The sequence below is a fragment of the Sulfurospirillum barnesii SES-3 genome (assembly GCF_000265295.1).
Classification (GTDB): domain Bacteria; phylum Campylobacterota; class Campylobacteria; order Campylobacterales; family Sulfurospirillaceae; genus Sulfurospirillum; species Sulfurospirillum barnesii.
This window is the reverse complement of the sequence record NC_018002.1, coordinates 922747-980417: the sequence shown is the minus strand read 5'-3', so window position 1 is coordinate 980417 and position 57671 is coordinate 922747. Positions and strand designations below refer to the sequence as shown.

The window sequence follows — 57671 nt, the reverse complement described above, 5'->3', positions numbered from 1 at the left end:
AATGAGCATCAATGGTTTTAAGGTCATTGGTAAAAAATGCTACCTTTATCACGCTTTCCTCCTTACCTAAACTTATGCCTCCTCTTACAAGAAGTGTTCCATAGGAATCATGTTCAATCTAAAGTGCGTTTTTCTCCACAATCAAGTAACGTTCGATCTTCAAAGGATCAAGAATCGAGAGCATTTCAGCCTTTTCTTGCCCCACATCCGATTTGACAATCGCTTTGGTAAGTGTATGGTGTCCCATCATGGCTTGAGAGGTTTCATCCACACAGCGTTGCGGCACTTCTGGGCTGTCTTGAACCATATCGATCACCAAGCCAAAGGGTTTGTCTTCACTGCCTTTAAGCACAATGATGTGATGGAGCTCTTTGTTGTACGAACACGTATGATGAAAGTATTTTGCAAGCGATGCAACGGGGATGGTTTTGTTATTCCACGTGATCATTCCCACATAAATCTCATCGCAACCAATGACTTGCGTCACATCTTGCCCTTCCAGTGCGGCGTAAATGTATTGGCTCTCGATGGCAAAAAGCGTGCCATTCATCCAAAAGGTTGAAAGCTCAACGGTTTTCTCAGACGCACCCACTTTGGGGTAAAGATACTGTTTTTTGCCATTTTTGACGACGGGTTCAACGCACGCATCTTTATTGGCAACCCGAATGCAAACAATGGCGGTGACATCATTGCTGTAGCCATCGCTGCATTTATACTCACGGTACCCCTGAGATTTTGCCTTGCCTACGATGTAATAATCATCTTGAATGAGCACCATATTTTCAGACGAATCGCAGAAAACACATCGCTCACCCATGAGAATATCAGGGTTTGTGGAGGCAATCACATTATTGGTCTTTGTCTCAATAAAAAGTGCAAAAGAGCGCTCATCGGCACCCACAACATCTCTGAGCATCGCCTCAAACTGTGCCTCAGCATCAAACACAATGCCAATGCCACCTTGCGCCTCTTTCGCTCCTTCGATAAAGATAGGCGCACTGTAGATGTAGGTATGCTTTCCATCGTAAAGCTCTGTTTTCTCAAACGGACTCACCACATACTCTTTGGAACTTTTCAGTGCCAACGTTTGTGCGATGTAATGCGCACCGATGCGCTTACCGATAAGATGGGCGTATTTTTCTTGGCTCACTGCAATGACACAGCCTTGAGTGTCGAACAAAAAGAGGTTACTGTAAACGGTGTAGAGCGCATTAATCGCACCGAGCACTTCGGTCATTTCATGCCCAAACTCTTTACGAATCGTTGAAAAATCTCTGTATTTCGCACTAAACGCTTTGATAAACACAGGACTTAATGCCCACCATCTGCAGTCATTGGCACGCTCATACAAGTTTCGATCCATAATATCAATCGCCAGTTTCGCTTTAAACGCAGCCCCATTGATGAACGAAGCAACAACCGTCCAGTTGAGATTGCCTATGGACTCTTCAAAAGTCTTTTTGGTTTGAGCTCCCGTGCGTGAGATCTCATTGAGAAGTGATTTAGAAAAGGAGTTATCCCCACTTTTTTGGTTGGCAATCTGCACATTACCATTCCAAATGGTCATATCAAGACGTCTTTGAATCGCTTCGGCTTTGGTGGGAATGCTCGTAAACTCCTCAGAAAAGAGTGAAGAGTGTTTGATGATCTTGATCTGCTCTTCGGTAAAAGGAACATGGGTTTGTTGTGCCCCAAACGCAAAGGCAAGCGGCATCAGCGCATGACCTTTCCACCCCAGCCCGTAAAAACCTTGGTAGCCTTTGGTGGCTTGTGTTTTAGCCACATACTCGCTGCCTGAAAAAGGGACAATATCAAAACGTTTCAAGGCTGTTTTTTGAGGAGCACCCAACGCATAATGAAAAGGATTGCTGCTGTAAATGGTACGATCTTTTTCATCTAAAAGTAAAATGTCTGCCCATGTCTCATTTTCAATCAGATTGGAGATAATGACCTGCATCTCATCTTGAAACTTAAAGACAAGGCAAAGCACGGCAAGCGGTGTGCCCTTTTCATCACACACACGGTAACTGTAAAGCAGACTCTCTTTGGTGCTGATGCTAGGATAAATGCCAAAACTCTCCACATACTCTTGAGACGTGTGCATCGCTTCGTAAATAAAAGCACTGTCGATCTTGTTGCCAATTTTTTCATCTTTGGTCGAAGCGATCAAGACACCGTCTAGATCAAATAACAGAACATCGCTGTAAACGCTGTACTTTTCGATGTATTCATGAAAACGGTTTTGCAGCTCAGGCAGTGCATTTTTTTGCTCTTCATTACTTTGGCGTGCAAAATCACAAATGATCGTGTCCATCGCTAAAAAGCCTATGTCAGCGGTTCGTTCAAAGAGGTTACGGATTAAAATATCAATCGCCACTTGCGCTTTAGCCCCTAATTCAATGGAGAGTTTCTTGACCGTCTCTTCGCTGAGGCGTTGTAACAGTTGTTCTGAGAGATTGCTAAAGGCTTGTCTGGTTTCTGAGATGTCCATACCAATGTTACTCATCTGTCCCAAAAGCGAGAGCAAGTTCCATCGCTCGGAGAGTTGATCGAGTGATTTTTGGTAGGCAACAACTTCGGGGATATAAGCATTGTAACGTGTGGTGTGATTTTGCTCAGACATAATGTTAACCTTTTTAGATGATATAGTTAAAATAGAACTGGAATTGGCTAAAAAGAAGATGGCATTTTTTTAAAGACTATACAAGAACTATTCCGTTAGAAATAAAAAAAAATATTATCATTGCCTGAGAGATGAAACGCCTGGAGACTTGAGCAATCACTTCAAATTTGTGCTAGAATTTAAAGAGTCATTTTTTCACGTTCTCAATACAAAAATGTTCTTAACGGACATTACGCTTATAGCGTGTTTCTGAAATCATTTACGTTTGGCAGAAGGATGGATGATGAGTGCTGATTATAGTGTTTTAATTGTCGACGATGTGAGTGATAACATCAAAGTTGCCATGAATATCTTAAAAGAAAATAACTACAATTTTTCTTTCGCTCTCAATGGTAAACAAGCCTTAGAAATTGCTTTAACAAAGCAATTTGATCTTATCTTACTCGATATTATGATGCCTCAGATGAATGGTTTTGAAGTCTGCGAACACTTAAAAGCAAATCCAAAAACACAGGATATTCCCGTTATATTTCTCACCGCAAAAGCAGATTTAGACTCTTTATCCAAAGGGTTCAAGGTTGGTGCAGTTGATTACATTACGAAGCCTTTTTATGCCGATGAACTTATCTCACGGGCAACAACGCACATCGAACTTTACCGAGCTAAAAAAGTATTGCAACAAAATAATTTGGATTTACATGTAAAGATTCTTCAAAGTGAAAAACGATTTTTATCAGAGCTTGAGAACAGTCAAAAAGAGATTATCTATTTACTCACAGAACTGATGGAAGATACCTCCGATGAGACGGGAAAGCATATTAAAAGGGTGGCTGATATTTCAAAATTATTGGCAACACTGCATGAGAGTTTGTCGGACATGGAAGTCGATGATATTTATTTTGCCGCTCCTTTGCATGACATAGGTAAAATCACCATCCCGCATACAATACTTCATAAACCTGGCAAACTCACCGACGAAGAGTTTCATGCCATGCAAGCACACACGACCAATGCGCATAACCTGCTCAAAAAATCCAGCCGAAGACTGATGAAAGCAGGCGACATCATCGCCTATCAACATCATGAAAAATGGGATGGTTCAGGCTATCCACAAGGTCTTAAAGCAGAAGAAATTCATGTCTATGCACGCATTGTCACTATCGCCGATGTTTTAGATGCCTTAACGCATGTGAGAGTGTACAAACAACCATGGAGTTTTGATGCTGCGGCAGAGTATATCATTTCTCTTAAAGGAAGCCAGTTTGACCCCTATCTTATAGATCTTTTTAGCCATAATTTAGAAAGTTTTAGAAAAATTATCGAAGAAAAGTCTTAAAGTGATGATGCGCTTTTTAGCCATCTTTTGCATAACCCTTTCAACACTTTATGCAACACTTACCTTTACACCCGAAGAGCAAGAGTATATTAAAAACAACCCTGTTGTGACATTGGGGTCTGATTATAAATGGCCACCGTTTGATTTTGTCGATAAAAATGGCGCACCAACAGGGCTTTCTTATGACTACATCCAGCTCATTTTTCAAAAAAGTGGCTTGAAATTTAAAATTTATCCTGCTGTTTGGGCAGAGACCATCAAAAACATGCAAGATAAAAAATTTGATGGGCTTACCTGTGCTGTAAAAACTGAGGAGCGGGATAAATTTCTTTATTTTACCGATCCTTATTTGAGTGTTCCTATGGTGATTATTGCCAATATCAACACTAACGACATCAAAACACTGGATGATTTAAAAGGCAAAGTCGTCTCTATCAACAAAGGCTCCTACATTCATGAGTGGCTGGAAGAAAAATATCCTTCCATCAAGCTACTTCCCTCAACCTCGAATGAAGATTCTTTAGAGATGCTTTCATTGGGAAAAGTAGATGCTTATGTCGGCAATCTCGCCGTAAGTACCTACATTATAAATCAATATTTAATCAATAACCTAAAAATCGTCGCTAAACTTGAAGAATTCCAAACATCTATCAGCCTTGCCGTTGACAAAGACAAAACAGTGCTTTTTAACATTATTCAAAAAACACTCAAAGATATATCTCCCAAAGAGGCGCAAGCCATCAACAGTAAATGGAGTAAAAGCTTAGAGTCCTCCAAAGAGCTTTTAAATTTTACACCCCAAGAACAAGCATGGATCGAGCGTCATAAAGAGATACGCTATGTCATCGACAACCATTTCGAGCCTTTAGAATACCTCGCAAAAGAGGGTACGACTTACGCTGGAATCGCTAGTAGCTATTTGGAACTCATTCGTCAAAAAACGGGTATAAACTTTGTGCGCCTGCCAACAAGTGTATGGTCACAAAGTGTTGAAAAGATCAATACACGTCAAGCGGACATGTACACCTGTTTAACACGCACACCTGAAAGAGATAAAATGGTCAATTTCACACAACCTTACATCATTATGCCACAAGTTTTTATTACAAGGAATGATGTTAAATTTATCACAGATATTAAAGAACTCTATGGGAAAAAAGTTGTTTTCGTGGAAGGGTATGCACAAAATGAACTGATTCAACAAGAGCATCCAAAGATTGAGCCTGTTATTGTTAAAGATATTGTCGATGCGTTTAAAGCAGTCGTGAAAGGCGATGCGTATGCGTATATAGAACTCTTGCCTGTGGCAAGTAACTACATTCAAAAAAGTGGATTTTCCAATCTAAAAATTTCGGGCATTAGCAAGTATGAATCAACATTTCATATGGCACTGCGTAATGATTGGGAAGATGAAGGCATAGCCATTCTCAATAAAGTGATAAACTCTATCTCGGAAGAGGAAAAAAATAGCATCTACAACCAATGGATACAAGTCAAATACGACAAAACCATTGACTATACCATCGTTTTTCAGATTGCAGGAGTCTTTTTCTTGATCATGATAGGGACATTATTTTGGAATCGAAAGCTCTCTGCTGAGATAGACAAACGAAGAGAAGTGGAATTAGCCTTACAAGAGTTAAACACAAAGCTTCTGGTAGCAACCCAAGAAGCACAAAGTGCGACACAGGCAAAATCAAATTTTTTATCGAATATGAGTCATGAGATACGAACCCCCATGAACTCTATCTTGGGCTTTGCAGAGCTTTTGGATGAAAAGGTAGACGATAAAAAACTCAAATCATTCATCAAAACCATACGCAGTTCAGGAGAGAATTTACTGATGCTGATCAATGACATCTTAGACCTCTCCAAAATAGAATCAGGAAAATTTGAGATTATCAACAAAGCAACGCCTCTTAAAAAATTGTTGGAAGAGACGGTAGCTCTTTTTGTCTTGCAGGCAGAACAAAAAGAGCTGAAATTGGAGCTAGAGGTCGATAAAAATCTACCCGAAGTCATTTTTGTGGATGCCTTTAGACTCAAAGAAATCCTCACCAATCTCATCGGAAATGCCCTAAAATTTACCGATACAGGCTTTATCAAGGTTATCACGCAAGTGCATCGTGTCCATAAGCATCTTAGTAAAATCGACATCATCATCCGTGTTCACGACAGTGGCATTGGCATACCCAAAGAGGCACAAAGTAAGATTTTCAATATCTTTGAACAGCAAGAGAATCAAGACGCACGAAAATACGGAGGCACAGGACTGGGACTTGCCATAAGCAAGAAATTAGCGATGCTGATGGGCGGTTCTCTCGACGTGCAAAGTGATGTGGGAAAAGGCTCTGTTTTCACGCTCAAACTCAACAGTTTAGATATAGCGTCCCTTCAAGATGAGGGTATTCAAAGTGACCTTATCCTCAACTACGATGCTATCGATTTTGAAAAAGCAACTATTTTAGTAGCAGATGATGTTGAACAAAACAGAAAGCTCATTAAAGAGAGTTTTGATGCTACATTCATTGAGGTTATCGAAGCGGTCGATGGGCAAGATGCTATCGAAAAAGTTAAAACTTATCCTATCGATTTGATTTTGATGGACATTCGAATGCCTGTGTTAGATGGCTATACGGCTACACGAATCATCAAAGAATCTTCTAACATCCCTATCATTGCCCTGACGGCTTCCATTATGCTAGAGGAGTTAACGAAGATAAAAGAGCAACGATTTGATGGGTATTTACGTAAGCCTGTTTCGCAAAATGAACTCTACAGTGAGCTTGCAAAATTTCTTAAATACACCCCAAAATCATCAACACCTCGCCATGAAGAGACCATTGAGGTTGACAATGTCGAGGATTTAAAAAATTTCTTACATGAATTGGATGTAGAACCTCTCTACCAAGACGCCATTGCCCAAAATGATCTTCAGATTATCACCCAATTTGCGTTGGCTTTACACAAAGCATCAACGCACTACAACATCATCTACCTTCAAGGCTATGCTCAAACATTGTTAGACAAAATCGAGACCTTTGACATTGCCCAAATAGAAACCCTGTTGCGTGATTATCCAAAAATCATTAAGACATTGATGCAAAAAATTCATTATTCTTCTTAAGCACAGCTTATTGACTCGTCAGTCTTAAAGTCAGAAACTTGACGATAAAAAGGACAAAAGTATGCTTGATTTTATCCTCTTAAAAACACCACCGTCTTTAGGGAAAAGCGTTCACGTCATTCTTACAATAAATGGGCTTTTTCTGAGCTTTCCTTAGTTTTTCTTTTCACTTTTTATGGTAGTATGCTAGGCATATACCCTTAAGGAGAAAACATGAAGCGTGATAAAAGTATAGAGTTACTCAATCTTGCCATTGGCGATGAACTCTCAGCAGTGCATCAATATATGTTCTTTCACTTCCACTGTGATGACCAAGGCTATGACCTACTTTCAAGCCTCTTTAAACGCATTGCGATTATGGAGATGTTGCATATTGAAAAATTAGCCGATAGGGTTTTGTTTCTCAAAGGCACTATAGAGATGAAAGCAGCTGAAGAGGTGAAACAAATTATCACGGTTAAAGAGATGATAGAGTTTGCACGTCAAAGCGAAGAAGATGCCATTGTTATGTACAACAACTTCGCCCTTGAATGTGGCAATCACGCCGATAGCGTCTCTAAAAAACTCTTTGAAGAGTTGGTCTTAGAAGAAGAAGGGCACTACGCAGAGTTTGACGATGAAATGGAAAATATGCTTAAATTTGGTGAACAATACTTAGTGCTTCAATCTATGGAGCGCAGTAAGAAAAAAGCCACAATGGCAGCAGCTGGTACTCCTGGCGAAATGGCCTGAGTGTTACATGTAAGGATTTTTCCTTACATGTAACGATTTTTTACGCTCTTACCCACACTGCAATTTGCGCAATGTCCTCAGGCGTTGTCTGGCAACATCCCCCAATCAACCTTGCCCCTTTTTGGTACCACCCATACGCCATCTTTCCATAGGAGGCATTTTTAGAGAGCCCATCCCATGTTTTCGTGAGCGCATTGTAAGATGATCCACCGTTGGGGTAAACGATAATAGGCTTTGAAGAGACCGCTTTTATCTCGTCTATGAGCGATTCAATGAATTGGGGTGCGGTGCAGTTAATACCAATAGCCACAATTTGCTTTTGGCTCTCCAAAAACTGAGCACATTCACGCACTTTCTCACCACTGTTAATATGCTCTCCATCCTTCGCACTAAAACTCACCCATGCACTCACGGCAGGATAACCCTCTAAAAGTGCGCACAAAGCTTTAGCTTCCACAAGACAAGGAATGGTCTCACATGCGAGTAAGTCAGGTTTGGCTTCAATGAGTGTTAAAAGTCGTTTACGATGAAAGTTCATTAGCGCTTCCATACTGAGTCCATAATTCCCCCGAAACTCTGAACCATCTGCCAAATACGCCCCATAAGGCCCAATGGAGGCTGCGACCAAAGGTTTTAAGCGTTTAACGTGATTTTTTGTATCTGACCAAAAATCATCACGAACCTTTTGAGCGATTTTTACCGAAGAGACAATGAGCGCTTTGGCTTCTGCTTCGCTCATCCCACGCTTCATAAACCCCTCAAAACTCGCTTGATAACTCGCTGTGGTAATGCAATCACTGCCCGCATTCAGATAATCCAAATGCACTTCCGCAATTGCTTCTGGTTTTTCCATGAGAAATTTGGCTGACCAAAGAGAGTCGTTAATGTCATAGCCTTTGCGCTCAAGCTCCGTGCCAAAGGCTCCATCTAAAATAAATACTTTTTGCGCTTCTAAAAAAGGAGTTAGGGGATTCATACGTTTTTTCCTTACACAATTTGAGGCATATGATAGCTAAGTTTTATTTTACATGTAAAGCCTTTTTTTGAGAGCCAATGCTTTACTTTTAACTTTACTAAACCGCTACTGATGCACCAAAAGATTGTTCACCTCACATAAAAAATTACAACTCCCCTCATACAAAACATTGTGTCTTAGCCCCACGCCCACTTGCTCGTAATTGGGAAAGCCTCGAAGCAAAAGTGCTTTGTGGTAGGTGTGTGCCAAACGCTCAGCGTGAAAATTTGAAATAAGCATATCACAAGCAGGCAATGCCTCTTCCACATCTTCAAAATCTCCCACAGAGACGTTACATGTAAAGCCCTCTTGCACCTCACTTTTCTGAGAGATTACGGCTTTTACGTCTGCACCAACTTCCATTAACGCCTTTGCCATCGCATACGCATTATCAGGCTCATCGGCAAGGAGAATCTTGGCTTTTCCTAACACAAAATGCGTATCTAAAAGCACGTCTTGAAGCCTTTTTCGCCATCGCTGAATGGAAGCGTGAGGTTTGCTAAGACCTTTACATGTAAGCAATTTTGCGTAAAAATCATCGCACGCTTGAAGCCCTACAAGGCTATCAAAATGAAGATGCGTTGCTTTTGCATTTTTCTCACAAAAAAGCTCTCCGCACTTTTTCACGGAGCGCCCCACGGTTATGACAAGCCCTGTGTCGCCTAGCTTTTTTATCGCCTCTACGCTGATGCCTCCGCTACTAAGGGCACCTTGCTTGATGCCCAAATGCCCATCAAGCGAATCGCTCAAATCGGGCAATGCGTACACCTCAAAGTCAAAAAGTTCCAAGCTCTCTTTGATTTTCTCGACCTCTATGGCGCTTAGATTGACATTGGGGATGAGGAGGACTTTGTCTTTGTTACATGTAAGGCTTGGCTCGATGAGTTGTTCGATGATGCCTTGCACACTCAAAGCCCAACCGCTTTCCAAACCACCCTCAAAATCAGGCGTATGCGCCCAAACAATGGCTTGTTTATCTTTTAACAGTAAACTTGCTCCCTTGATGTCATCGCCTTTGGTTTCGCTCAAGCCCGTGGTAAAAAGCCCCACCAAATCAGGGCTCACTTTTTGGGTAATGTTTTCAATCGCCACGGAGATAGAGTACTCGCCTCCATCGATGACGGCAGTGATGTCGTTGACCGCCGTGGTTTGAATGGCGATGGGGTCGTTAAAATGTCTGGTAAAAAGCACCTTAGTAAACGACGCACACCCTTGCGCTCCGTGCATCAAAGGCATACAGTTCTTAATCCCCAAAAACGCCAGTGTCGCTCCCATGGGTTGAGAGAGCTTCAAAGGGTTTACATGTAAAGGTTTTATGGCTTTTAATTCTCCCATGGTGCGGCCCCTCCAGCGAGTTTAAAGACAGGGTTAGCAAGTGCGGCACATACATCAATCGCCAAGTTTTCTAAGCCACCGTATGCGCCGTAACTCACCTTTTTTTCTTGATTGACATCGACAAACGCCACTCTTTTTTTCAACGCCGTGTAAAGACTTCGCCCACCTGCTAGCAAGATGTCGATGTTGTGCTCATCGATGAGTTTGGCTTGCTCGTTGGCAGGAACTTTCATCAAGATGGGCACATATTCTCTAGCGATGGCGATGTCCTCTTCAGTGGCTTTTCGAATGGAAGTTGCTACCACTTCGATGCCGATGTCTTGGAGGGCTGAGGCTATCGACCATGACTTGTTGCCCCCTGTATTTAAAATGGCTTTTTTATCTTTTAATAGTTCACGATACGGAAGTAACCTTGCTTCCAACTTGGCTTCTTCTTCAGCGATGATGACTTCTGCTTTTTGTATCATCGCCTCATTGCCAAAGGCATTGACGATGGAGCGAATGGCATTGGAAGTGTCACGCTTGCCGTAAAATGAAACGCTGACATAAGGGATAGCGTAGCGTTCTTGCATCTTGCGACACAGCGTGATGAGCGATTTGGCACAAACGATAACATTGAGTTTTGCCCTATGCGCACAACAAATATCTTCGATTCTGCCATCTCCAGAGAGCGTTGAGACCACTTTAATCCCGATGCGCTCTAAGATAGGAACATATTGCCACATATCGCCCGTGACATTGTAATCGCCTATAAGATTGATGCCGTAAGGATGGATGGATTCTGGCTCACGAGTTCCCACCAAAGCGTCCAACACCGCCTCACCTGCAAGGCGTGAACCTAAGTTTTTTCCACCCACAAATCCAGGCGAATGCACAGGCACGATGGGTATGCCAAAACGCTCCTGCGCTTCTTTACATGTAAAGTCGATGTTGTCGCCTATCATCCCAGTCACACAGGTTTCATACACAAAAACCGCCTTAGGCTTTTTACGCTCCACGATGTACGCTATCGCCTCGGCAAGCTTTTTATCGCCCCCAAAGATAATGTCATTGGTCGTGACATTGGTGCAATAGCCTAATGGCGTATTGTTCTCACCCTCATAGCTTGTAAGCGTCGCTCGTGTCTCCCATGAAGCACCAAGACAGGTGTCAGGCCCATGCACCAAGTGTGCTGCGTCTGCATACGGAAAGAGTGATATTTGCGCCCCCTCGAACGCACACCCTCCGCTCGTTGCTCCAGGTTTTGGTTTGTCACAGCTACTTTTTTTGTCTTTGTTATGAGAACAAGCACTCTCGTTTAACAAATCCTTGATGAGTTTTTTATTTATCATAATGATGGCGTTGCAAGAGGTATTCCACAGCGCCTTGCAACGCCAGAGGAACACCTTATGCATTGTGTGCCGTGCGTACCTTTAAAACCTTACTCAACACCACGGTAAGATAAGCCCTTGTTTTGCCGTGGCATTGGTTTTAAAACGCAATTACATGTAAAGGTGAAACACTGTTGTATTTTGTCTAAGTGTTGTTGCTTTAAACTCTTTTATGTTTATCTTATTTTCCCCAAAATTTCCAAGGCTTCCATCTCAAACTTTGAAAATGCAAACCACTTTTTACCCAAATCTTTTAAACTCGCCCCGATGTGATACATCTGCGTGCTATCGACTATCAAAAATCTATCATGAGCTTTTTTGAACTCTTTAAGTTCTATATTTTGATATTGCGATTGATATTTTTGATAATCAAGGCGAAGTTGTTTAGTGATAGTTTGTGTGTATATTTTTATTTTTAAGTTCGGATATTTGCTAAAGAGTGTAAAAACCGTGTCATCTATATAATTATCTATTAGCACCACTTCACTTTTTGCACTCTTTAACAAATCGTTTATAAAAGCATAGGCATCATATATTTGCCCATCGTAAAAAATTCCATGCTTTGATTGTATAGTGCTGTTCTCAAGACCTTTTGAGATAGTTGCCACTTGAGATTTTAAAAGCAATACATCACTTTCAAGCTCTTTAAATCTTTGGTGAGTAATCCTTTCTGAGTTTATGGCATAACCGTTTTGAATGTAGTTTTTGAGTACCGATGTCGCCCATTGTCTAAATCGCACCCCTTTTTGAGATTTGACACGATAGCCAACAGAAATAATTACATCTAAGTTGAAGTATTCGATTTCTCTTAAAATTTCTCTTCCACCCTCAAATTGAACTGTTGCATTTTTTGCAACAGTTGAAATTTTGTCCAATTCTCCATCGCTAAAAATATTTCTGATATGCCTTGAAATAACAGATTTATCTCTATCAAAAAGTTCACATAGTTGATTTTGACTAAGCCAAACAGTTTCATTTTCCACCGATACATTCAGCTCTAGCTCTCCATCGTTATAGATAACCATGTTTGAATTATTTTGCTCATTTTTCATTTTAAGTTCCAAATGTTTGTTTTAACCATACTAGCAAAACTATCTGTTTTTAGTGAAAAATTTGTCATTTTGCAATGTTTTTATAATAACTAGTTGTTTGCAAGAGAATATCCACAAGCTTTTAATTCTTTTATGAGCTCAATCTTCCATCCACCATTTGTATCTAGTGGAGTATAAACAACGCCACTAATATCACTCGGTGTTTCAATTTCTCCTTTTACCAAAGCACAAACATTTTCTCTTCCTATTTTTGCCATCAAATAGCCATGCTCAAAGACAACATTTTGTCTTGCTCTATCTCTTGCAGGAACATTTGTTTCTTTTGCTCCACGACCTTTATCACACGGAGTATAAAGTACAATGGCAAAATTCGCTTCATTTGAGTAATGTTCTATCTTTTCAATAATAGTCATACTTCTACTCGCTTGTTCATGTAAAATAATTGCTTCTAGTCCAATACTTTCAATAAATCTTGCAACTTCTTGTTTAGTTTCATTATCATGACCGTGCACGATAAAGACCTTATTTTTCTCATGTTTCATTTTTTGACTTTGAATATTTGATTTTTTGTTTTCCGTTGGTTTGCTTGTAAACTTATCTTGGTATAGTAGTTTAAAAATAGGTTTAATCTCTATGATATCTATTTTTGAAAAATTTTCTGGTATTGCACTGCCTCCACTGCTTGATAAAAATTGTTCACATTGATTTAAAATGTTTAGATATTCGTCATCTAATTCAAACTTATAATCTGTATCTTGAAGGGATTTATATAAGCTTCTATACATATCTATAACTGCGATAAGTTCTCTACTCGAATCTGCATTATAGTGATGATTGGCGGAGAGCTTATAGTTTAGAAATTGAAATAAGCCATTATATGAGGAATGCAAATACGCAAAAAGATAAGCTAAATCATCATTAGCCACTGTTGTATAAAAAGGTAAAAATTTACTAATGCTATCTTTATGGCTATCAGGTATCTCATTCGCTTTATTTTTTATGAAAATTTCGATAAATTCATCCATTATTTTTTCTCCATAGTTATCATTTCTTCATATGCCTTATGATTTTATGCAAAATTTATTTTATCTAAATCTCTATCATTTTATAAAATCCCACGGAACACCTCTTGCATCTTTACATGTAAACTCTTTTTAAAGGATTCATCATGGCAGTAAGAATAACAGAGCTTTGCATTAACTGTGATAGCTGTATTGACGAGTGCCCCGCAACGGCGATTGTGAGTGCATCTGATTCACCTATCAATGGCGATACAACGTATGTCAAACCTGAAAAGTGCATCGAGTGTGCGGACTCTACGATGCCAAAATGTGCGGACGCCTGTCCTACCGAGGGCGCTATTGTTTGGGATATGCCTTACACGGCTGAGTTTCAAAGCTACTACGTCGCTGGGCATGAGAGTGGACTGTACAACATTCGTGAACATAAGAAAAACGGCATTATGTTCCCTGAGGTTTCGCCTAAACCTTACCGTGAAGCCATCGCTCTTGTATCTCGCCAAGCGCACACGCCAGTCCTTGGATAAGTCCATGAAAATCACCTTTGCATCCACCGATGGGGTTCACATTAACGATCACTTTGGTTGGTGCAAATGTTTTTACATGTACGAACTCCAAGACGATGCGTTTGTCTTTGTTAAAGCACTAGACTCCTCCCAAGAGATCATCGAAGAGGTCGATAAACTGACCTACAAAATAGAGTCTTTACAAGACACGAACATTTTATGTGCTTCTCACATCGGTCCTCGTGCCTCTTTAATGGTGAAAGGTTCTGGTATTTTTGTGCTTCAAGCCTCCAGTGAAAACGAGCCAATAGCCTCTTTACTTGAAAAGCTTTTAACCTTAAAAAATACCAATCCGCCTCTTTGGATGCAAAGGTTTCTCCATGCACCATCTTCCTATAACTGTCGCTAAGGACATCTACTTTATAGGTGTCTTTGACCCCGATATTCGTACGTTTGACATTGTCATGAAAACGGCAAACGGCTCAACATACAATGCGTATCTGATTAAAACGTCTGAGGGTGTTATCATTGTTGATACGGTCAAAAAAGAGTTTCAAAACGATTTCTTTTTACATGTAGAAGCCTTGTGTTCCTACGAGGAAATCAAATACGTCATTATCCACCACATCGAGCCTGACCATTCAGGAGCACTCCCTGAACTCATCCAAAGAGCGCCACACGCCAAAGTGCTTATCTCGCCTCAAGCCACCTTAATGCTTAAAGCACTGAGCAATGCAGAAGAGATAAACTTTGAAACCATTTGGACAAACAAACAACTCATTTTGGGTGAGAAAACCATCACTTTTTTGACCACGCCGTATTTGCATTGGCCTGAGACCATGAGTAGTTATGTGCATGAGGACAAACTGCTTTTTAGCGGCGATGTCTTTGGTTCGCACTACTACGACAAACGCCTTTTTGACGACATGGTGGGGGATTTTTCCTACGCATTTGCTTACTATTATGACCACATCATGCGCCCTTTTAAAAGCTATGTGCTTAGCGCACTAGCACTCTATGGACGTTTTGAGATTGCGTTGATTGCACCGCTTCATGGTCCCATTTTGAGGCAAAACCCACAGCACTATGTTGATTTGTACCGCCAGTGGAGTGTGAAAAATAAACCTAAAAATGGCAACAAAATTCTCTCTATTTTTTACCTTACCAGCTATAAAAACACGCAAGAAATGGCACAAAGCATTATGGAAGGAAGCGAGAGTGTGGAGGGTATTACGACCAACATGTACGACCTTGCCTCCATTGAAGAGCCCAATATGATCAAGATTTTGGAAGAGAGCGATGGCTTTTTAATCGGCACGCCCACCATCAATGCGGACGCTCCTAAACCCGTGTGGGATTTGCTTGCGTGCTTGATGTTTTTAGAAAAAAGTGGCAAAACTGCCTCCGCATTTGGCTCGTATGGTTGGAGTGGTGAAGCGGTCGATACCATCATCGCACGGCTCAAATCCCTTAAACTTCGTGTTCCACCCCTAGAGCTTTTAAAAATAAAACTCATTCCAAGCCAAGAAGAGTTACAAACATGTTTTGATTTTGGCGTAGAGTTTGCGCATATCCTCAATGGGAAAATGATAGAAATGGATCTTTAAGTCCTAAAGTATAATCTCAAAGCGTGCGCCACCTTGCACGTTGCTTGCGCAAATACGTCCTTGCATATGCTCTTCAATAATCATCTTTGTCATGTAAAGTCCTAAACCTGTACCAATGTCTTCTTCTTTGGTTGAAAAATAAGGCTCAAAAAGACGTGGTAAAATGCTCTCCTCAATTCCCCCGCCATTGTCCTCAATGACAATAACAATCTTATTTGCCTCATTTTTAAATGCTTCAATCAAAATATATTTTTCATTCTCATAAGGAATATGCATAAGAACATCTTTCGCATTGTTTAAAAGATTAATAATGCAGTGGTTAAATTCATTGGGAAAACTCTCTAATTTCAAGTCATTATCGACTTTTAAAATCAACTCAATGTGTTGGGTATCGTAAATAGGTTTGAGCATTTTTGTTACATGTAAAAGCTGCTTTTTGACATCAAAAAGTTTTTTTGTTTTATCGGGTTTAAAAAAGTCACGAAAATCATCAATGGTTTTTGACATCTGAGAAATCAAACGCATCGAATCTTCTTTAAAAGCGGTGACCATCGCGTCGTCTAAACTATTCATTTTGTATTTAAAGACAATATTTTGAGACATTAAGCAGAGCACATTCAAAGGTTGTCGCCACTGATGGGCAATCATACTAATCATCTCACCCATTTGTGCATGGCGTGATTGTTGAAAAAGCATCATCTCTTGTTGGCGGTTTTTTTCAATCTCCTGTTGTACTTGCATTTCCAGAGTTTGATTGAGCATTTCAAGCGTGTATTGCGCCTTTTTAAGTTCACTTAAATCAACCACAGCTGAGACACGCATCTTATCTTTTAGCGTGATATTTGTCCCTCGAATCAATGCAGGGAAAGTGCTACCATCGCCTTTTAGCAACATACATTCATAAGGTTCAACACTGCTTTGCAAGAGTTGGTGTGCTGCTAAAGGGTGAGAACAAGGTGCTACTAATTCTAAAAGTGGCTTACCAATCAACACCTCTTTTGAATCCACCCCAAATGTTTTTAAGGCCTGAATATTCACATCAACTACTTTATTATTTTGAGAAAGGATAATGCCCTCAATAGTCAAATCAATAAATCGACTCAATTTTTGCTTGCTTTTTTGCCACTTGATAAAGAAGCCAACACTGCTACACAGAAGTATTCCTAAGAGTACATACATGACCCATTCATAACTTCCTAACATACCAACTCCATAGAAGGTTCACCCACAAAATAGCCTTGAAAGCCATCGACACCCATGGCAGAAAGTTGTTTAAAAATATTTTCATTATGAACATATTCAGCAATGGTTTCTACATGTAAAGAGTGGGCAAAAGAGACAATGCCTTGTACCAATTGGCATACTTTTTCATCACTGTCCATATAACGAATTAAACTGCCATCAATCTTAAGATGCGTGGGTGAGAGGTGTAACAACTGTGCAAAATTTGAATACCCTGTACCAAAATCATCAATGGCAATGGGGGCGTATTCATAGCGAATCTCATTTAAAAAATGGCGAATCATCTCCACATTCATACCACTTTCGCTCTCAAGAATCTCAAACATCAATGTAATACAACCATGCTTTGCTTTAAATTCAGACAATTTTTGACGTAAAAAGTAACGTATATTTTTATTTAAAATATCCCGTTCGCTCAGGTTAATTGAAAAAATAACATTTGGATACGCAAACATCTTTTCCACCACTTTTTCAATCATTTTATAACTTAACGCATCGTACTGTTTGGTTCGTTTTGAAAGGTCCAAAAAGGATGCTGGAGAGACATACACATCCTCTCCTTGTTCATCTTTCGCTTTAAGACGCATCAGAGCTTCATACTTGATGACCTCACCCTTTGCGTTCACAATGGGTTGAAAAAATGGTACCAAATCATCATTATCCAGTGTATCCGCAATCACTTCTTGCCAATAAAAATCATTGTTAAGCGAAGATGTTTCATCTAAGTTATTGGTATAAACAACAAATTTTTTTCCCATTTCTTTCGCAAAATCAAGTGCTGTGTATGCCTTTTGAAAAATATTCTCCTGATCAAAGGTTACCCCAATGGTAATACGCACTAAAACTTTTTTGGCTACCGTTTCTACCATCATTTCATAATCATCTAAAACACGAAGCAGTTGCGTAATATCCTCATAAACCTTTTCACTGTCAATATAAGGCTTCACATCTAATAAGGCAAATTCATGTGGGGAGATTTGAAAGGCAAGATAGCCTTGTTTGTGAGCATGGGCATACAGTGCTTTGGCAAACGTTTGCACAATGCTATAACACACTTGCGTGCCGTACAGTTTCATGTAATGATGAAAATGATCCATCTGAATCAGCAATAAGGAGGGAATATCCAGTGGTAAAAGACGTGTTAAATGCTCCTCCAAACTTTTTTTATTGGGAAGTTTAGTCAACATATCGTTATAACTTTGTTCTTGAAGCGCATTTTCATGGAGTTCTAAAGTTTGTTTAAGCTGATAAACATAGGTCTCATGTGCTTTTTTAAGCATAATAGCTTCAACACTTCTATGGAGTGTCTCTAAGAATTTATCAAAATCAAGTGGTTTTAAGACATAGCCATTGACGCCTAAGCGAATAGACTCTAAAAAGTACTCTTCTTCACTAAAAGCTGATGTGACAATAATCGCTGTCTCTTTGCAAATTTTGCGCATCTTTGCGATTAAAGAGAGTCCACTCATTTTAGGAAGCTTTAAATCAACAATAACCAAATCGTATGAAAATTCATGTGTAGGAGCGTCTAAGGAAGGAATAGTGATTTTTGCATCAACAAAAAGGTCATACGCACATTCACCTGTACTGACAACATCCATGTGTTCAAAAAAATCACGTAGCAGCGAGTGTGTGTATTGTTGTGCTACTTTATCATCTTCAACATATAAAATTTTTAAATTCTTACAAGACTCTTTTAAGCTTTTGATCGCACACTCTGTCATAATTTTCCTCATTTTTGCTTAATGTTTTGCAGATTGTACTGAATAATTATCATCTATTATCTGTTTTTTATGAGGATTATAAGAAATTACATTGTTTTTACATAACCAACCGATACCCTGTTCCATACTCCGTCATAATAAATTTAGGCTTTTTAGAGCTATCTCCCAACTTTTTACGAATGTTTTGAATATGGTAATTTAATGATTGTCTGGAACTTAAAGAAGAGAGGTGAATGGCTAAAACATCTCGATAAACAACCCTATTTTTATTTTCTATGAGGAAAGCGAGTATTTTATACTCAATAGCCGTCAAAGGAAGTGGCGTGTTATTGAGTGAAATGGTTTGATTTTTATAATCCATGCTTAAGAGTGCTTGTGATGCTTCAAATTTAATCATTGAACAGCGTTTTAAAATTGCCCACATGCGAACTTCAAGCTCTTCAAGCATAAAAGGCTTGCACAGATAATCATCCACACCAAAACGAAACGCTTTAATTTTTGCGTCAAGGTTTGTATGACAACTTAAAACAATAATAGGAATACTGTTTTGGTTATTAATTTGCTTAATTACCTCAAAACCACTAAAATCAGGCAAAGATAAATCAAGTAACAACAGTTCATACGCTTGCGTGGCAAGCTTGGTTAATCCCTCCACAGCAGTTTCGGCAACCGTGAGTTCAAAACCTACATTTTCTAAAAAATCCACTACCTCTTTAGCGGCATCGGTATCGTCTTCAATCAGAAGCACTTTAATTTTTTTTTGCATTTTGATAATCACTCCACATTTGTAATTCCATATTATACATAAAGCTCATAATATTGCAACTATTTCCTTATTTTTCTAAGGAACACTTCATGCACTTTTTTCAACAAGAAAAATAAAAGGATCGCACATGAGTTGTTCTTGCACAACCTCCACCAACACCCAAAGTGAACTGCATGCGAGCATCTTGCAAAAGATTAACAATCATCCGTGTTACTCTCAAGACGCTCACCAACACTATGCGCGTATCCACGTAGCGGTTGCTCCTGCGTGTAACATTCAGTGTAACTACTGCAACCGCAAATACGACTGTTCCAACGAGAGCCGTCCAGGGGTAACAAGCTATAAACTCAAGCCCGAAGAAGCCGTGAAAAAAGTCTTACATGTAGGAGGTCTTATTCAGCAACTAAGCGTCGTAGGCATTGCAGGACCAGGGGATGGGCTTGCCAATCCTAAGCAGACCTTTGAGACGTTTGCACTTTTAAAAAAGTATGCGCCCGACATCAAATTGTGTCTTTCGACGAATGGCTTGATGATTCATAAGCATATCGATGAAATTGCCAAATACACCATCGAGCACGTGACTGTCACCCTCAACACCGTTGATGAAAGCGGAGAAATCGGCTCAAAAATCTACCCGTGGGTTTTTTACGAGCACAAAAAACACCGAGGCTTAGAAGGTGCAAAACTTTTACTGGAAAAACAACTCTTAGGCATCAAGATGCTTGTGGAACGAGGTATTTTAGTGAAAGTGAACGCCGTGTTAATTCCAGGTATTAACGATGCGCATTTACCGCTTGTGGCTAAAAAAGTCAAAGAATTGGGTGTGTTTATCTTCAACGTCATGCCCCTCATCTCTAAGCCTGAATTTGGTACAAAATTTGGACTGGATGGCGTACCTAGTGCAAACCACAAGCAACTGATGCGTGCCCAAGAAGCGTGCGACGTCAATGTCAAGATGATGCGCCACTGTCGCCAATGCCGTGCCGATGCGGTGGGGCTTTTGGGAGAAGACAGGAGTGATGAGTTTTTTAAAGAGAGTTTTGCAGACAAAAGTTTTGAAGAACTCTCCCATCACTATAATCTCAATGGGCGCATGAAAACGCATGAAAATATCGAAACATGGAGACGTGCGCTTAGGGCTGCTAACGGTAAGGTTCTTCAAGAAGAAGCTCTGGATAAAAACGCCCTAAGCTCCACGGGGAAAACCAAACTCGTAGCGGTCACCACACGAGGAAACGGTCTCATCAACGACCACTTTGGCAGTGCGAAAGAGTTTCTCATCTATGAAGCGGGCGATAAGGGCATCAAATTTATCATGCACCGCAAAGTTGAGAAGTCCTACTGCATGGGCAAAGAGGGCTGTGATGGTACGTATCCGATTGATGAAATTAAAACGGCGTTGATGGATTGTGATTTGTTATTGACGCAAAAAATCGGCGAATGCCCGCAAAAAGAATTGCAAAGTATCCATGTGGCGTGCGACGAAAGTTATGCGGACGAACCGATTGAGATTTCTGTTTTGAAAGGTGTAAAGAAACACTTTTTTGCCGCATAAGGAGTAGGCGATGATTATCAACGATACCACGCTTCGTGATGGGGAACAAGCGCCCTTTGTCGCATTTAACACCGAGGAAAAAATCGCCATTGCGTCTGCTTTGTATTTAGCAGGTGCGGATGAATTGGAAGTGGGAATTCCAGCGATGGGAGGAAAAGAGCAAGCTGACATCAAAGAGATATTAGCCCTTGATTTGCCGCTTCGCATCATGAGTTGGAACCGTGCCACGATGCGTGATTTGGAAGCCTCTTTGGCGTGCGGTCTTAAAGCGGTGGATTTGTCTATTCCTGTATCGGATATTCTCATTGATGCCAAATTTAAAGGCGATAAAAACAGATTGTTGCGCAACCTTGAAGAGGTCTTACATGTAAGTGCTCAAGAGGGCATTTTTGCGTGCATCGGAGGGGAGGATAGCTCAAGAGCCGATTTGGGATTTATCAAAGAAGTGATGGCACTGGGGCACAGTCTTGGCGCACACCGTTTTCGCTACTGTGACACGGTGGGCATCATGCGTCCGCATCAGATTTTTGAGCATATTTCCTACCTCACAAGCCTCAATCTTTTAGACATCGAAATGCACACCCACAACGACTTTGGCATGGCAACGGCGAATGCCATTAGCGGACTGGAAGCGGGTGCAAAAAGTGTCAATACCACCGTTATTGGTCTGGGTGAGCGTGCAGGAAATGCAAGTTTTGAACAAGTACTCATGAGCCTTGCACATCTTTTTGGCGAACAACGCACCATCGACTCAGATGCGCTTAGGCATCTTGTTTTGCTTGTTGAAAAAGCGTCTAAGCAAACGATTTCATCCACTATGCCCATTGTGGGGAAAAACATCTTCTCCCACGAATCAGGCATCCATGTTAACGGTATGATCAAGCACGAAAAAGCCTATGAAGCCTTCTCCCCCCAAAGTGTGGGAATGAAGCGAAGCTATCCTATCGGGAAGCATTCAGGAAGTGCAACCCTTCTGTTTCACTTGCGTGCTATGGGGTATGAGCCTGAAAATGACATCATCCATAAAATGCTCCCACAAGTGCGCCAAATCGTCACCGAGCGTAAAAAAGTCTTAAATAAAAAGGAACTCAAAGCGCTCTTTTTAGCATCAAAGGCGTGCTGATGGAGCCTTTTGCTTCAAAAATCATCTGTGAATGCGGGCACAAAAGCATCCAAGAAGCCATAGATATTTTTAAAGCAACCACATTGCCTTATAAAAAGGCTAAAAAACTCGTGACGCAGTGCAATCAAACCTGCTGTCGAAGGGCTCTGATGGCCTTGTTTAACATGGTAGAGTTTGGCGAGATTGATTACGAAGAGATTGCTTTTTTGATTGACCAAAAGAACAGTAGAAGTGAGGAAGGAGAAAGCGATGCGTGAGGGAATTAGGGAGTTTGCGCAGTGGATAAAATCGATTGGACTAGAGCACACATTGCCTCGCAATCTAACACAACTCGAAGCCATCACCACGCTTGATTTAAGCCGTAAAAAACTGACTTTTTTACCTGAGAGTATTGGAGCACTGCAAAATCTTAGTGTTTTAAAAATAACAGGGAACAGGCTTAAAGTGCTTCCTAAAAGTATCTCTTTGCTTACAAATCTACGAAATTTTCAGTGCGAAAATAACCTATTAGAACATTTGCCTGAGGACTTTGGCAACCTTCACTCCTTAGTGATTTTAAACCTCAACGGCAATCAGCTCACCGCTTTGCCATCAAGCTTTTATGATTTGACCAATCTTACACGTCTCACCCTAGCTGTCAATCGGTTAAGCCATTTAGACATCGCTTTTAAAAATCTCAAAAAACTTTTACATGTAAGCTTAGATACCAACTATTTTGAGACACTTCCAGATAGTTTTGGCTCCATGAAATCGCTTTATTTTTTAGACCTATCCTTTAATAAATTAACCACCTTACCCTCTTCTCTGAGTGAAATCAAAGAACTAGAAACCCTAATTTTAGAGGGTAATGCATTGCAAAATCTGCCTAGCCTTGAATCACACGATATGCTTATTAAACTCAACCTTGCCTCAAATCAATTGCACTCCATTGATTGTAATCTTTCAAAACTAGAAGATTTACACATTCTCTGCCTTGAAAATAATCTTCTTCAAACGCTTCCACAAAGTCTTTGTACACTCAAAAAGCTCACCTCCTTAAATCTAAGCGCAAATCACCTCACCCATTTGCCTGAATGCATAGGTCAACTCACACAACTCTATGAATTGGATGTGGAAGACAATGCACTCACAAGTCTCCCCAATTCACTTGAAAATCTGCCCTTGCTCAAAAATCTGTACATCGCCAATAACCACGATTTAAAGCGCCCAAACATCCCCTCGCTAGAGTACTGTGACGTTGAATAAGGATATTTTAACTCCAGCTAAGATACCATATATGTATGACAGATATGGAAAAAATACGACTTTTAAAGCTCTTGTACCAGCACAGGGCTATGGGATTTGAATACTTTCAAGAGTATCGCCCCCTTGCCTTAAAGCAACAGCTTGTACTTTCAAAAAACCTTGAAGAGCTTAAATGTGAGGTAATGCAATGCCACTTGTGTGGACTAGCAAAGAGCCGTAAAAACATTCTTTTTGGTGCTGGAAACCTAAAAGCAGCCATCATGTTTATTGGAGACAATCCAAGCGTTAGCGAAGATGAAACAGGCATACTTTTTAGTGGAAAAAGTGGTGAACTCCTTGCAAAAATGATTGAAAATGTTCTGTTAATTCCCAAAGAAGAAGTCTATGTTACCCATATTTTAAAGTGTAAAACACCTGAAAATCGTGTTCCATCGCCTGAAGAAGTGGCATGCTGTAAGCCCTATTTGATGCAACAAATTCATATGATTCGCCCTAAAATTATTGTAACATTAGGCTCAACCAGTTTTCATCATCTTACAGGAGAATACGATACGCCAATTGATAAAGTGCGTGGTGCCGTTCTTAATTTTGGTGAGGCTAAATTAATTCCCACCTTACACCCTAACTTTTTATTGCGAAACCCAAGTGCGAAAAAAGAGGTTTACGCAGACTTATTAACCCTAAGGAGCTTGTTATGAAATTTTGGTTATCCCTTACACTCACTCTTCTCTTTTTCACGGGGTGTACCACCACCAATACCGCTCAACCCTATAAACCAACAACATTTAATCTCTCTAGCAGTAAAGCTTCAGCCCCTACAAGAAGTACAACGACCTATCCAGGTTCCCAAACAGAGCATGATTTAGCGCCTTCCTCCCCCATTACGATTGATAGCACCATTCGTTCAACAACGCTTGCAATGGCAACGCCTACACCTGGTACTAGCATTGAAGCACCCACACAGATGTCACAAGAGAGTAGCCCATCTGCTGCTTTCATTCCACCCCCGCTCAATGATGATAACAGTATGATTAAAATTGCGGTTTTAGTCCCACAAAGAACCATTAAAAAATATGCTATTTCCTCTGTCAATTCTGTGATTGCTTACTTACTCTATAAAAATTATTATTTTGATTTAAATGTCTTTAATTCAGGGGATGAAAAAGCAGAATCTTTAAATCAATCCTTAAAAGAGATTCAAGCAGGAGGGTATCACTATATTATTGCACCACTAACCGCTGAGGGTGCAAGCATTGTTGCCTTAAATGAAACACAAATACCAATTTTCATTCCAACACTTCACCACTCAACGCTACCAAATGCGGGAAGCAATATTCTTTTTGGCGGCATTGATTATGATCAACAAATTGCACTCTTAGCTCAAAAAACCAACACCCGTGTAGGTACTTTTGAAGATGGTAGTAGCCTCAGCTATCAACTCAATGGATATGTCAAAAAATATACCCCCAATGTCTTTTATGAAAAACGCATTGAAAACGCTAAAGCAAACTTCAAACAGATATTTAAGGGTAATGGCTCGTTTAATAATGCTTCGTTGTTTTTGAACACTCCCTTAGTGACTTCAAGCCTCATTGCCTCACAGCTTCGAGCCAACAGCCTAAACCCGCATGTTTTGCTTTCAACACAGATTAATTACAATCCACTCTTACTTACTCTTACCCAATACGAAGACAGAGACCGTATGTATGTCGCAAATTCCATCCAAAAAGCGCCTGCTGCATTAGAAGAGAGTAATGCCTTGTTTGGGCATGACATCGTATACGACTGGGTAAATTATGCCACAAATATTGGCATTGATTATGTGTGTTATGACTTTTTTGAAGGAAAGGCTGAACGTCTTTTTAGTGAACCTTTGATTAACAATCAAGTCATATACAACACATCACTCTACCAACCAGGACGTAACGAGTTTATTCGGATTCCTTAAATACAGAGGCAAAAAATGCCTTTGTCTCTTCATCAATCTTACACGGCTTCCCCTCTTTAACGTACGCAAGGGTGGAAGTCATACTAAAGAGTTTTTCTTCACCTTTAAAAATAAACTGTTTTAAAATTAAAGAAGCATTTTTCATTGCGATGAGTTCATGTGTCACCTCAACTAAATCACCTAGTTTTGCAGGTTTAAAATAATCCGCCTCCAAATGACGCACCACAAAATGCCCACCATCTATTGCAGGACTTTTACCCTTTTCAAAGAATAAATCACTTCGTGAGCGCTCACACAATTTCAAATAATTCGCATGGTAGACCACCCCACCAGCATCTGTGTCATCATAGTAGATACGTGTTTTCATTAACGCCTCCTTCACTTTTAAAAAAAGATTATAGCCAAAACCTTAGGGTCTCAAAGGTGAAATATATTACAATACGTCTATTAAACTTACATGTAAAAAGGCACACTTTGAAAAAGATATTTCCTTTAGAGGAAGAGAATAAGAACAGTGATAGAGTCGTTGATGCTCTCAAACATGAAATACGAAAATACCTCAAACGAGAACGCAATAAAAAACTCCCTGAGGGTGCGCCGTTTTGGATATTTGAGTGTCGTATGGGTCAAAAAGAAGAGAGTGCACAAGAGGTCTTGGTGCAAGATTTAATCAGCACTATCGATAAGGCACATGCCGAAAAATGGGGCGAATGCTATATTGAAATTATTGCCAAACCTGCTAAAAATTTAAAAAACAAAGAAGAGGCGCAGTAGCCTTTTCTTTGACTATGGTATTTTTTTGTACGTTGTTTTTACGCCTAAAAGATTCAGTTCAATGGTTCGCTCATCCTTTCGCTCAAAACGAATGCGTGTTTTTGTTTGACTATCAATCACTTCAACATACTGGCTTTCAATGATGTATTCAATAGGCGTACTAACACCATTGGCAAGAATAGCCTCTTTACGAAATTCAATGTCACCCGTGGGAATGAAAATATTGCTCTTTTTTTGCGGTTGCCATTTTCCAATCAAAGGATTATGCGGTTCATACATAAGAATAAACAGCAAAAGAGAGCCTGCAACGAATATAAAAAGAGTCACAAGCAGTTTGGCTTTACGTTGTGCTGTCCACTCTCTTTGATGCATACACGCACGCATTTTTTCTAAAACAGAAGCTCTGTTCGGGTTTGCTTCTGCCTGCTTTTTTTCGTGTTCTACCTCTGCGATACTTGCATATTTTTCTTCTTCAAGTTGCCTAAAAAAAGCATCTTCATCTTCTTCACTCAAAGGGTCATCCTCATAATTTTTATGAAAGCGTGAGAGCTTCTCTGGATTCATATAGTGAAGTGTTTCATCTTCTTTGACTTTAAATAAATTGATGAATTTTGAAAACATAAGCACCCTTATCTAAAAAAATAATCCTAAAATTATAGCGTTATAAAGGTTTGAAAATTATGAGAACACTTTACATGTAAAAGCACACATGAACTGCTATAATGTCCAAAAAAAATAGATTTAACACGCTTAAAGGTACTAACGCTTTATGGATGAAACAAGAAAACAACACACCCGTCGCAAAACAAGCCCTACTTCTACACCAAAAACGATTCAAAAAAGAGTTTCCAAACCCAAAAAAAAGGAGCTTTTACCAGCTCAAAAACGCCCTTCTTTCTTTTTAAAAACCATCGCTGCACTTGTGGTCTTACTCTTTTTAGGCTTTGGCGTGAAATTTGCGCTTGAGCAAACCCTCTATGCCAATCCATTAATTGGAAGATGGAGAGCGCAAACCACGTTAGGTATTATTGAAATTGAATTTGAGCGGGATGCTTTTTCATCCTTTGGAACCAAACACCGTGTGAGTTACGATGTTTCAGAACAGTTTGTGCTGGTAATGGATGAGAGCATTAAAGTGGGAAGTCTGTATAAAATTATCGACAAAAATACAATTTCATCAGAAGCTGGAGGCTTTAAAACCCTCTATAAACGGGTCAAATAAGCTTTACATGTAAACCTACGGATTTGAGCCCAACACCTTTTCTATCGCCTCTTTCAGTTCGCTACTCAAATTCTCCATTTTATTGAGCATCCATAAAAGATAGTTTCTATCTATTTCTAACACTTCCTCTGGCGTTTTGCCAGCATATTTTCCAAAACCGATAGTAAGCGTGACGTTCTCTTTGGTGGCTTCGAGGGCGTGGAGTATGGAAGCTTTGACATCAGCGTCCAGTCCGTTGGCGTTTAGCATATAGTGGAGGTCTTGACGCTCTGTTTGTGCCACATCGACAAATTTTTTGCCTTTATTTTTTCCATAAGGAATGTGACTTAAGACGATAGGCTCAGAACAAAGAAGAATCATTTTAGGCATAGAGTGTTCTTCACAAAGACGTTCAAACAAGTGTTTAAGAACGATAACATCGCCTAAGGCATCGTGCGCATGAATGATAATGCCATACTGCGTTGCCAATGCCTCCTCGCGTTGATAGAGACCCCATTGGTAGCGTTTGTATTGCAAAGCAAATGAGCCATCAAACGGATAATACGCACGCAAAATGCGAAAGGTATCAATCAAATTCATCTGGGAAGTGAAGCCCTCTTTTGCTAACATTAACAGATCAAATGCAGCATTGTGTATCACCAAAATATTCTCTTGGGTATTGAGTTGAAGGAGTCTTTCATACGCTTTAGTTTGCACACAAGCAGGTGCATCCGCAACCTTCTCAGGGGTAATATGATGCACCGCCATTGCCTCGTACGAGATAGGAAGTGGTGGTTTACACACTTCATTGTGTATTTCTTCTATTTCCATCTCGACGTTGAGCACTAAAAAGCTTAACTGGCATATGCGGTCTTTCTCCATAATGCCTGTTGTTTCGGTATCTAAGACAATGATTTTCATCTATTTTATTCCTAAAAATGTACAGAATCTCTTTTTTTTATTCTTACATGTAAAGATTATGCTTTGGTCATTTCACGAATCAGTTCATACTCATTTTTACGCAACGCATCCAACAAGGTTGTAATTTCATCCAAAGGAACACCCATTTGACTGAGAGCCTCTTCTCCTGTTCGAATACTGCTCTCTAATGTCTCAGCAATCACCCAATTGGCACCTGCGTTTAATAATTTATCCATGGCTTTAATATCCAAAGCCCGTGCTAAAATTTTAATATGCGGGTAATACTCTTTAATATGTTTAACCACTTTAATCGCATTTAAACTGTGATCAATAGAGACAATAATCATTGAAGCTTCTTCAATTTTAATGGTATGAAGCAGTTTAAGATCGGTAATATCACCAAAAAAAACGGGCATTCCCTCATTTTTTCCATGGGCAACCTCTGTGGGGTTGACATCAAAAACCATAAAAGGAATCGTCGTACTTTTGAGCATTTTTGCAATGACTTTTCCTGTATTGCCATACCCTGCAATTACCACTTTTTGCTCAAAACTCACCTCTTCTTCTTTAAAATAGGTTAAGGGAGAAATATGAATCAGTTTGTTGGCTAATTTAGAGCCAAAACCATACAGCACAGGTGTCACCAACATACTAATAGAAATCACACCAATTCCCACCACAAAAAGTTGATCGTCAATGAGATGTAAAGCTTTCGCCGCACCAAAGAGAACAAATCCAAATTCACCGCTTTGATTGAGTAAAAATGCCAATTTGATGGCATTGCTTTTTGACGCACCAAACGCTAAGGTTAAACCAAAAAGCACCAAAGCTTTGAGCACTAAAATGACAACAATATGCTCTGTAAAAACCCACGGGTCATTCATAATCGCATTAAAATCAATGGACATACCAACAGCAATAAAAAAGAAACTCATGAGAAGGCCCTTAAAGGGGTCTAAACTTGATTCAATTTGAAAGCTGTACCGTGAGGTGGAGAGAAACATGCCCATTAAAAAACCACCCAAAGCCATTGAAAGTCCTGCATGATCCATCAAATAGGCAGCAAGCACAACACTTAAGAGTGTAAGCATTAAAAAAGCATCTTTATTGCGCTCTTTTGCCACCCTCTCAAATGCTTTTGGAAGCACGTAAGTGCCAAAGGCAACCAACAAAGTTCCCATTAACAAAAAAGTGCCAATTTTCTCAAGCCAAGAGCCATTATCAGCTTCTTGCATAGGTGCGACCAATGGCAAAATAGCCAACAAAGGCACAACCGCTAAATCTTGCAACAGTAAAATAGCAAACGCACTTTTGCCGTGTTCTGTGGAGAGTTCTCCTTTTTCTTGTAACAGTTGCATAACAAATGCAGTAGAAGAGAGTGCAAGAGTAAAACCCAAAAGCAGTGCAACTTTATAGTTTTCAAGAAAAAAACTCATATAAATCCCCAAAACAACACCCGAGACAATCACTTGCAAAGAGCCCAATCCAAACACTTCTTTACGCATAGACCACAATTTAGAAGGTTGCATCTCTAAGCCAATAACAAATAAAAGTAAAACGACACCAAACTCAGTAAAATGGCGCATGGTCTCGACATCACTGGTAATAATGGGTCCAGCGGTGTGTGGCCCTACAATAATACCCGCAATCAATAATCCTAAAATAGAGCCCAGCCCCATATGTTTTGAAATGGTAACCATAATCGCAGTCACCGCTAGAAGGACTAAAATTGAAAGAAGGAACAAATCCATTCACACACCCCTTTTACATGTAAAACTATAAAACAATTTCTTGATTGATATTTAATCCAAAACCAGATAAACCAATATAATCCTTACGTTTTGTGGTTGAAAGCAGATTCATATTTTCAATACCCAATTTTTTGACAATCTGTGCGCCAATACCAAATTCACGAAGTTCTGGATTGGAGGTGTATTCACTGTCAATAAAAATAAATATACCATTATTCTTTTTCAAATGCTCAATCGCTTTTAAAACGCCACTGTATTTCTTCTCATTCGCTAGTAACTCATTATCGGGAAGAATATGATGAAATTTTACAAAACTGGTTTTTTCAATCTCACCAAACGCATACACAATATGATGATTTCCCTCGTGGTCAACCATGTCAATTTTACGTGCTGGCGCACCAAAAAACTCTACATTTGCTGATGCAACTTCTCGAACTAATGACTCAGATTGCATACGGTACGCAACAATGTCTGAAATATAGACAATATTAATACCATGTTTTTTACAAAAAAGGTCTAAATCATCACGGCGAGCCATATGGCCATCTTCTTTCATCACTTCGCAAATCACAGAAACTTCACATACCCCAGCCAAACGGCACAAATCTACAGACCCCTCCGTATGCCCCGTGCGCACCAATGTACCACCCTTGCGGGCAATCAATGGGAAAATATGCCCAGGACGCACCAGCTCATCCGCACGACTCATAGAATCGGCTAAAATCTTAATAGTCACGTCTCTCTCGTACGCCGAAATACCTGTAGAACAAATACGTGCATCCACAGAAACAGTAAAGGCTGTTTCGTGTTGAGAGTCATTATTTTTCACCATAGGTGTCAAATCAAGACGTTTGGCAACCGCTTCATTTAAAGAAACACAAATAAGACCTTTGGCTTCTGAAGCCATAAAGTTCACTTTTTCGGGTGTTGAAAACGTTGCAGCATACACAAGATCACCCTCGTTTTCTCTGTCTTCATCATCGACCATCATCACCATTTTGCCATGCTTAATATCTTCTATGGCTTGTTTGACTCTTTGTATTGGCATCTACTGCTCCACGTGTTAATTTTATACTGTAAAAAGATTATAGTCCATTCCCCTTGACAAACAAATTAAAAATCACTATAATTTCACCTCGTTAAAGGCATTGGGGTGTCGCCAAGCGGTAAGGCACTGGTTTTTGGTACCAGCATCCAGGGGTTCGAATCCCTTCACCCCATCCACCTTTTACATCTTCCGTCGCGGGATAGAGCAGTTGGTAGCTCGTCGGGCTCATAACCCGAAGGTCGTTGGTTCAAGTCCGACTCCCGCAACCATTCCAAACACCCATTATATCGAACTTTCAGCCACTTTATCGGGCAAAATCACACTACTTATTATTTTATCTATCACTTGTTTACTCGTTTCAGGCTTTATCGTCACATATTTTTGCGTTGTTTCTATGTTTGTGTGCCCTAGCGTATGAGATACTTTTTCAATCGGAAGATTTAAAACATTGATGGAATACGTACCAATGAGATGACGAATATCATGCAGTCTAATGTAAGGCAAATCGTTTACATGTAAAAAGCGCTTCCATGCTTTAGCGAGTGTGGAATATTGTGTATTGGTTTGAGGATTGATAAACACGTAACCTTTTGGGTGTCGTGTATTCTGCTCTACACAGGCATGAAGATAATGGAACATAAGCCTATCACGTAAAATATCCGTCATTTTGTAGCTCATGTTTTTTCGTGCTTTATTGATTTGAGCAGGAATATAATAGAGCCTTTGTTCCATGTCTACCATCTCCCACTTAAGACTTAAGACCTCATTTCTTCTTCGTCCATGAAGCAAAAAAAGAAAAATATCTCTATACATGTAAACATCATACGTCAAAAGTGAGTAAATAAAATCCGTTTGCACCGCAGTTGAAAAAGAGAAATAGCGTTTATTGTCATATTTTGGAAGTTCTACGAAGTCACACGGATTGTCTTTAATAAGACCTAAACGCAAAGACAATTTAAAAACCACCTTGATAACGTCAAGGATATTTTTAACGGTTTTTGGTTTTAGTCCTTGATTGAGTAAATCATTAACGAACTTTTGGAGCATGGGGTAAGTGACTTCACTTACTTCCATGTTCTCAAAAATTGGCATGATGTGTTTTTGGGTGAAGCCTTTTTTTGTGCGGATGGTTTGAAGAGATTGTAAAGGTTCAATCATAGAAAAATAATCTTCAAAAAGCTTTTTAATTGTCATTTTGCCCTCAATAATTTGTGATACCATTTTTTTGACGTGTTGGCGTAATAATCAGCACGTTTAAATCTACCTCTTTCAATATATTTCTCAAAAAAGAAAAAAATCTTCTTAGCGTATTTTTTGAGTGTCATTTATACGCCTATTTACAAAAGCAAGATACATTCTCTTCGTTCCAATCAAAAGAGAATTTAATCTGTTTATCATTTTTTTCTTTTTGTAGTTCACGTTCAAAACGAAAAGCTAGGTCATCTAAAGAGTAATCACTTCTAAATGTTTTGATATGAGCGTTTAATTCTTTTGCTTTATGCTCCCATGATTGAGCAATTTTGTATTGCTGTGGGAAGTGTGCATAAAGTGCTTTCCAACTAGCAAGTGTTTGTTTAGGGCAGAACATACAACCAGTACGTGTGAAATGATCATATAGAGAGTTATAGATTCCCATCTCTTTTAGGTATGCAGATACATTATCTTCATTCCACTCCCAATCAATCAAAGGGTATTTATTAAAAATGTACTGCTCAGTTGCTTCGTGCATACGATGACGTTCACGTGCAACATAACCTAAGTACATGTAAGCACCGTCCACTTTTTTAGCGAAGTTTCGAGAAATATTTTTTTTAAGTTCTCTAGTACAAAAGGACATGCTAGAAGCATAAGGAACACCTCTAATAATTCCTTTACGTTTTCCTTTTGTAAAAGGAGAAAAACAAAGTGTTTCTAAAGTATCTTTAGAACGTAATCGAGTTATTCCAATACCATATTTTTTTAAAAGCCAAGTATCAAGAGCATAAAGATAATCATACATTTCAGGAAACTCATTACCTGTATCACAGAAGATAATATAATCAACAGGTAAACCTAACTCTAAAGCTCTAACCGTCATAGCGGTACTATCTTGACCGCCTGATAATGAGTAAATGTGTTTGAAGTTTTTCATTTGTATGCTCCTAAAATTCTATTGGATTTAGAGATTCGATTTGACCTTTGATAAGGAAACGCTGGATGCATTCGTTTTTTGTAAGTGTGTAGTGTGCAAAATCCGTTTTATCTATGCTAAGAGAGTAGAAATAGTATAAGAGCTGGTCATCGTCCATGAGAACAGGTGATGGATACCTTTTAAAATATGGATAGCAAGAGCCATTTATCATATCGCCTACATGTAAATTTTTAGAATTATGTACAGGAATAGGAATATGAATCTCTTTTTTAAGAGATGATTTTAAACATGGTTTTGCGTTATTGTAAGTCAATGTTCTAATTTGCACTTTTTCTTCTTTTAACTGTCCGAATTCACGGATTAGCTCACCATCTTGAAACATTTTATAGAGTCCTTTTTCATAAAGAAGCGTTTTACCGAGGTTTGTGTCTTCAAATTTAAAATAGTCATCTTCCGCAGACCATTCGCACATGGAGTTGATTTTTAAATCCGTAAGATAAAGCCAATCGTTCTCTAAAGGGTAGACTTTGTTGTAAACCCATTGCGGTACGAGCGTATGAGATGTAGTGAAGCGGACAATACGGTGCTTAATGTACCACGCTTGAAGTTCGTCAATTTTGGCTTGATTTTTTATATCCATGAACGACTTTGTGACGTATTTGAGAATGTATCCCACAGGGTTTGAAATCGTCCATTGAAAACCGTTAAGTTCTCCGTTTTTAATTTGTTCAGGGGAAAGGCGTTTTTTATCTTGCGTGATATTCATAGGAGCATCAAAAATTTTTATAAATTCTTCTTTGAGCTTAAAAATATACGAAGCAGGAACGTAAAGAAGAACATGTGCATGAGGCACACCGCTCTCATGGGGTTCTGTGGCAAAAAGATAGCCTATTTTTGAATCTTTACGCATGTTTTTAAATGTGCGTGTACTTGTAAACTTATCCCATTGCCATCTTAACACCATGTATAAATCATGCACTTCAAATGTCTCTTGATTCATTGCTTTTGTGCGTAGATAGCCATATTTATCATTTTCAGGGAGTTTAGAAAGTAGACCATCGCTAAAATCTGAATAATCACCATAAAAAAGAGAATGAAACCAACCATCAAGAGTAATAGTAAGAAAAATAGGCGTTAAATCAAGATTTGTCATCGCTTGTTGTAATGTATTGACCTTATTCACAAGTTGCGCATAATATCGTTCCGATATATTCGCACTCATGGAAACGTCACTGAGTGTTTTAACCGTACCGTTTGAAGTGGTAAATGTTGCATTATCTTGATAATCTTTTTGTTTGTCAATTTTCTTTTGAGTGTTTTCAACATCAAAAGAATTGAGACCGTATTTCATATAAGCACCTTTTTTAAAAAATGTTCGGAAACTTTTGTTAAGTTGACAAGAGAGCTTCGCTCGTGTGGTGCAGTGGCTCCTCCTCGCTCACGCTCAAACGTCAACTACAATTTTCTTTTAGCTGTTTAGGGTGGAGTCTCAAAATCACTCTAAGCCCTTACAGCACCTTACGTTCTCATCCATCTTGACGACCCACCGAGGAGGAGTGACGCCAAGCGTACTTTAAACACGCTCACACTGAGAATTAATGCTTAATTCTCGTTCGCTTTTATCTGCGATGCTTTTTACATGTAAATATTCTTTATAAATAAAAAGCGGAATAATGACATCAGGATTATCTGTGTCATAGTGTTGCATGACATAACAAAGCCAATCATATTCTTGAAGTGTAAGTTGAAGTGATATATTGATTTGCATAATTCATCCTAATTTTGTGTTTTAGTGACCGTGCCTTTTGCCCTGTTCTTGCCATCTGACGTGTCAAAATCCCGTGAAAGTCCAAAGCTATTAATAACGGACTGGTGAATAAGCAGATTGACGTAAAAGGAGCGTTTAGAGACAGGTTGTGTGGAGACTACGAAAAAGACCTGTTTGTCTATCATTTTTTTAAACTCATCAAGACTTAAAATCTGTGTGCCGATAAAATAGACATTATCCATCACGAAAACACGGTAAAGGTTTTGAGATTCGATGTTTTGGTACGGCTCTTTTACATATTGGTTATAGGTAGAATTCTCATCATAACTTTGCAGATTGCCACGTGCGCCTTTAACGGCATTAAGAGGCGGAGCGGAGTAGTCATACTCTACCGTTCTATTTTGCTCATTCGTAGGTTGTACGGACGTTGATGAGGGCTTATTAATATCTTGAAAAAGCGTATAAAACGTATACACAAAACCCAAAAGAGCAAAAGCAATCAAACCAAAAGTGATGTAAACGTATTTCTTCCAATACGACTTTTTAACCTCAGGAGTACGTCCCCCATCTCCGCTAACGTAGAGCATGAAAGGATTGAACTCTTGACCACTTTTATCTTTGATGGTTTTTTGCTTTTTGTATTTGATTTTATCACGACCACCCGTGATAATATTTTTACCCTCAGAATCGTAAAGGTCAAAAACAATATCATTGGCAGGGTCAGCTTTCAGCGAGTATTCAGGGGCGATGTAAAGCTCAAAATCAATGCCTAAATATTTAGAATGAATTTTATCAACGCTTTGAGTCATTAAAAGACAATCACACGGACCGAAGTGTCGCTGGAGAGAAAAAAAGTTTGAAATAAACTCACACGCCTCTAAATTTGCTTGAGCGGTTGAAAAGGTAGAAAGTCCAAATTGACACTCATCATAAATAAAAAGAGTTGGGGTGCGTTCACTCTCAGGCTTCTCACGCTCTTTCATCTGTTTGTCAAAAATAACAAGTAAATCATCTTTATGCCAATAGCGGTCCTCGTGGATGATTTCTATATCCGCATTACCGCTTAGCTCTTTAAAAAGTGCAGGTTTAAAACCACCTACGTTAGAAATAAGCCTTTTATAAAGCGTATGGCGTGGAACAGAAACCGTTTTTGAGAACTCTTTACCATTATTATCAATACCGTAAATCGTTGAATCGACAAGTTCAAACAAAAAATGGATAGAAGTAAGACTTTTACCGCTACCTTGACCACCTATAAGCACCCTAATCATGACTAGTTACCATACGTCCAAAAATGCACCATTTTTCTTTTTAACCAATTGGCAGAGATAAAAGAAATATAGGCACCTAAAATATTAAATGCACCAAGTTGCGTAAAAAACCAACAGATGGTGGGAGTCATAAAATCATTAGTATCAAAATGATTAAACGCGAACTGTGAAACTCCATTCATAACCGTTACAAGTAGGGTTGTATAGACTGTAAAAAAAGCAATTTTTGCACCATTTTTACCAAAGAGTTTAAGTAAAAATTCTGTAATTGCGATAAAAAATCCAGTAAGAAAAACGGGCATATTTTAATCCTTTAAAAATTCTTTTAAACCAATAAGATAGACAAAAGCCATCAAAAGACCTGAAATCACGTTAAAAGGAATCATGGCTAAGAGTTCAGGCGGAGGGAAAACGAATGTCTTACCAGCGATTTGAAACTGAGCCGTTTCGCAGTAACACGCACCGCTATAATTATTCATTTTTGGAGTTAATTTATTAGTTTCAAACCACGTATTCTCAGGTAAAAGGTCAGAAAGAACAAAAGAAGATTCGTTTGCATCAGGCGCTTTGATGGTTTTGTTATCATCAAAAAACCCTTTTATATCACTCAAAAGAGTATTAGTAGTATTTAAATCATCATGAAGTGTGCCTAATTTCGAATTTGTCGTATTACCTTCACCTTGTATTTTTTCTAAAAGCTCATTGGTCGCACTCATATCCGTACCATTTAAATCACCAACAGCATCAAGAATCTCACCGAGTTTATCGGTAATAGATTTACCTTGTGCGTTAACCGCATTGGTTGTACTTGCGGTATGGGAAGAAATATCATTAAGACTTGAACCGTTTGCCAAAGAGACGTCAATAAGGTTTTTCAAACGAGCGTCTAAATGCTCTCTAAATAAAGTTGTTTGTTCAAATTCTTTGGCTAAGAGCGTTTTTGTATCAGATTGAATATCTTTCATATCTTTAGATAAAGCGTTAGAATCGGTTAATTTTGAAACAACGGTATCTAATTTTGTATTGGATTTATCTAGGGTAGTTTTTACAGAGTCCACAGAGGTTTTTACCGTATCTACCGAAGCTTTAACTATGTCAACAGAAGCTTTTACAGAATCCACAGACGTTTTTAAATCCTTTTCGGTTGGAGTTGTAGGATTTGTTGGGTCAGTTGGCGTTGTTGGGTCAGTTGGAGTGGTCGGATTCGTTGGGTCAGTGGGCGTTGTTGGGTCGGTTGGAGTCGTAGGATTTGTGGGTGTTGTTGGGTCGGTTGGCGTTGGGTCGGTTGGCGTTGTTGGGTCGGTTGGATTAGATGGTAAAGGTTGCATATTTGTAAAAACAGGGAAAGAAATACCATTGTCGCATTTAGTCGTGGTTTTAGTAAAAGAGTAGCCATTGTTGTTTACAGTCTCGTAAGGGTCAACTCTACCACCCGTATAAGAAGAACCTAAAGCATCACAAACACAAGAAGCAACTGTAGAAGCATTATCGGAATGCGAACAGTCGATACAAACACCCGTGTCACCTTTATATTTACGCAAATAAGGATCACAAGGGTCATCTAAAGGTTTTTGAACACATTTACCATTAACAACTTCCTCATTTTGTGCGCATTCTAAACAATTACCTGAAGAATCAATATCACCGCTTGGACAAGGAGAAGTTTTAGTAAAAATTCGCACCACATCATATTCACATTTATTGCGATTGTACGCTTCATAATCTACCCATATTTTAGTAGGTTTCATATAATTATTAGTACCATCAGAATTGCTACTAGCATATGTTAAAACGCCTGTTGTAGCTCCACAAGGAAAAGAACTTCTATCTTCAACATAATTATTAGTACTAACAGTAGTGGAATATTGATAATAAGTAATACCACCCACACTATAAGTTTTAAAAAAATCTGAAAATAAAAAAGTATTCAAAAGCATCAATGCTAAAACTATTCTTTTCATTTAAGCACCCTCACCTGTATAAAAAACGTCAATGTACTTCTTTTTGTGTTCAAGCTCTCGTATTTAAAAAGGTATTCAAGCAAGGGAATGTCACCGAGTACAGGGATTTTATTGATGTCTTTTATATCTTGCGCAGAAGTCAAACCGCCTAGACTTATAGAACCGCCATCTTTTAAATTAAACGCACTGTTAATAGATTTTTTAGAGGTTTGAATAAGACCGTCACTGTCTAATTTTTTAAGTGTTTCTTGTGTCAAAACAACATTTAGAGCAATCAGCCCATTATCTAAAATGCGTGGATTGATGGAAACGGTTAAGCCTAAATCTTTTTGCGTGTAGGTGTTTCGCACGGATGTGGATGTACTAGAATCATACGAGGACGTTTTAACGCTGACACTATCGCCCACATTCATGGTTGTTTTACCATTATTGGAAACTATCACGTAAGGTTCAGATACTATTTTAATGTAGTCTTGTGTTTCAAGAGCATTTAAAACGTCTTTAAATTGTGCGCTAAAAAGTTTATCAACGGTAAAGTTTTTCAAATCAACAGAGGAGACATTGATATTTAAATTTGATAAAAACGTAGGGTCTAAGCCCTTTTGATTCAATTTTTCGTTATTGATTTCTATCACTTTTATGGTAAGTTCTATATTAGAATTATCTTGCTCTTTTGGAACAACATGCGCTTTTTCATCGACAACATAAAAAGAGCCGTAGTCATTTAAAAAAAGCCCTTTTGACTCAATCACACGCTTATACGTTTCAAAAAGAACCTCAGGACTTACATCCTCAATCAAGAAATAATCCACACTCATGTTTTTTATATCTTGAGAGACTAAAATGTTTTTATTGCACTCTTGAGAGATTTGAATTGTTAAGTCACGAAGTCCAAAATTCGTAGGTGCAAGTTCAATGCTAAATGCTTGAATGCAGAGCATGAAAAGAAAAAGTAGCTTTTTCATTTAAAATACTTTACGATAACTAGCTTGACGAGGTAAAAAGGCAAGATACCTTTCACCAAAACCGTAAAGACAATATCTAAAACGTAATTGGCAGGAGCGGAAGCCGTCATACCAAAATGGATAATATCAACTATCATGCAAATAAACTCCATAACATCAAAATTGCGATTAAAAGACCAATGAGAGCATTTAAATATTCAAAATCCTCACTGCTAAGACCTAAATCATTATTGGAAGATTTGGGAGTGCATTCGCCTGTGGTTGTGTTGTAGTCATAACCGCCATAAACATCATCACCAAGATTTGTAGTGAACGTAGAAGCAACAGCGCCAGTGTCGGAGCGGATAAAATAGAAATTGCCATCTTTATACCAATACTCTTTAATGCACAGATTTGAGGGTTGAAACAAATAATCCGCAAAGAGAAAGTTAACACAGAAAAGAGAAGCAAAGAGTAGTTTTTTCATATCAGCACCTTTAAAAATAGAGGAGAAATTCATCTCCTCTTTGAAGCCATTCTCAAAATGAAAAACGAACTAAAGACCGATAGCTTTATCGTCAAAAGAGAACCTGCTACCAATGCAAAAGCGGTTAAATCAATTTGAGTAATCATGCAACTTAACCTCTGTTAATGACACGTTTAACATACGCCCAGCCAAGAGGAGCAAGGGAAATAGCGATAACCGCACTGATAACCGTAATAACCATCCCTTTAATGGAGGTAAGTTGTGTGGTTAAATCTGTATACCACGGTTCATCAGCCGCAAAAGCACCAACAGCCACTAAAGCCGTAATTCCGAGAGACTTAATAAGTTTCATAGAAACTCCTTTTTTTTGTAGTAGAGTATTTAAACCCTCTTTCAATCCCTTTACATGTAAAAGGGATTTGAAGAAAGTTAGGAAACTTTAGGTGTTGGTTGTTGTGGTTTTTTAGAATCTAAAAGAGCACTTATCTCTTTTATGAGTTCACCCGCACTTTTTGAAAGAGGCACAGTAAAATAGTCTTTTTGAGCACGTGGAAAACGTCCTTTACATGTAAAAGCAATTCCATTGTTTTGAAGTTGAATAATCTTCTCAGCAAGAGTGCCAACCTCACTTTCACTCTCACCGCTTATCTCAAAATTGACGGACTCATCCACAGAGGTATCTTCGTCTAATTCACAAAATGACGTGGTTAAAAGTTTTAATTTATAGGATGGAGAGGTGGCGTTTTTATTGATTTCTTTCATCTGCTCTAGCGTAAAGAAAGAGCCATTCATGGTGTAGTTTGTCAGCGTATAGGTTAAGTCGAAGCCATTGAAAAGATAGTTACTCTCAACAGGACTAGAACCTACAACATAATGTAATGTTTTATCGTCTTGATATTTTAGAAGAAGCTCTAAAAGCTCTTTAGCGGAAGAATTTGAAAAAGCATAATACTTTTGAGCTTGTTGATTCTCTTTAGTAAAAGGCTTTTGAAAAACGCCAATGTCCAAAGGAAGCATTTTATCTTTTGCCAAATACTCTTTAAGGGCATTATTAAGCTTCACAGCTTCAATTCTATTTTCACACTTCACGACAACATCAATAAGATGCGTAATGGAAAAAATGGGATTATTTGGATTTCGCTCAATGTTTTGAGTAGTAATGACCAATTGGTCTTTAAAAGGGTAACGAGTACCAACAGAGTGAATCTGAATTTTGCGAAGAAGCACTTTGGCTTGATACGCTTGTTGAATGTAGTGAGGGTAGATTTTGTCTTGCATGATAAGCACCTTTAAGTAGTTTTTGTAAGCACCATTTAACACAACACGGAGCAGGTGCTTAACAAACTCCGTGAGAAGGAATCAAAAACTGTGATGAAACACGCCATCACCTTTATGTTTAGAAAACCTTGGTATTTGAAAAGAGAAATTTTCAAATAACGAGATTTTCGAACTATTTTTTATTAAAAAAATAAAAATGCTATAATTAAAACTAGAAAAAATTCTAATTACTAGAATAATTCTAAATGTTAGAATACCACTCTAAATATTAAAGTTTTATAAAATTTAGAATAATTGTTAAAAAAAATATAATTATTGGAATATCAATGAATAAAAAAGAATTGGCAGTTAGATTAGATGTTTCTGTTGCTACTCTTTACAATTGGGAAAAAACAAAACCCGAACTAATAAAATTAATCAATTTAGGATTAAAGGATGAGATACAAGATATAAATGAAGAAGAAAATATAAACACCTATTACAGGCAACTAACAGAAGAAGAAAAAGAAATGTATATGGCTGAAATTAAGGCTAGAGTTATGAGAAAAAAATTAAAATAAAAAAAACAAAAGGTGCTTAAGATGAAGAAACTACTTATCCTTGTTGGATTACTCACAAGTATGTATGCAATTCCACCCTGCGAACTTCCTGATGAAAAAGTATGTATGTATCTTTATAAAGGAGGTATGAATGCAGAAATTATCATTACAAACTTATCAACCGATACAGTTCTTGTGACATATGCAAGTGCATCATTGGATGGAAATAGTAAAACAATTCGAAATTTAAAATTAAGCTCAGGGCAAACCTTTACAATGCTTCAATCACGATATAAAACCTACGACCAAAAACCCTACTACCATATAAATTCATTCGAATATAAAGCACTAAAGTGAAACAATGTTCGATGATAAAACACTAAAATTACTTGAAACGTATAGAAGAGAAAAATATAACGAAAAGGTACATGGAAGTTTTACAACAAACAATAAAAAAAATAAAACATCTTCACATTTTTTATGGTTAACTCTTCTTGCATTTATAGGATATTTTGGGCTAACAAATCTAATCAATTTAAAAGAAAAACTACACGAAACCCAACAATCAAAACTACACGAAACCCAACAATCAAAACTACACGAAACCCAACAATCAAAACTACACGAAACCCAACAATCAAAACTACACGAAACCCAACAATCAAAACTACAAAAACCTATCATAGATGAAAGACAAAAACCCATAATAAAAAATGTCAATATACAATACACTAAACCCAGTGTGCTAATTGAAAATAAAAAAAATGAAATAAAAGAACCAATAAGAGAAAATGAAACGATAGTTCTTATGCCAAAAGAAACACCTAAAAAAAATGAACCAATTCAAGAAGTTGAAGAAGAAGAAATCATACCAAGTACAGTATCAAGTAATAGTTTTTATAGATAAAAGATTTTAGAACAAGTAGTATAAAGTGGGAGTTTATCCCACTTGTTTTAAAGATTTACGACTAAGGTTTAAATCATCAAGCTTTTGAATGAGCCACATTTTAATGATAGACTGACGTGTGACACCCATACGTTTAGCCTCTTTGTCTAAAGAAGCAATCGCCCATGATGGCAAATCTACATTTACTTTTTTGATTGACAATAACTTTTTTTCAAATTCACTTTTAGTCATTTTAGAAGATAAATCAATATAAGGGAGTATATCTTCACCATTATCAAATTTTCTATCAAATTCTTCTGCTGATATTTTTTTCATACTATCTCCTTTTCATTTTTTCGACATCGTCTCACGCTGATAATGCGAATATTGTCTTCACGCATAGTAAAGACAGCCACATAACAAAGTTCACCAATATGACCTACCAGTAAAAAACGCTCTTCATTGTTTATTTCAACTTGTTTAAAAACCAAGTATTCATTATCCCAAAGAGCTTGAGCTTCTTCAAAGTCAATTCCATGTTTTTCTTTGTTGGCTTGACTCTTTGCTTCATCGTATTCAAACATCAAAGACCTTTTTATTTTAGGTATGGTTATTATACTCTTATTATATTTACAAAATCAAGTGAGTGAGGTGTTTAAGAAAAGTGGTATCGGGCAAGGTAAAAAACGAAGTTCCATTAAATGTAAGCGGTAAGTGTTTAAGGTTTAAAAAATGTGTACGAGGTTCAACTTCTCATAACCCGAAGGTCGTTGGTTCAAGTCCGACTCCCGCAACCATTTCAAACACCCATTATATCGAACTTTCAGCCACTTTGTCGGGCAAAATCACACTACTTATTATTTTATCTATCACTTGTTTACTCGTTTCAGGCTTTATCGTCACGTATTTTTGTGTCGGTTCGAGCTACGTCTAACTCACTCTCAAAAGATATAGGTACGTTTAAATACAAATCTTGTGTCGGTTCGAGCGAGTGGGAAAACTTATATTTAAAAGGTGCTTCTCTGTTTAAATACAAATCTTGTGTCGGTTCGAGTTTCTGAAGCAGTTGAAGAAGAGGCAACCGTTAGTGGTTTAAATACAAATCTTGTGTCGGTTCGAGGCAAGACTCCAGCTTCTTAACCTAGGTCTTCTTGAGTTTAAATACAAATCTTGTGTCGGTTCGAGAAGCATACCCAGCAAGAATAAAGTTTAGAGGATTGTTTAAATACAAATCTTGTGTCGGTTCGAGCATCACTTATTTACATAACCAAGCGTATTTACCAACGTTTAAATACAAATCTTGTGTCGGTTCGAGAACATCATAGGCTAAGACATACTGAGACATTGCACGGTTTAAATACAAATCTTGTGTCGGTTCGAGGTATTGCACGGTATAAGAGAGAGCTTCTCCTTGCCAGTTTAAATACAAATCTTGTGTCGGTTCGAGAACCACGCCTCAGTGATGGTGAGCGAGCCGTACTCGAGTTTAAATACAAATCTTGTGTCGGTTCGAGACAGTGTCAAGCAACGTTGCAACACTGCTAATAATGTTTAAATACAAATCTTGTGTCGGTTCGAGAGGTCTTTAATCTTTTTACTCAAGAATGGATTAGGGTTTAAATACAAATCTTGTGTCGGTTCGAGCTATTGAATTTTCTCAAAAATATAGGGGTTTTCTATGTTTAAATACAAATCTTGTGTCGGTTCGAGCTTATAGTCAACGCATTGACGTTGTAGTTAAGTGGTTTAAATACAAATCTTGTGTCGGTTCGAGAAATCTTATTAGCTTCTGTACTCCCCGTAATGTCTTGTTTAAATACAAATCTTGTGTCGGTTCGAGAGAGTTGAAAGCAAAAGGGAAAATAGCAGCGTAAGGGTTTAAATACAAATCTTGTGTCGGTTCGAGAATGCTACAAATTCAAAACTTGATGGAGTTCGTTCGTTTAAATACAAATCTTGTGTCGGTTCGAGTAGCAATCAATTTAGCTGTAAAGTTGGGTATGTTAGGGTTTAAATACAAATCTTGTGTCGGTTCGAGTTGTCTTTATGACCCAGACGTGGAAGACGATATGAAGTTTAAATACAAATCTTGTGTCGGTTCGAGTTGGTTCCAAAAATGAAAAGTTCCTCAGCGATTTTTGTTTAAATACAAATCTTGTGTCGGTTCGAGTTGTTACACACTTTATATCTTGTTTATCAAAATCTGTTTAAATACAAATCTTGTGTCGGTTCGAGGAAAGTTTTTTGCAGGGATCAGAACACAACCAGTAAGTTTAAATACAAATCTTGTGTCGGTTCGAGTTTCTGCTTTATTATTTACAAGGTGCGCCTCATCAAGTTTAAATACAAATCTTGTGTCGGTTCGAGTTCTCCTTATCTAAGTTCTACAACGGCGAGACCGTGTTTAAATACAAATCTTGTGTCGGTTCGAGCTAATTGCTATTTTTGTGCTTCCGTCTTTGTATTGTTTAAATACAAATCTTGTGTCGGTTCGAGGTTGGCGGTCGGTGGCTTTTACATTGGTGGAAGCCCGTTTAAATACAAATCTTGTGTCGGTTCGAGTTACTAAAGTGTTTGGGATTAGGGTTGCGTTATTGTTTAAATACAAATCTTGTGTCGGTTCGAGAAATTTACCAGTGGAAGTTGGAGATTTTGGATATATGTTTAAATACAAATCTTGTGTCGGTTCGAGCAAGTGGAACTAAGCTATCCAACGAAATTCCAAAGTTTAAATACAAATCTTGTGTCGGTTCGAGACTGCTAAGTGCTCCATCTTTGTGCTGTCGAACGTATGTTTAAATACAAATCTTGTGTCGGTTCGAGGCGGTTGCAAATTGCGCCTCTGCCTCTAGTCTAATTGTTTAAATACAAATCTTGTGTCGGTTCGAGTTGATGTAATCCTCAATGGTGCGGATGGCGAATACCAGTTTAAATACAAATCTTGTGTCGGTTCGAGCAAAGCGCACTACATTTTTAAAAGGACTGTATTCAGTTTAAATACAAATCTTGTGTCGGTTCGAGTTAAGCTTAGAACAGAAAAGATTGATTATTAAATGTTTAAATACAAATCTTGTGTCGGTTCGAGATTTTTATACATGTTTACGTCCGATGTTAGCAACCTGTTTAAATACAAATCTTGTGTCGGTTCGAGAGGTCTTTTTTCTTCTTCAACAGCCCAATCATTATCTGTTTAAATACAAATCTTGTGTCGGTTCGAGCTCTTGCCGATGTTGGTCTAGCAAAAGCATGGAGGGGTTTAAATACAAATCTTGTGTCGGTTCGAGTTAGCGGTTGTATAATGTTTGAGGAGATGTAAGAAGTTTAAATACAAATCTTGTGTCGGTTCGAGAAGTGCGTTAAAACATTTAAGAAACGGTGTAAAACAGTTTAAATACAAATCTTGTGTCGGTTCGAGCTTATCCGTTGCCTCAAAAACCAAATCAAGCCCTAGGTTTAAATACAAATCTTGTGTCGGTTCGAGCCATACGACCATTTTTCAAATCGTCCTCGCCTATTGTTTAAATACAAATCTTGTGTCGGTTCGAGTTACCTTGCCAGTTTTCCAATTATCATACACGCTTGTTTAAATACAAATCTTGTGTCGGTTCGAGAGGAATGGCAACAGCAAACATTCCCTTTGTGGATTAGGTTTAAATACAAATCTTGTGTCGGTTCGAGAGCTAAATTATGGCACTTCCTAAAAAGCACTATCCCACAAAATAACCCTTCGTGTCATTTTTTCCAATTAAAATTAACAATGAATTGTTAAAGATCAAAAAGGCGATTTAACGCCCTATTCTAGCAACTTTTCACCTAAAAAAAACTAAACTGTGGTTGGAAAAATTAGATGAAAATTCCTTCGCTCTCCTTTTTTGGGTTGCCGAGTGTTTCTTCGTTGAAACTTCCAGAAGTTAGCATCTTGATGATCGTCACAAAATCAATCTCTTTATCGATCACTTTTTTGAGTTCACTCTGGAGTTTTATTTGGTTCGCTGGCGTGATGTTGCCTCTGAAGATGGACTTTTGGTGATGTTTGAGGTATTTTTTGCAGATTTTAAAAACTTTGGCGACGCGGTATTTACCAACATCACTAAATTCATCGGCAATGTCGTAAAACAAAAAGACATAATTGTAATTGGTCGTGTCTTTTTTCACATCTTTTCCTTGAGTAAAAAGGGAGTGAACTCTCTGCCTTCCACGATGGTTTTTATGAGTTTATAACCGTCCAATTTGAGGCAATGCTTGTAAGAAACTTTGCGTTTGAGCTTTACATGTAAGAATGTTTCGTTCATGCGCTCTTCAAAAGCGTCGATAAAAATCTTCTTGCCCTCTTCGTTTAAAAGTGCGTAGTTAAGGGATTTGTCAAAGTGTTTAAGTACTTGAAGTTTCTTTCGCCCTACCAAATCAAAAATGGTTTTGAAAACGATGACCGGCTTGAATGCTTCGCTGAGATCTAAACTCAAACTAAAGCGCCCTTCCCTTGGACTATGTAGAAAACTGATGGCTTGGTTGAGATGCGTGTGGTAGATGGAAGCGATGGTTTTGGTGTAAAGAAGGGTATTGCCAAAGCTGATGAGCGCATTCATAGGGTTGTCGGGTGGGCGTTTGACGCGTTTGTTTAGCACAAAATCTTCGGGTAAAAAATATTTGAAACTGTCGTAAAACCGACTCCAAATCTGCCCTTCAACAAACAGTATCTGCTCGATTTTAGTCGTTACATGTAACAATGATTCAACATCGTTTTTTAACCAATCCAGATACGGCTTGAGCTCTTTTTTGTCGTGGCGATAGTAGTGGTACAACACTTCGTGAATGTTCTGAGCAATGGCAGAGACGATGCTTTTTGCAATCCCTAAGCGTTCGTTGACAAAACTCAACGACTGTTTTATGGTCAAATCGCCGCTGATGAGATACTCTTTTGGGTAAAAACTTCCGCTGTAGTTGCCATGGTAGTTGAAGATGTGCATCGTGATGCCAGCCCTAGCGATGAAGTCTAAAAACTTCGTGTTGAAGCTTACCTCGTTCAGGCAGTAAAGCTCCCTCGTCTCTTCGATGGGCAGGTAAAAATTGCCCTTTTCATTGCTAAACGCGATGGAGTTGTCTTTGCGTTTGAGTTCGCCCATCGAGAAGATGTAGCGTGTGTGATTTTTTGCCATGTTACCTCATATAAAACAGTAATCGTAATAAGCGCATTTCTTGCATTTGTTTTCAAACTTCGGTGGCGGTGGAATATCCGCATTGATGAGCTGTGTAATTGCGTCTAAAACATGCAAAAGTTCTTGTTCATTTTGCTCATTCAACTCTAGTATCTCGCTTTTCGTGTTGTGATTTTTCTCATAGTATTCGACTTTGCCTTTACGCTCGATGCCTTTACCTTTGAGTTTGTACAGATAAAGCAACACTTGCCACTTCACCGCTTCAGGGTCTGAGTCGGACTTTTTAAGTTCTACTAAGTACTCTTTGGTGATCTTGTCGATTTTGACATTGTCTATCTTCACTTCGGCTTTTTGCGCCTTCTCTTCGCTGATCTCATGTAAGACTTTTCCGATGCGCACATCTTCGCTGTTGTCTTCGAGGTTAATGCGATTGGCGTGAAGCCAACACTGGGTGCGGCAATGAAAATAGTAGTTGATGAGAGTTCCTGTGATCATTTGTCTCTATCTTTCATTTTCGTTATTTTCTTAGGTTTTAACTGACTACACATTGTAGCCAGTTGGCTTTTTTATAAAATCATTGGAACAAAGTCACCTTTCAATACACTTGTGTCCAAACCATCTTCATAGGTGTACAATTGTGTACCATCATCTTTCTGATTTCGCCAATCTTTCAAATATAAATATCCATACTTTTCATCTCCATAATCTTTCAAATATTTAATACCACTACCGTGATAATCAGCCAAAGAAAAAGTATATTTTGATATTTCTGCACTTAACTTTTTAATATCAATTTTTTTATCAATCAAATCTTGCTCTTTATTTTGTATAGTTTTTTCATATGCCTCCCATACTGCAACAGCCTCATCATTAATGGGAACAAACACAGAAACCGATTGCATATCTATAAGTTCAATATGAGTTTTTTTAAATTGTAAATTTTTCAAGTCATCAATATAGCTTTTGAGATTTTCCATAAAATTTTTCGTATTGTTCTCAATAATCTTGTCTAAAATTTGACTATAAAATTTATCAAAATCTTTAGTGTTTAAAACATTTTGTTCTTTACCGTCTTCTTGATATTTTCCAGAAAGACCGTTTCTCTTATCTTTTTTGTAAACAAATTTATCATTTCCTTTGCCAATGCTAAATAAAAATAGTTTATTGCCCTCTTTTGAACTATTTCGGTTGATTCTTCCTGCTAGTTGTTCATCACTATCGACGAGAGATTTTTCTTTAAATCCTATGTCCATATCTATATCCACGCCTGCTTCAACCACTTGAGTTGTCACAAGTAGAATATTTTTGTCGTGTGTATTTTTTATAAAATCGATTATCTCTTTTCGTCTTGGTTCCAAAATCGTACCGCTAAGTATGAAAATCTCATCAAAAATTTCACTGTATTTTTTGGCGTGTTTATAAAATTCATCTGCCCCTTTTTTTGTGATAAATTCTATAATGGTTTTTACTTTTTTTGAATCATTGGTTTCTAAGGTTTGATAGTTTTCACTCCCTTTTATCAATAACTCGTAAATCTCTTCAGGTTTATTTATATTTTTCACATTTGTGTCTATTGTCACTCTTTTTGCAAAATTCGGATTTTGAAAATATCGTTGTTTATTGGAAACTAAAAATGTAAATTGACTATCTATAATCTTGCCAATCTTAGGCAAAGTTGCACTCATTACTATAAATTTAATATTGAAATTTTTAGCATACATATCAAGTAAATAAACAATTCGTGCCCAAAAATCTGGGCTGTATGTTTGAATCTCATCTATGATGACGATTGAGTTCGATAATCTATGGAAAATATAATTGTCATCTTTACTAATTCCAGTCAATATATCAAAAAACTTAACATGGCTTAGAAGTGTCATAGGATAATTCATAAATTGATTATCTAAAAAATTCTTTTTATCCTCTCCATAAATGCCATCTTCTTTTTCTTCTTGCTTTTGATTATATTTTGCTTTTGAATGAAGTTGCACGATTTGAGCATTATCAAGAGCTAGTATTTTTTTGATAGAAGTATATGTTTGAGTGATCAGCGTTGTAAATGGAAAAATATAAAATACTTTAGTGATTGAAGTGTCAAGCTTTAAAATCTCAACGACACTCATGAGTGATAGGTTTGTTTTACCTGCACCTGTGGGAGCTTCGATATAAAAAAGGTTTTGTGATTTGTTCTTTTTAAGCTCATTTTGTAAGTTTGTTCTAACTTCTATAAAAAGCTTGTTTCGTAAGTGATTTAAGTTACTATTTGACTTTTCTTGCAACTCGTCAAAGTCTTTAAAATCACTAGTAGTTTTATTAATGAGTTCTTTATCAAATTGATTTTCGTAAAATCTTTTGTAAATTGTTTTCCTAAAATCATCATCTACCAAGCCAAAATTTTTATATTTTAGTTCTTTACAATTTCCATAATTCATAAATTGTGCTGTAGCATAGTAATCTGAAATGATAAGAAGTGAGAAAAGGGATTTAGAAAGTAGAAACAATACCTCTTCATTATTTTCAATAGAATCAAAAATTGAAGAAAATACCCTGTCCTCATCTCTTAACTTTTTTGTATGTTCTGTTTCAAGATGAAATTTATCTAAAAAATCAACAAACTCATTTTGTAAATCCAAATCTTCATATTGATAAATTACTCCATGATGTTTTGAGATTAAAAATCCAAACAAATAGATAATAGCTTCAAAAATTTCTTCGTTATCTTCATGCCATTTTTTAGCATACAGTTCATCTAATGAGTGATTAATAAATAAATATGCACCAAGAGGTGAATGATGACTATCTGAAATTACAGATTTCTCATCTATTTCATTGAGCATTTTCTCTTTTTGAAAATTGGGGTTCATTTTGCCCATATCATGCCAATAAATTGCTTTTGCAAAAAGATATTTTGTGAAATTTGCAAATTCTTCTTTTACTTCTATCTCTTCAAATAGATTGGCACTTTTTTTAAAAAGAGAATTTAAACGCTGTTCCAAGTCATTTTGCTCTATAAGTTTCAAGAAGTAATCATACACGAGATCAATATGCTCTTTTAACGACTCTTTATATTGCTTATTTTGTGATAAATGAGCTTTATATTTGTCATCAATATTGAACTTTATATCAAAATCACTAAATTTTAAAAGAGGCATATAATACCTTTATCAGATTCAAAAAGTTCGCCTACAGAACCAATCGATTTTAAACTCTCGGATGACTTAAATACCGCATTGGTATATAGAAACTCTTGATATTTATATTGCCTAGGATTGTCATTCCAATCAATAGGTAATCTTTCAAAAAGATAAAAGTAGTTTGTTGTTTTTTCTTTGTGTCCACTATTCTTTAAAACAAAATTTTCATCTTTTGGAATAATTGTCAAAACTTTAAATTGCTCCTTTTGTTCAACTTTTTCAAATACAGCATGCTCGTGAAAATTATCCCACGATAAAGAGAATTCATTTTTTCCCATATAGGGAAGAAACTCTGCTTCTTTGGCTTTTAATCTCTTTAGTAATTCATGTTCTTCATCAATTTCGATGTAAATATCATATGCTGGATTGACGAGAGTTTGCTCTGTAATGTTTTTCGTTTCACCATTACATGTATTATTAAATAAAATAAACTCTTTTTTTAAAATGCCACCATTTTTATCACTTGGAGCTATCGCTACCCTTATGTCTTTGAGCTTTTCATAAAACTCAGGCATTTTTGTTTTATCTCTATTTTGAGCATAACCCTCGTAACCCATAATCGCACCAAGTATCCCAAAAACATAAGTCTTTGGGATAATGTTATAAGTGATAAAAATTTTATCATTGATGTCTGGTTTTTTGAACATACCAAAATCAGATTTTATGGTAAAACTAATCAGCTTTTTCATTTTTTTGCTCTGCTGAAATGTTTGTTAGTTCCAATAAATCGCATTCTTTGATTTTTTCATTTTCAATACTACAAATGACTTGTGTTAGCTCTTTAATAGCATATATTTCTATAGATTTGATTTCTTTTTTGATATTATCTTTTGTCAAATAGCTGATAAGCTTGCTTATATCAAAACTATTTTTTTCTCCATTTTCACCTTTTTTAAATGTGATAAATTGGGCAAAACTAGGAAGTGTTAAAATCGAACTCTCTTCTAAAGTTACATAAATAGACAGCTCATTTTCTACACCACTTTTGGAATGTGAATCGTAAAATGTTGCGGCATTGTTAAAAGCATTTTTTAAAATTACAATATCATTTTGAGATAAGACCTTGATATTTAATTCTTTATTTGCTAACGGTAATTCTCCCTGTTTCTTAGTTGAATCTTCTTTATTTGTTGCTTCTTCAAATAGTTTTTTCCAACTAGATAAATTTTTAGGGTTAACTGAAAAATGATGAATATAGTGAGCTTCGGTAGCTTTGCTCATACTCCCTATTGCCGTAAAAGGAGCCAGTATTTCATCAGTGTAAACTTTACCTTTACCAAATAAATCAATCGCATGATTTACTTGAACTACTCCATGAAGTGAGATATTTTTATTTTCATCACTTGTGTCTTTTTTTGCATTTTCTGGAGAAAAAACAGCCCCAAACAACCTTATATCAATACAATTAGTAAGTTTTGGTAGAATATCTTTTTTCTTAAAATTTTTAATATCTCCTGTCTCGGTAACAATCTCAAATGCTTCTTTCAAATCCATAGTATCTTTATATTCTTTATCATACATCTTTGTAAATAGTATCTTTTCATCTTGATAATTTTTCTTAATATAGTTCCTCACTAACCATTTAAATGATTTATCCGTCGCATAAAAACTACCGTCACTTTTAAGCCTTCTTGGAAGTCCATTAAAGTCTGCATTATAGTTTGCATTTATTGCCTTAACGACCACACACCCGTAAACTCTATTGTTAAATTCATTACTCATCACCATTCTCCTCTATTGTGTTATCTTGGTATTTGATTTGATTGTTTGCAAAATATCCCACTATCATATATTCCATCACACTATCCATAACTAAGTCATCTTTATAAGTTAAAATCATGCTCATAGCATTGCCATATCTTTTGTCAAATTTTAAGGCATGAGCATATTTTCGATGCACTTCACACATATACTCTTTTAAGAGTTTACTTGTCTGCCAGTCAGTAAAAGCATTAAAATCACTATGGTTCTTATTTTCTTCTTTGCCTTTTTTCTTGTCTATCAAGAACCATGCAATCTGACCACATAGATATGCAAATAACTTATCATTATTTTCAATATGGTCTATTCCATTGATAAACTCTCTTTCTATCTTTCCATCATTTTTTAAGACGAGTTCACCTTTTTCATTTTTTTTATCTTGCCAATACCCCAAAGAGCTATGCATCTTCTCTTTTAGTTTTAAAAATTCGCCTTGTTCCACTTTCTCACCTCCACCTTTAAAATAATGTTTTATGCTAAATAGCAAATTGAGTTTTTCTTTTATCTCATTTTCATAAATAGAATAGCCTTCTTTGTTGTTTTTATCATGCTTAATATTGTCTTTAACAATATCTAAAATCATCTCTCTAAATTCAATATCTATAAGGCTCGTTTGGTACGACTTATAAATAAAATCATAAAAGTTTTGACGGTACTTAATAAGATAGTTTTTTAGTAAACTATTTGAGTTTTTAGAATTATAATAAGTAATATCAATGTCTTTGTAATCTGAAAAATAGTTATATTGGAGTTTATTCTCAAAAACTAATTCATTGATAATTTTTTCAAATTGAAACACACTTAATTCCTTGCTATAAAAATCACTCAGTTTAAAACTATTGCGCAAGTCCGTATAATTGATTATTTTAAATGGTGTCACATATTCAAAGTTTTCAATATAGTCAATGTCATTAATCTCTAGTTTCCATGTTCCAGAACTTAGTTTTGATCTATGATTTAAAAGATAATAATTTTTTAAATCTTTTGGATTTGTATTGTAAATAGATAGAATTATCTCTCTGAAATTCTTTCTTTTTTCATCACTATTCAAGATACTCATTTGTTTTCCAAAAAGATTTTTATTATCTAAAAATAAAGGAAATGGATTTGTTAGTTTATTTTCTGTCATGTATCTGAATTTTTCTAACTTTGTCGCACATTCAGGGCATACAAGTTGATTAAAATCTATTCCAAGTGATACTTTTTGCGAAAAATCAACGCCATAATTTGATAAAAAAGCTGGAGCAGACAACAATAAGGATTCTTGTTTACAAATATTGCATATTCCACTCGTAAATTCACTTACATTGTTTTCAACATCGTAGCTAAAAACTTTTCGTTTTAAATAAGACTCTCGAAATTTTTTAATTAAATTATCAGAAACAAAAAAAGCTAATTTTATATTACCTTTTTCTTTAATTTGTTTATTATGGATTGCAAACTGTAAATCGTTTATACTCTCAGACAAAAGAATATAACTTCTTTGTAAAACAATATCCATTATTTTTTTTGAACCTCTATTTTGCACATATGTTAGTCCAGAATCTAATTGAAATTTAATACCTTGGATAACACTAATTAACTTCTTCTCAAAATCATTTTTTTCAATCTTTATATCTTCTTTTTTTCTATAAAAAATTATTTGATTGTCTTGCAATTCATAATAAATGGAAAATAAAAAAATACCTGCACCTCCAACACCTTTATCTTTATTTAGCTGTTTCCTTGGAAGTGCTTTGGAATTATTTTCCAAAAGAATTAATTTTTCTATTTCGAATTTTTGAAGTTCTTTTAATGCATTATCTGAAATTTTTATTAATTTTTGATTTTTTGACTTTATATCTACTACTGCAAGAAAAGTATCTTTTTTATTAGAAACCAAGTAAATATCATTCAATTCTTCTTTTAAAAAATAATTTTCTATTCCCTCATTAGCATCCATAAACTCCACAATCTCTTTAATCATCTTATCCCCCTTCCAAGCATGAAACCTGCCCCATAACTATTCTTTTCCCCAAGGCCGCACGCCAACGCAACAAACGCCAGCTTCTGGCTCGCCTCATCTTCATTGGGAACAATCCTAAATTTATTGCCAAAAAATCGGATGGATTTTCCTTCTTTGGTGATGAGGATGTTTTGTGGTACTTTGTTTTTGATCTCGATGAGTTGGATGAAGTTTTGGTTTACATGTAAAGATTCTCCAAAGAAGCTTTGGTATTTTTTCTCGGCGTTTTCGTGGAGCTGACGTTGCAGTTGCATGATGTCGCCGCTCTCTTGCATTGTCCAGTATTTGCCATTAGCGACCGAGACGACGACGGGCGTGGCGCTGTAGAGTTCGGTGATGAAAAATTGTGGGATGGTTTTTTTATGGGATTCTACGACCTGGAGGAATTCATGGTTGATGTTTTGACGTAAGGTGGTTTTGAGTGTGTCGATGAGGGTTTCATCTAGGGAGCGAATGGTAAAACTGTAGAGATTGCCTTGTTGGTAGACTTTCTCTTTTTCGATGGGAACGAAGCCTCCGAAAACGTAGTATTTGAACCCCTCTTTTTGATGCACTTCACCTTCACCTTCTTGGTACATCGAAAAACTGATGTATTTGGAAAGCAGTTCAAAACTTGCTTGAAACGCTATATCTTTTTTAACAAATGCCTTGCATTTCAGTTCAAAATAGTTCACACAAAATCCTTTTTTTTAAGATTAAATAATCTTACTACAATTTTTATCAAGTGATTTCAAAATATTTCATTTTGATATATTTTGTGCTACCATCTTTTTAAAAATGTTTCTAGGAAGAAAAAATGAACCTAAAAAAAACCAATGCGGCGCGGTTTTTAGATACGTTGAAACTGCCTTATACGATGAGTTCGTATGAGGTAGACGAAGAGGACTTGAGTGCGACACATGCGGCAGCATCGCTTGGGGTGGATGCTTCGTGTGTGTTTAAAACGCTGGTGGCGAGGGATGATGCTAAGCGCATTTTGGTGGCGTGTATTCCTGCAGCAGAAGAGATCGACCTGAAGGCTTTAGCGAAAGTGGCAAACGCTAAGCGGTGTGAACTAGTGGCGGTGAAAGAGCTTTTAGGGCTTACGGGCTACATTCGTGGTGGGTGTTCACCGCTTGCGATGAAGAAACATTTTCCTACATTTATCGATGAAAGCATCCATCAGCATGAAAAAATCTACGTCAGCGCAGGACTTCGTGGGGTTCAGCTTTGCCTTTCACCTTCGGTATTGATTGAAGCTTCCAAAGCGGTGTGTGAACCTCTTGTAAAACTCTAAAATCCTTACATATAAAGATTTTGCAACGCGTTTGTCACGTTTGTTGGCTACAATGAAGCATCTTTTTTTTGGAGCACTGAATGTTTGAAAAAGTCTCGTTTTATGCAAGTGTAGACGATTTACATGTAAACATTCAAACGGGTTTTTATTTGTTACTGATTGCGGAGAATACGCCTATTCCTGACTCTTTCTTCACGGAAAATACCCGTTTTATAGGAGGGTTTTTCCCTTCTGTCCTTTTTGGTAAAGAGCATTACAACGAGGGGATTATTGCAGCTAAACTCTCTGATTTAACCCGTGTGTATAGCGTGTGCATGGAACATTTAAGCATCATTCCTTTTCCTGCTCAAAGTCATTCTATTTTCACTCTTGCCAACAGTGATTCATCGCACATGGAACCTTTTTTAGAAACCCTCTACTCTTTCTTACCCGAACATGCAAAACTTATCGGTGGTGCTGGGAAAAATATTTTTAGTTATGAAAAGAGCTGTCACAAAGAGGCTTGTTGGGGAGAGTGTGCATTGGTTCTTGCCTCAACTCAAAAAATTGGTTTAGGGGTCAAACATGGTTGGGAACCTCTGGTCTCTCCCTTTATTGCCAATTCGTGTAAAGGAAGAATGGTTGAAAAAATCAATTTTAAAGATGCCTTTAGCGTCTATAAAGATGCCATTGAAAAGTACTCCTCTTTACGTTTTCATACCATGGATTTCGAGGAAATAGCCCAGAAGTACCCTTTGGGCATTGTTCGCTATAAAAAAGATTTTATTGTAAGAGCGCCGATTCAAACCGATGGTTCATCCCTGAGTCTCGCAGGCAGTTTGGATGAAAATTCTGTGATTGCGATTCTTCAAGGGACTAAAACAAAACTCATAGAAGCCGCCAAAGAAGCCTCCCAAAATGCTCTAAATAACTTTGAAAACAATGCTCCTTCTTCCGTGCTACTCATTAGCTGCCATGCCCGTTTTCTTTTTTTAGGGGATGATTTTAATCAAGAACTAGAGACTATTCTATCGCTCTATCCTCCTGCTATGCCATTATGGGGAGCCTTAAGCCTTGGTGAACTTGCCAATGACAATCAAGAGGGCATTGCCTTTTACAACAACACCTGTGTGATTGGAGTTTTACCATGAACCCATTTAGTCAACAACTGCTCATCTCCTATGAATGCGTGAGTGCCATTGGTGTTTCACTTCACCTTGAAGAGATGATGACACATTTTTTAAAAACCTTTTCACGCAAAACGGGTGCTCTGGCTGCTATTTATTGGAAAGCCGATACACAGGGCTTTACCCGTGTCTGTTTTTACGGAAAAAAAGCCTTTATCCCACTTTTTTCTCCCCCCTCATACAACGATAAAACTACGATGAAACGTGAACACAAAAGTGGTAAAAAACTTTTACATGTAAAGATTGCAGAAGATTGGATTGCTTTTTTATTAGAAGTTAAAGAAGAGGAATTAACCCACATTGAGGCCATTATTGATTCCTTTCATGACAAACTTGAAAATGCTATTCGCGCGTGTAAAAATCACCTTGAATTACGAGAAATCAACCAGACGCTAGAGCGTTTAATTGAAGAAGAAGTGCATAAAAACAGAGAAAAAGACAAACACATTTTACAACAATCACGCCTAGCTCAAATGGGTGAAATGATTAGTATGATTGCCCATCAGTGGAGGCAACCTTTAGGTTCTATCTCAACGATTGCGGCTTCCATTAGACTTAAACTTACACTCAATCGCCTTCTAGGAAGCAGTAAAGAAGAGCAAGAAGCCAGTAAAGTTTTTTTAGAAGAGTCTATGAATCGCATCGAGTCGTATGTGCAATTTCTCACGCATACCATTGATGATTTTCGTAATTTTTTTAAACCCAATAAACAACAAGAGCGGGTGAGCCTACCGCAACTTATCAGTAAAACCCTTGAGATTATTGGTAAAGCATTGGAAGTCAATGGCATCGCCATCAATGTTCAAGTCTACGAAACCAAAGCCATTT

The 57671-nt window shown here is 37.5% G+C and carries 57 protein-coding genes, 2 tRNA genes and 1 CRISPR repeat array (2 of these 60 only partly in view); of the genes, 22 read left to right on the top strand and 37 right to left on the bottom strand.

The window, feature by feature from the left end:
• Together SULBA_RS05005 and SULBA_RS05000 are read right to left on the bottom strand one after the other, a co-directional pair.
• Window positions 1-52, bottom strand: the beginning of a protein-coding gene (locus SULBA_RS05005) for a NifB/NifX family molybdenum-iron cluster-binding protein (RefSeq protein ID WP_014769186.1). 305 nt of this gene lie to the left of the window's left edge; the window shows 52 of its 357 coding nt (coding positions 1-52); its start codon is at window positions 50-52; the stop codon falls past the left edge of the window.
• Window positions 53-118: 66 nt separating this feature from the next.
• Window positions 119-2623: a chemotaxis protein CheW gene (locus SULBA_RS05000; RefSeq protein ID WP_014769185.1), complete on the bottom strand. Its 2505-nt coding sequence runs from the start codon at window positions 2621-2623 to the stop codon at window positions 119-121.
• A 283-nt stretch (window positions 2624-2906) separates the two neighbouring features.
• On the opposite strand from SULBA_RS05000, the gene SULBA_RS04995 reads away from it, so the two are divergent.
• From SULBA_RS04995 to SULBA_RS04985, 3 genes are all read left to right on the top strand, one after another.
• Window positions 2907-3959 carry an HD domain-containing phosphohydrolase gene (locus SULBA_RS04995; RefSeq protein WP_014769184.1) on the top strand — a complete coding sequence of 351 codons (1053 nt, stop codon included), beginning with the start codon at window positions 2907-2909 and terminating at the stop codon, window positions 3957-3959.
• A gap of 4 nt (window positions 3960-3963) precedes the next feature.
• Window positions 3964-7086 carry a transporter substrate-binding domain-containing protein gene (locus SULBA_RS04990; RefSeq protein ID WP_014769183.1) on the top strand — a complete coding sequence of 1041 codons (3123 nt, stop codon included), beginning with the start codon at window positions 3964-3966 and terminating at the stop codon, window positions 7084-7086.
• A gap of 213 nt (window positions 7087-7299) precedes the next feature.
• Window positions 7300-7818: a ferritin-like domain-containing protein gene (locus SULBA_RS04985; RefSeq protein ID WP_014769182.1), complete on the top strand. Its 519-nt coding sequence runs from the start codon at window positions 7300-7302 to the stop codon at window positions 7816-7818.
• Between the two features lie 40 nt (window positions 7819-7858).
• Here SULBA_RS04985 and mmuM read toward each other — a convergent pair whose 3' ends face one another.
• The 5 genes from mmuM to SULBA_RS13075 form a co-directional block, all read right to left on the bottom strand.
• The gene (gene mmuM / locus SULBA_RS04980; protein WP_014769181.1) at window positions 7859-8794 is read right to left on the bottom strand and encodes a homocysteine S-methyltransferase; all 936 of its coding nucleotides are present in this window, start codon (window positions 8792-8794) and stop codon (window positions 7859-7861) included.
• 105 nt (window positions 8795-8899) lie between these two features.
• Window positions 8900-10168 (bottom strand): nitrogenase iron-molybdenum cofactor biosynthesis protein NifN, encoded by a 1269-nt coding sequence (nifN, locus tag SULBA_RS04975; protein ID WP_014769180.1) that lies wholly within the window; start codon window positions 10166-10168, stop codon window positions 8900-8902.
• Window positions 10156-11499 carry a nitrogenase component 1 gene (locus SULBA_RS04970; RefSeq protein ID WP_014769179.1) on the bottom strand — a complete coding sequence of 448 codons (1344 nt, stop codon included), beginning with the start codon at window positions 11497-11499 and terminating at the stop codon, window positions 10156-10158. Before SULBA_RS04970 ends, nifN begins: the two co-directional genes overlap by 13 nt.
• Window positions 11500-11714: 215 nt before the next feature.
• The gene (locus tag SULBA_RS04965) at window positions 11715-12590 is read right to left on the bottom strand and encodes a RhuM family protein (RefSeq protein WP_014769178.1); all 876 of its coding nucleotides are present in this window, start codon (window positions 12588-12590) and stop codon (window positions 11715-11717) included.
• Between the two features lie 89 nt (window positions 12591-12679).
• On the bottom strand, window positions 12680-13615 hold the full coding sequence (locus SULBA_RS13075) for a TIR domain-containing protein (protein WP_014769177.1): 936 nt from the start codon (window positions 13613-13615) through the stop codon (window positions 12680-12682).
• Window positions 13616-13758: 143 nt separating this feature from the next.
• Between SULBA_RS13075 and SULBA_RS04955 the strand changes: the two genes are divergently transcribed.
• Genes SULBA_RS04955 through SULBA_RS04945 form a run of 3 tightly spaced genes read left to right on the top strand, consistent with a single transcriptional unit; the run spans window position 13759 to window position 15722 of the window.
• Complete coding sequence (locus SULBA_RS04955) at window positions 13759-14136, top strand: DUF362 domain-containing protein (protein ID WP_014769176.1); 378 nt, start codon at window positions 13759-13761, stop codon at window positions 14134-14136.
• Between the two features lie 4 nt (window positions 14137-14140).
• Window positions 14141-14524: a NifB/NifX family molybdenum-iron cluster-binding protein gene (locus tag SULBA_RS04950; protein WP_014769175.1), complete on the top strand. Its 384-nt coding sequence runs from the start codon at window positions 14141-14143 to the stop codon at window positions 14522-14524.
• Complete coding sequence (locus tag SULBA_RS04945; protein ID WP_014769174.1) at window positions 14496-15722, top strand: FprA family A-type flavoprotein; 1227 nt, start codon at window positions 14496-14498, stop codon at window positions 15720-15722. The genes SULBA_RS04950 and SULBA_RS04945 overlap by 29 nt, the downstream gene beginning before the upstream one ends.
• A 3-nt stretch (window positions 15723-15725) precedes the next feature.
• Here the strand turns inward: SULBA_RS04945 and SULBA_RS04940 are convergent, their stop codons facing one another.
• The 3 genes from SULBA_RS04940 to SULBA_RS04930 form a co-directional block, all read right to left on the bottom strand.
• Window positions 15726-16925, bottom strand: coding sequence for a sensor histidine kinase (locus tag SULBA_RS04940; RefSeq protein ID WP_014769173.1), 1200 nt, complete (start codon window positions 16923-16925; stop codon window positions 15726-15728).
• A complete protein-coding gene (locus tag SULBA_RS04935) occupies window positions 16919-18688 on the bottom strand; it encodes an EAL domain-containing response regulator (RefSeq protein WP_014769172.1) in 1770 nt (589 codons plus the stop codon). The genes SULBA_RS04940 and SULBA_RS04935 overlap by 7 nt, the downstream gene beginning before the upstream one ends.
• 97 nt (window positions 18689-18785) lie before the next feature.
• Entirely contained in the window at window positions 18786-19454 is a 669-nt protein-coding gene (locus SULBA_RS04930; protein ID WP_014769171.1) for a response regulator transcription factor, read from the bottom strand.
• A gap of 127 nt (window positions 19455-19581) precedes the next feature.
• On the opposite strand from SULBA_RS04930, the gene nifB reads away from it, so the two are divergent.
• Genes nifB through SULBA_RS04900 form a run of 6 tightly spaced genes read left to right on the top strand, consistent with a single transcriptional unit; the run spans window position 19582 to window position 25325 of the window.
• The gene (gene nifB, locus SULBA_RS04925; protein ID WP_014769170.1) at window positions 19582-21009 is read left to right on the top strand and encodes a nitrogenase cofactor biosynthesis protein NifB; all 1428 of its coding nucleotides are present in this window, start codon (window positions 19582-19584) and stop codon (window positions 21007-21009) included.
• A 10-nt stretch (window positions 21010-21019) separates the two neighbouring features.
• Window positions 21020-22132, top strand: coding sequence for a homocitrate synthase (gene nifV / locus SULBA_RS04920; protein WP_014769169.1), 1113 nt, complete (start codon window positions 21020-21022; stop codon window positions 22130-22132).
• Window positions 22132-22389: a hypothetical protein gene (locus tag SULBA_RS04915; RefSeq protein WP_014769168.1), complete on the top strand. Its 258-nt coding sequence runs from the start codon at window positions 22132-22134 to the stop codon at window positions 22387-22389. Before nifV ends, SULBA_RS04915 begins: the two co-directional genes overlap by 1 nt.
• The gene (locus SULBA_RS04910; RefSeq protein WP_014769167.1) at window positions 22382-23377 is read left to right on the top strand and encodes a leucine-rich repeat domain-containing protein; all 996 of its coding nucleotides are present in this window, start codon (window positions 22382-22384) and stop codon (window positions 23375-23377) included. The genes SULBA_RS04915 and SULBA_RS04910 overlap by 8 nt, the downstream gene beginning before the upstream one ends.
• Before the next feature lie 44 nt (window positions 23378-23421).
• Window positions 23422-24075: a uracil-DNA glycosylase gene (locus tag SULBA_RS04905; RefSeq protein ID WP_245391442.1), complete on the top strand. Its 654-nt coding sequence runs from the start codon at window positions 23422-23424 to the stop codon at window positions 24073-24075.
• Window positions 24072-25325 (top strand): hypothetical protein, encoded by a 1254-nt coding sequence (locus SULBA_RS04900; RefSeq protein WP_014769165.1) that lies wholly within the window; start codon window positions 24072-24074, stop codon window positions 25323-25325. The genes SULBA_RS04905 and SULBA_RS04900 overlap by 4 nt, the downstream gene beginning before the upstream one ends.
• On the opposite strand, the gene SULBA_RS04895 is transcribed toward SULBA_RS04900, so the two are convergent.
• Window positions 25309-25692: a YbgC/FadM family acyl-CoA thioesterase gene (locus SULBA_RS04895; protein ID WP_014769164.1), complete on the bottom strand. Its 384-nt coding sequence runs from the start codon at window positions 25690-25692 to the stop codon at window positions 25309-25311. The two genes, SULBA_RS04900 and SULBA_RS04895, sit on opposite strands and share 17 nt — an antisense overlap.
• A 107-nt stretch (window positions 25693-25799) precedes the next feature.
• On the opposite strand from SULBA_RS04895, the gene SULBA_RS04890 reads away from it, so the two are divergent.
• Complete coding sequence (locus SULBA_RS04890; protein ID WP_014769163.1) at window positions 25800-26099, top strand: DUF6172 family protein; 300 nt, start codon at window positions 25800-25802, stop codon at window positions 26097-26099.
• A 12-nt stretch (window positions 26100-26111) separates the two neighbouring features.
• Here the strand turns inward: SULBA_RS04890 and SULBA_RS04885 are convergent, their stop codons facing one another.
• Window positions 26112-26720, bottom strand: coding sequence for a hypothetical protein (locus SULBA_RS04885; RefSeq protein WP_014769162.1), 609 nt, complete (start codon window positions 26718-26720; stop codon window positions 26112-26114).
• A gap of 148 nt (window positions 26721-26868) precedes the next feature.
• Here SULBA_RS04885 and SULBA_RS04880 point away from each other — a divergent pair, with 148 nt between their 5' ends.
• Window positions 26869-27321 (top strand): hypothetical protein, encoded by a 453-nt coding sequence (locus SULBA_RS04880; protein WP_014769161.1) that lies wholly within the window; start codon window positions 26869-26871, stop codon window positions 27319-27321.
• Between the two features lie 15 nt (window positions 27322-27336).
• On the opposite strand, the gene SULBA_RS04875 is transcribed toward SULBA_RS04880, so the two are convergent.
• From SULBA_RS04875 to SULBA_RS04865, 3 genes are read right to left on the bottom strand one after another with little or no spacing between them, the layout of a single operon-like run.
• The gene (locus SULBA_RS04875) at window positions 27337-28221 is read right to left on the bottom strand and encodes a 3'-5' exonuclease (RefSeq protein ID WP_014769160.1); all 885 of its coding nucleotides are present in this window, start codon (window positions 28219-28221) and stop codon (window positions 27337-27339) included.
• A gap of 56 nt (window positions 28222-28277) precedes the next feature.
• The gene (locus SULBA_RS04870; protein WP_014769159.1) at window positions 28278-29972 is read right to left on the bottom strand and encodes a cation:proton antiporter domain-containing protein; all 1695 of its coding nucleotides are present in this window, start codon (window positions 29970-29972) and stop codon (window positions 28278-28280) included.
• Between the two features lie 25 nt (window positions 29973-29997).
• The gene (locus SULBA_RS04865; protein WP_014769158.1) at window positions 29998-31020 is read right to left on the bottom strand and encodes a bifunctional 3,4-dihydroxy-2-butanone 4-phosphate synthase/GTP cyclohydrolase II; all 1023 of its coding nucleotides are present in this window, start codon (window positions 31018-31020) and stop codon (window positions 29998-30000) included.
• 101 nt (window positions 31021-31121) lie between these two features.
• Between SULBA_RS04865 and SULBA_RS04860 the strand changes: the two genes are divergently transcribed.
• Window positions 31122-31196: transfer RNA gene (locus SULBA_RS04860), tRNA-Gln, on the top strand.
• A gap of 17 nt (window positions 31197-31213) precedes the next feature.
• Window positions 31214-31289, top strand: a tRNA-Met gene (locus SULBA_RS04855).
• 13 nt (window positions 31290-31302) lie between these two features.
• On the opposite strand, the gene SULBA_RS04850 is transcribed toward SULBA_RS04855, so the two are convergent.
• From SULBA_RS04850 to SULBA_RS04800, 12 genes are all read right to left on the bottom strand, one after another.
• Complete coding sequence (locus SULBA_RS04850; RefSeq protein WP_041671811.1) at window positions 31303-32214, bottom strand: tyrosine-type recombinase/integrase; 912 nt, start codon at window positions 32212-32214, stop codon at window positions 31303-31305.
• 139 nt (window positions 32215-32353) lie between these two features.
• Complete coding sequence (locus SULBA_RS04845) at window positions 32354-33151, bottom strand: phosphoadenosine phosphosulfate reductase domain-containing protein (RefSeq protein ID WP_014769156.1); 798 nt, start codon at window positions 33149-33151, stop codon at window positions 32354-32356.
• Between the two features lie 10 nt (window positions 33152-33161).
• Window positions 33162-34502 (bottom strand): rolling circle replication-associated protein, encoded by a 1341-nt coding sequence (locus SULBA_RS04840; RefSeq protein ID WP_014769155.1) that lies wholly within the window; start codon window positions 34500-34502, stop codon window positions 33162-33164.
• Window positions 34503-34724: 222 nt separating this feature from the next.
• Window positions 34725-34919 carry a hypothetical protein gene (locus tag SULBA_RS04835; RefSeq protein WP_014769154.1) on the bottom strand — a complete coding sequence of 65 codons (195 nt, stop codon included), beginning with the start codon at window positions 34917-34919 and terminating at the stop codon, window positions 34725-34727.
• A gap of 8 nt (window positions 34920-34927) precedes the next feature.
• Window positions 34928-36190, bottom strand: coding sequence for a zonular occludens toxin domain-containing protein (locus SULBA_RS04830; protein WP_014769153.1), 1263 nt, complete (start codon window positions 36188-36190; stop codon window positions 34928-34930).
• A 2-nt stretch (window positions 36191-36192) separates the two neighbouring features.
• Complete coding sequence (locus tag SULBA_RS04825; RefSeq protein ID WP_014769152.1) at window positions 36193-36492, bottom strand: hypothetical protein; 300 nt, start codon at window positions 36490-36492, stop codon at window positions 36193-36195.
• 3 nt (window positions 36493-36495) lie between these two features.
• Entirely contained in the window at window positions 36496-37938 is a 1443-nt protein-coding gene (locus tag SULBA_RS13015) for a hypothetical protein (protein ID WP_172634063.1), read from the bottom strand.
• A gap of 209 nt (window positions 37939-38147) precedes the next feature.
• Window positions 38148-39116, bottom strand: coding sequence for a type II secretion system protein GspD (locus tag SULBA_RS04815; protein ID WP_014769150.1), 969 nt, complete (start codon window positions 39114-39116; stop codon window positions 38148-38150).
• A complete protein-coding gene (locus tag SULBA_RS12925; protein WP_014769149.1) occupies window positions 39113-39253 on the bottom strand; it encodes a hypothetical protein in 141 nt (46 codons plus the stop codon). Before SULBA_RS12925 ends, SULBA_RS04815 begins: the two co-directional genes overlap by 4 nt.
• Window positions 39250-39582: a hypothetical protein gene (locus SULBA_RS04810; RefSeq protein ID WP_014769148.1), complete on the bottom strand. Its 333-nt coding sequence runs from the start codon at window positions 39580-39582 to the stop codon at window positions 39250-39252. The genes SULBA_RS12925 and SULBA_RS04810 overlap by 4 nt, the downstream gene beginning before the upstream one ends.
• A 151-nt stretch (window positions 39583-39733) precedes the next feature.
• Window positions 39734-39934, bottom strand: coding sequence for a hypothetical protein (locus SULBA_RS04805; protein ID WP_014769147.1), 201 nt, complete (start codon window positions 39932-39934; stop codon window positions 39734-39736).
• A gap of 77 nt (window positions 39935-40011) precedes the next feature.
• Window positions 40012-40860, bottom strand: a complete 849-nt coding sequence (locus tag SULBA_RS04800) for a hypothetical protein (protein WP_014769146.1) — start codon at window positions 40858-40860, stop codon at window positions 40012-40014.
• A 326-nt stretch (window positions 40861-41186) separates the two neighbouring features.
• Between SULBA_RS04800 and SULBA_RS04795 the strand changes: the two genes are divergently transcribed.
• Genes SULBA_RS04795 through SULBA_RS04785 form a run of 3 tightly spaced genes read left to right on the top strand, consistent with a single transcriptional unit; the run spans window position 41187 to window position 42306 of the window.
• A complete protein-coding gene (locus SULBA_RS04795; RefSeq protein ID WP_014769145.1) occupies window positions 41187-41420 on the top strand; it encodes a helix-turn-helix domain-containing protein in 234 nt (77 codons plus the stop codon).
• Between the two features lie 21 nt (window positions 41421-41441).
• Window positions 41442-41756 (top strand): hypothetical protein, encoded by a 315-nt coding sequence (locus SULBA_RS04790; RefSeq protein WP_014769144.1) that lies wholly within the window; start codon window positions 41442-41444, stop codon window positions 41754-41756.
• Between the two features lie 4 nt (window positions 41757-41760).
• Window positions 41761-42306 (top strand): hypothetical protein, encoded by a 546-nt coding sequence (locus SULBA_RS04785; protein ID WP_014769143.1) that lies wholly within the window; start codon window positions 41761-41763, stop codon window positions 42304-42306.
• Window positions 42307-42339: 33 nt separating this feature from the next.
• Here SULBA_RS04785 and brnA read toward each other — a convergent pair whose 3' ends face one another.
• From brnA to cas6, 10 genes are all read right to left on the bottom strand, one after another.
• Window positions 42340-42621: a type II toxin-antitoxin system BrnA family antitoxin gene (gene brnA, locus SULBA_RS04780; protein ID WP_014769142.1), complete on the bottom strand. Its 282-nt coding sequence runs from the start codon at window positions 42619-42621 to the stop codon at window positions 42340-42342.
• Window positions 42618-42869, bottom strand: a complete 252-nt coding sequence (locus SULBA_RS04775) for a BrnT family toxin (RefSeq protein ID WP_014769141.1) — start codon at window positions 42867-42869, stop codon at window positions 42618-42620. Before SULBA_RS04775 ends, brnA begins: the two co-directional genes overlap by 4 nt.
• Before the next feature lie 374 nt (window positions 42870-43243).
• Window positions 43244-45963: direct repeats of the CRISPR family, unit length 30 nt; unit sequence GTTTAAATACAAATCTTGTGTCGGTTCGAG.
• A gap of 165 nt (window positions 45964-46128) precedes the next feature.
• On the bottom strand, window positions 46129-46440 hold the full coding sequence (gene cas2, locus SULBA_RS04770; protein ID WP_014769140.1) for a CRISPR-associated endonuclease Cas2: 312 nt from the start codon (window positions 46438-46440) through the stop codon (window positions 46129-46131).
• Entirely contained in the window at window positions 46437-47441 is a 1005-nt protein-coding gene (cas1b, locus tag SULBA_RS04765; protein ID WP_014769139.1) for a type I-B CRISPR-associated endonuclease Cas1b, read from the bottom strand. The genes cas2 and cas1b overlap by 4 nt, the downstream gene beginning before the upstream one ends.
• Before the next feature lie 6 nt (window positions 47442-47447).
• The gene (gene cas4, locus SULBA_RS04760) at window positions 47448-47936 is read right to left on the bottom strand and encodes a CRISPR-associated protein Cas4 (protein ID WP_014769138.1); all 489 of its coding nucleotides are present in this window, start codon (window positions 47934-47936) and stop codon (window positions 47448-47450) included.
• 71 nt (window positions 47937-48007) lie between these two features.
• Window positions 48008-50593, bottom strand: a complete 2586-nt coding sequence (locus SULBA_RS04755) for a CRISPR-associated helicase/endonuclease Cas3 (RefSeq protein WP_014769137.1) — start codon at window positions 50591-50593, stop codon at window positions 48008-48010.
• Window positions 50581-51324, bottom strand: coding sequence for a type I-B CRISPR-associated protein Cas5b (gene cas5b / locus SULBA_RS04750; protein ID WP_014769136.1), 744 nt, complete (start codon window positions 51322-51324; stop codon window positions 50581-50583). The genes SULBA_RS04755 and cas5b overlap by 13 nt, the downstream gene beginning before the upstream one ends.
• Window positions 51308-52357, bottom strand: coding sequence for a type I CRISPR-associated protein Cas7 (locus SULBA_RS04745; protein ID WP_014769135.1), 1050 nt, complete (start codon window positions 52355-52357; stop codon window positions 51308-51310). The genes cas5b and SULBA_RS04745 overlap by 17 nt, the downstream gene beginning before the upstream one ends.
• The gene (locus SULBA_RS04740) at window positions 52350-54362 is read right to left on the bottom strand and encodes a hypothetical protein (protein ID WP_014769134.1); all 2013 of its coding nucleotides are present in this window, start codon (window positions 54360-54362) and stop codon (window positions 52350-52352) included. Before SULBA_RS04740 ends, SULBA_RS04745 begins: the two co-directional genes overlap by 8 nt.
• Entirely contained in the window at window positions 54359-55075 is a 717-nt protein-coding gene (cas6, locus tag SULBA_RS04735) for a CRISPR-associated endoribonuclease Cas6 (protein ID WP_014769133.1), read from the bottom strand. The genes SULBA_RS04740 and cas6 overlap by 4 nt, the downstream gene beginning before the upstream one ends.
• 122 nt (window positions 55076-55197) lie before the next feature.
• Here cas6 and ybaK point away from each other — a divergent pair, with 122 nt between their 5' ends.
• The 3 genes from ybaK to SULBA_RS04720 all read left to right on the top strand — a co-directional run.
• On the top strand, window positions 55198-55677 hold the full coding sequence (gene ybaK, locus SULBA_RS04730) for a Cys-tRNA(Pro) deacylase (RefSeq protein ID WP_014769132.1): 480 nt from the start codon (window positions 55198-55200) through the stop codon (window positions 55675-55677).
• 80 nt (window positions 55678-55757) lie between these two features.
• A complete protein-coding gene (locus SULBA_RS04725) occupies window positions 55758-56807 on the top strand; it encodes an FIST signal transduction protein (RefSeq protein WP_014769131.1) in 1050 nt (349 codons plus the stop codon).
• On the top strand, window positions 56804-57671 hold the 5' portion of the coding sequence (locus SULBA_RS04720) for a sensor histidine kinase (protein WP_014769130.1). Its footprint extends 350 nt past the window's final position; the window shows 868 of its 1218 coding nt (coding positions 1-868); its start codon is at window positions 56804-56806; its stop codon lies beyond the right edge, outside the window. Before SULBA_RS04725 ends, SULBA_RS04720 begins: the two co-directional genes overlap by 4 nt.

Excerpts from the sequence above, each read along its gene's own strand:
- SULBA_RS05000 (WP_014769185.1), bottom strand. The coding sequence starts at position 2,623 with ATGTCTGAGCAAAATCACACCACACGTTACAATGCTTATATCCCCGAA.
- SULBA_RS04995 (WP_014769184.1), top strand. The coding sequence starts at position 2,907 with ATGAGTGCTGATTATAGTGTTTTAATTGTCGACGATGTGAGTGATAAC.
- SULBA_RS04990 (WP_014769183.1), top strand. The coding sequence starts at position 3,964 with ATGATGCGCTTTTTAGCCATCTTTTGCATAACCCTTTCAACACTTTAT.
- SULBA_RS04985 (WP_014769182.1), top strand. The coding sequence starts at position 7,300 with ATGAAGCGTGATAAAAGTATAGAGTTACTCAATCTTGCCATTGGCGAT.
- mmuM (WP_014769181.1), bottom strand. The coding sequence starts at position 8,794 with ATGAATCCCCTAACTCCTTTTTTAGAAGCGCAAAAAGTATTTATTTTA.
- nifN (WP_014769180.1), bottom strand. The coding sequence starts at position 10,168 with ATGGGAGAATTAAAAGCCATAAAACCTTTACATGTAAACCCTTTGAAG.
- SULBA_RS04970 (WP_014769179.1), bottom strand. The coding sequence starts at position 11,499 with ATGATAAATAAAAAACTCATCAAGGATTTGTTAAACGAGAGTGCTTGT.
- SULBA_RS04965 (WP_014769178.1), bottom strand. The coding sequence starts at position 12,590 with ATGAAAAATGAGCAAAATAATTCAAACATGGTTATCTATAACGATGGA.
- SULBA_RS13075 (WP_014769177.1), bottom strand. The coding sequence starts at position 13,615 with ATGGATGAATTTATCGAAATTTTCATAAAAAATAAAGCGAATGAGATA.
- SULBA_RS04955 (WP_014769176.1), top strand. The coding sequence starts at position 13,759 with ATGGCAGTAAGAATAACAGAGCTTTGCATTAACTGTGATAGCTGTATT.
- SULBA_RS04950 (WP_014769175.1), top strand. The coding sequence starts at position 14,141 with ATGAAAATCACCTTTGCATCCACCGATGGGGTTCACATTAACGATCAC.
- SULBA_RS04945 (WP_014769174.1), top strand. The coding sequence starts at position 14,496 with ATGCACCATCTTCCTATAACTGTCGCTAAGGACATCTACTTTATAGGT.
- SULBA_RS04940 (WP_014769173.1), bottom strand. The coding sequence starts at position 16,925 with ATGTTAGGAAGTTATGAATGGGTCATGTATGTACTCTTAGGAATACTT.
- SULBA_RS04935 (WP_014769172.1), bottom strand. The coding sequence starts at position 18,688 with ATGACAGAGTGTGCGATCAAAAGCTTAAAAGAGTCTTGTAAGAATTTA.
- SULBA_RS04930 (WP_014769171.1), bottom strand. The coding sequence starts at position 19,454 with ATGCAAAAAAAAATTAAAGTGCTTCTGATTGAAGACGATACCGATGCC.
- nifB (WP_014769170.1), top strand. The coding sequence starts at position 19,582 with ATGAGTTGTTCTTGCACAACCTCCACCAACACCCAAAGTGAACTGCAT.
- nifV (WP_014769169.1), top strand. The coding sequence starts at position 21,020 with ATGATTATCAACGATACCACGCTTCGTGATGGGGAACAAGCGCCCTTT.
- SULBA_RS04915 (WP_014769168.1), top strand. The coding sequence starts at position 22,132 with ATGGAGCCTTTTGCTTCAAAAATCATCTGTGAATGCGGGCACAAAAGC.
- SULBA_RS04910 (WP_014769167.1), top strand. The coding sequence starts at position 22,382 with ATGCGTGAGGGAATTAGGGAGTTTGCGCAGTGGATAAAATCGATTGGA.
- SULBA_RS04905 (WP_245391442.1), top strand. The coding sequence starts at position 23,422 with ATGGAAAAAATACGACTTTTAAAGCTCTTGTACCAGCACAGGGCTATG.
- SULBA_RS04900 (WP_014769165.1), top strand. The coding sequence starts at position 24,072 with ATGAAATTTTGGTTATCCCTTACACTCACTCTTCTCTTTTTCACGGGG.
- SULBA_RS04895 (WP_014769164.1), bottom strand. The coding sequence starts at position 25,692 with ATGAAAACACGTATCTACTATGATGACACAGATGCTGGTGGGGTGGTC.
- SULBA_RS04885 (WP_014769162.1), bottom strand. The coding sequence starts at position 26,720 with ATGTTTTCAAAATTCATCAATTTATTTAAAGTCAAAGAAGATGAAACA.
- SULBA_RS04880 (WP_014769161.1), top strand. The coding sequence starts at position 26,869 with ATGGATGAAACAAGAAAACAACACACCCGTCGCAAAACAAGCCCTACT.
- SULBA_RS04875 (WP_014769160.1), bottom strand. The coding sequence starts at position 28,221 with ATGAAAATCATTGTCTTAGATACCGAAACAACAGGCATTATGGAGAAA.
- SULBA_RS04870 (WP_014769159.1), bottom strand. The coding sequence starts at position 29,972 with ATGGATTTGTTCCTTCTTTCAATTTTAGTCCTTCTAGCGGTGACTGCG.
- SULBA_RS04865 (WP_014769158.1), bottom strand. The coding sequence starts at position 31,020 with ATGCCAATACAAAGAGTCAAACAAGCCATAGAAGATATTAAGCATGGC.
- SULBA_RS04850 (WP_041671811.1), bottom strand. The coding sequence starts at position 32,214 with ATGACAATTAAAAAGCTTTTTGAAGATTATTTTTCTATGATTGAACCT.
- SULBA_RS04845 (WP_014769156.1), bottom strand. The coding sequence starts at position 33,151 with ATGAAAAACTTCAAACACATTTACTCATTATCAGGCGGTCAAGATAGT.
- SULBA_RS04840 (WP_014769155.1), bottom strand. The coding sequence starts at position 34,502 with ATGAAATACGGTCTCAATTCTTTTGATGTTGAAAACACTCAAAAGAAA.
- SULBA_RS04835 (WP_014769154.1), bottom strand. The coding sequence starts at position 34,919 with ATGCAAATCAATATATCACTTCAACTTACACTTCAAGAATATGATTGG.
- SULBA_RS04830 (WP_014769153.1), bottom strand. The coding sequence starts at position 36,190 with ATGATTAGGGTGCTTATAGGTGGTCAAGGTAGCGGTAAAAGTCTTACT.
- SULBA_RS04825 (WP_014769152.1), bottom strand. The coding sequence starts at position 36,492 with ATGCCCGTTTTTCTTACTGGATTTTTTATCGCAATTACAGAATTTTTA.
- SULBA_RS13015 (WP_172634063.1), bottom strand. The coding sequence starts at position 37,938 with ATGAAACCTACTAAAATATGGGTAGATTATGAAGCGTACAATCGCAAT.
- SULBA_RS04815 (WP_014769150.1), bottom strand. The coding sequence starts at position 39,116 with ATGAAAAAGCTACTTTTTCTTTTCATGCTCTGCATTCAAGCATTTAGC.
- SULBA_RS12925 (WP_014769149.1), bottom strand. The coding sequence starts at position 39,253 with ATGATAGTTGATATTATCCATTTTGGTATGACGGCTTCCGCTCCTGCC.
- SULBA_RS04810 (WP_014769148.1), bottom strand. The coding sequence starts at position 39,582 with ATGAAAAAACTACTCTTTGCTTCTCTTTTCTGTGTTAACTTTCTCTTT.
- SULBA_RS04805 (WP_014769147.1), bottom strand. The coding sequence starts at position 39,934 with ATGAAACTTATTAAGTCTCTCGGAATTACGGCTTTAGTGGCTGTTGGT.
- SULBA_RS04800 (WP_014769146.1), bottom strand. The coding sequence starts at position 40,860 with ATGCAAGACAAAATCTACCCTCACTACATTCAACAAGCGTATCAAGCC.
- SULBA_RS04795 (WP_014769145.1), top strand. The coding sequence starts at position 41,187 with ATGAATAAAAAAGAATTGGCAGTTAGATTAGATGTTTCTGTTGCTACT.
- SULBA_RS04790 (WP_014769144.1), top strand. The coding sequence starts at position 41,442 with ATGAAGAAACTACTTATCCTTGTTGGATTACTCACAAGTATGTATGCA.
- SULBA_RS04785 (WP_014769143.1), top strand. The coding sequence starts at position 41,761 with ATGTTCGATGATAAAACACTAAAATTACTTGAAACGTATAGAAGAGAA.
- brnA (WP_014769142.1), bottom strand. The coding sequence starts at position 42,621 with ATGAAAAAAATATCAGCAGAAGAATTTGATAGAAAATTTGATAATGGT.
- SULBA_RS04775 (WP_014769141.1), bottom strand. The coding sequence starts at position 42,869 with ATGTTTGAATACGATGAAGCAAAGAGTCAAGCCAACAAAGAAAAACAT.
- cas1b (WP_014769139.1), bottom strand. The coding sequence starts at position 47,441 with ATGGCAAAAAATCACACACGCTACATCTTCTCGATGGGCGAACTCAAA.
- cas4 (WP_014769138.1), bottom strand. The coding sequence starts at position 47,936 with ATGATCACAGGAACTCTCATCAACTACTATTTTCATTGCCGCACCCAG.
- SULBA_RS04755 (WP_014769137.1), bottom strand. The coding sequence starts at position 50,593 with ATGCCTCTTTTAAAATTTAGTGATTTTGATATAAAGTTCAATATTGAT.
- cas5b (WP_014769136.1), bottom strand. The coding sequence starts at position 51,324 with ATGAAAAAGCTGATTAGTTTTACCATAAAATCTGATTTTGGTATGTTC.
- SULBA_RS04745 (WP_014769135.1), bottom strand. The coding sequence starts at position 52,357 with ATGAGTAATGAATTTAACAATAGAGTTTACGGGTGTGTGGTCGTTAAG.
- SULBA_RS04740 (WP_014769134.1), bottom strand. The coding sequence starts at position 54,362 with ATGATTAAAGAGATTGTGGAGTTTATGGATGCTAATGAGGGAATAGAA.
- ybaK (WP_014769132.1), top strand. The coding sequence starts at position 55,198 with ATGAACCTAAAAAAAACCAATGCGGCGCGGTTTTTAGATACGTTGAAA.
- SULBA_RS04725 (WP_014769131.1), top strand. The coding sequence starts at position 55,758 with ATGTTTGAAAAAGTCTCGTTTTATGCAAGTGTAGACGATTTACATGTA.